The 57,671-nt window shown below is 43.2% G+C and carries 46 protein-coding genes, 1 tRNA gene and 1 pseudogene (1 of these 48 running past the window's edge); 29 read left to right on the plus strand and 19 right to left on the minus strand.

The genetic code is table 11. From position 1 onward, the window contains the following. Window positions 1–117: 117 nt before the first annotated feature. Both NBH16_RS13490 and NBH16_RS13495 read right to left on the minus strand, forming a co-directional pair. Window positions 118–1,338: pseudogene (locus NBH16_RS13490) on the minus strand (ATP-binding protein); the annotation flags it as partial. A 132-nt stretch (window positions 1,339–1,470) separates the two neighbouring features. Continuing rightward, window positions 1,471–3,864, minus strand: a complete 2,394-nt coding sequence (locus NBH16_RS13495; protein ID WP_005867527.1) for a TonB-dependent receptor — start codon at window positions 3,862–3,864, stop codon at window positions 1,471–1,473. 70 nt (window positions 3,865–3,934) lie between these two features. Between NBH16_RS13495 and mnmC2 the strand changes: the two genes are divergently transcribed. Beyond that, complete coding sequence (gene mnmC2 / locus NBH16_RS13500; protein WP_005867528.1) at window positions 3,935–4,597, plus strand: tRNA (5-methylaminomethyl-2-thiouridine)(34)-methyltransferase MnmC2; 663 nt, start codon at window positions 3,935–3,937, stop codon at window positions 4,595–4,597. Between the two features lie 60 nt (window positions 4,598–4,657). On the opposite strand, the gene trxA is transcribed toward mnmC2, so the two are convergent. Then, window positions 4,658–4,975, minus strand: a complete 318-nt coding sequence (trxA, locus tag NBH16_RS13505) for a thioredoxin (protein WP_005867529.1) — start codon at window positions 4,973–4,975, stop codon at window positions 4,658–4,660. 87 nt (window positions 4,976–5,062) lie between these two features. Beyond that, the gene (gene dnaE / locus NBH16_RS13510; RefSeq protein ID WP_250788726.1) at window positions 5,063–8,866 is read right to left on the minus strand and encodes a DNA polymerase III subunit alpha; all 3,804 of its coding nucleotides are present in this window, start codon (window positions 8,864–8,866) and stop codon (window positions 5,063–5,065) included. A 761-nt stretch (window positions 8,867–9,627) separates the two neighbouring features. On the opposite strand from dnaE, the gene NBH16_RS13515 reads away from it, so the two are divergent. The 6 genes from NBH16_RS13515 (at window position 9,628) to tsf (ending at window position 16,940) form a co-directional block, all read left to right on the plus strand. Then, complete coding sequence (locus NBH16_RS13515) at window positions 9,628–12,822, plus strand: DUF6383 domain-containing protein (RefSeq protein ID WP_250788727.1); 3,195 nt, start codon at window positions 9,628–9,630, stop codon at window positions 12,820–12,822. Between the two features lie 331 nt (window positions 12,823–13,153). Beyond that, the gene (locus tag NBH16_RS13520; RefSeq protein WP_008777864.1) at window positions 13,154–13,786 is read left to right on the plus strand and encodes a porin family protein; all 633 of its coding nucleotides are present in this window, start codon (window positions 13,154–13,156) and stop codon (window positions 13,784–13,786) included. A 195-nt stretch (window positions 13,787–13,981) separates the two neighbouring features. Beyond that, window positions 13,982–14,437, plus strand: a complete 456-nt coding sequence (gene rplM / locus NBH16_RS13525; protein ID WP_005859486.1) for a 50S ribosomal protein L13 — start codon at window positions 13,982–13,984, stop codon at window positions 14,435–14,437. A 5-nt stretch (window positions 14,438–14,442) separates the two neighbouring features. Beyond that, window positions 14,443–14,829, plus strand: coding sequence for a 30S ribosomal protein S9 (gene rpsI / locus NBH16_RS13530; RefSeq protein ID WP_005859484.1), 387 nt, complete (start codon window positions 14,443–14,445; stop codon window positions 14,827–14,829). A gap of 140 nt (window positions 14,830–14,969) precedes the next feature. Next, on the plus strand, window positions 14,970–15,806 hold the full coding sequence (gene rpsB, locus NBH16_RS13535) for a 30S ribosomal protein S2 (protein WP_005859482.1): 837 nt from the start codon (window positions 14,970–14,972) through the stop codon (window positions 15,804–15,806). Between the two features lie 144 nt (window positions 15,807–15,950). Then, window positions 15,951–16,940: a translation elongation factor Ts gene (gene tsf / locus NBH16_RS13540; protein ID WP_005867537.1), complete on the plus strand. Its 990-nt coding sequence runs from the start codon at window positions 15,951–15,953 to the stop codon at window positions 16,938–16,940. A gap of 155 nt (window positions 16,941–17,095) precedes the next feature. Here the strand turns inward: tsf and NBH16_RS13545 are convergent, their stop codons facing one another. The 4 genes from NBH16_RS13545 to NBH16_RS13560 all read right to left on the minus strand — a co-directional run bounded on the left by NBH16_RS13545 (window position 17,096) and on the right by NBH16_RS13560 (window position 22,023). Then, window positions 17,096–18,289, minus strand: coding sequence for a pyridoxal phosphate-dependent aminotransferase (locus NBH16_RS13545; protein WP_005867539.1), 1,194 nt, complete (start codon window positions 18,287–18,289; stop codon window positions 17,096–17,098). Between the two features lie 81 nt (window positions 18,290–18,370). Beyond that, window positions 18,371–19,588, minus strand: coding sequence for a bifunctional 3,4-dihydroxy-2-butanone-4-phosphate synthase/GTP cyclohydrolase II (locus tag NBH16_RS13550; RefSeq protein ID WP_005859476.1), 1,218 nt, complete (start codon window positions 19,586–19,588; stop codon window positions 18,371–18,373). A gap of 2 nt (window positions 19,589–19,590) precedes the next feature. After that, on the minus strand, window positions 19,591–21,537 hold the full coding sequence (locus NBH16_RS13555; protein ID WP_250788728.1) for an LptF/LptG family permease: 1,947 nt from the start codon (window positions 21,535–21,537) through the stop codon (window positions 19,591–19,593). A gap of 102 nt (window positions 21,538–21,639) precedes the next feature. Further along, window positions 21,640–22,023: an START-like domain-containing protein gene (locus NBH16_RS13560; protein WP_005859472.1), complete on the minus strand. Its 384-nt coding sequence runs from the start codon at window positions 22,021–22,023 to the stop codon at window positions 21,640–21,642. 203 nt (window positions 22,024–22,226) lie between these two features. On the opposite strand from NBH16_RS13560, the gene NBH16_RS13565 reads away from it, so the two are divergent. Beyond that, window positions 22,227–22,300: transfer RNA gene (locus NBH16_RS13565), tRNA-Met, on the plus strand. A gap of 701 nt (window positions 22,301–23,001) precedes the next feature. On the opposite strand, the gene NBH16_RS13570 is transcribed toward NBH16_RS13565, so the two are convergent. Beyond that, a complete protein-coding gene (locus tag NBH16_RS13570) occupies window positions 23,002–23,934 on the minus strand; it encodes a FimB/Mfa2 family fimbrial subunit (protein WP_005867545.1) in 933 nt (310 codons plus the stop codon). Between the two features lie 563 nt (window positions 23,935–24,497). Between NBH16_RS13570 and NBH16_RS13575 the strand changes: the two genes are divergently transcribed. Both NBH16_RS13575 and NBH16_RS13580 read left to right on the plus strand, forming a co-directional pair. Continuing rightward, window positions 24,498–26,399: a hybrid sensor histidine kinase/response regulator transcription factor gene (locus tag NBH16_RS13575; RefSeq protein ID WP_250788729.1), complete on the plus strand. Its 1,902-nt coding sequence runs from the start codon at window positions 24,498–24,500 to the stop codon at window positions 26,397–26,399. 342 nt (window positions 26,400–26,741) lie between these two features. Next, window positions 26,742–28,133: a fimbrial protein gene (locus NBH16_RS13580; RefSeq protein WP_250788731.1), complete on the plus strand. Its 1,392-nt coding sequence runs from the start codon at window positions 26,742–26,744 to the stop codon at window positions 28,131–28,133. A gap of 848 nt (window positions 28,134–28,981) precedes the next feature. Here NBH16_RS13580 and NBH16_RS13585 read toward each other — a convergent pair. After that, window positions 28,982–30,316 carry a fimbrial protein gene (locus NBH16_RS13585; RefSeq protein ID WP_057319179.1) on the minus strand — a complete coding sequence of 445 codons (1,335 nt, stop codon included), beginning with the start codon at window positions 30,314–30,316 and terminating at the stop codon, window positions 28,982–28,984. Window positions 30,317–30,476: 160 nt separating this feature from the next. On the opposite strand from NBH16_RS13585, the gene NBH16_RS13590 reads away from it, so the two are divergent. Beyond that, on the plus strand, window positions 30,477–30,839 hold the full coding sequence (locus tag NBH16_RS13590) for a PD-(D/E)XK nuclease family transposase (protein ID WP_122143914.1): 363 nt from the start codon (window positions 30,477–30,479) through the stop codon (window positions 30,837–30,839). Window positions 30,840–30,942: 103 nt separating this feature from the next. On the opposite strand, the gene NBH16_RS13595 is transcribed toward NBH16_RS13590, so the two are convergent. Further along, window positions 30,943–31,353: a tyrosine-type recombinase/integrase gene (locus NBH16_RS13595; protein WP_250788733.1), complete on the minus strand. Its 411-nt coding sequence runs from the start codon at window positions 31,351–31,353 to the stop codon at window positions 30,943–30,945. Between the two features lie 51 nt (window positions 31,354–31,404). Here NBH16_RS13595 and NBH16_RS13600 point away from each other — a divergent pair, with 51 nt between their 5' ends. From NBH16_RS13600 to NBH16_RS13615, 4 genes are read left to right on the plus strand one after another with little or no spacing between them, the layout of a single operon-like run. Continuing rightward, window positions 31,405–32,634, plus strand: a complete 1,230-nt coding sequence (locus tag NBH16_RS13600) for a site-specific integrase (protein ID WP_250788734.1) — start codon at window positions 31,405–31,407, stop codon at window positions 32,632–32,634. A gap of 13 nt (window positions 32,635–32,647) precedes the next feature. Beyond that, window positions 32,648–33,868 carry a site-specific integrase gene (locus NBH16_RS13605; protein ID WP_250788736.1) on the plus strand — a complete coding sequence of 407 codons (1,221 nt, stop codon included), beginning with the start codon at window positions 32,648–32,650 and terminating at the stop codon, window positions 33,866–33,868. 21 nt (window positions 33,869–33,889) lie between these two features. Beyond that, the gene (locus NBH16_RS13610) at window positions 33,890–34,264 is read left to right on the plus strand and encodes a virulence RhuM family protein (protein WP_250788737.1); all 375 of its coding nucleotides are present in this window, start codon (window positions 33,890–33,892) and stop codon (window positions 34,262–34,264) included. Next, on the plus strand, window positions 34,233–34,457 hold the full coding sequence (locus tag NBH16_RS13615) for a hypothetical protein (RefSeq protein WP_250788738.1): 225 nt from the start codon (window positions 34,233–34,235) through the stop codon (window positions 34,455–34,457). The genes NBH16_RS13610 and NBH16_RS13615 overlap by 32 nt, the downstream gene beginning before the upstream one ends. A 150-nt stretch (window positions 34,458–34,607) precedes the next feature. On the opposite strand, the gene NBH16_RS13620 is transcribed toward NBH16_RS13615, so the two are convergent. After that, a complete protein-coding gene (locus tag NBH16_RS13620) occupies window positions 34,608–34,913 on the minus strand; it encodes a helix-turn-helix domain-containing protein (protein ID WP_121765799.1) in 306 nt (101 codons plus the stop codon). A 53-nt stretch (window positions 34,914–34,966) separates the two neighbouring features. Next, window positions 34,967–35,278, minus strand: a complete 312-nt coding sequence (locus NBH16_RS13625; protein WP_032536671.1) for a helix-turn-helix domain-containing protein — start codon at window positions 35,276–35,278, stop codon at window positions 34,967–34,969. Window positions 35,279–35,689: 411 nt separating this feature from the next. On the opposite strand from NBH16_RS13625, the gene NBH16_RS13630 reads away from it, so the two are divergent. Continuing rightward, window positions 35,690–36,157 carry a DUF3408 domain-containing protein gene (locus NBH16_RS13630; RefSeq protein WP_250788750.1) on the plus strand — a complete coding sequence of 156 codons (468 nt, stop codon included), beginning with the start codon at window positions 35,690–35,692 and terminating at the stop codon, window positions 36,155–36,157. Between the two features lie 280 nt (window positions 36,158–36,437). Further along, window positions 36,438–36,860, plus strand: a complete 423-nt coding sequence (gene mobA / locus NBH16_RS13635) for a conjugal transfer protein MobA (protein ID WP_195211760.1) — start codon at window positions 36,438–36,440, stop codon at window positions 36,858–36,860. A 303-nt stretch (window positions 36,861–37,163) separates the two neighbouring features. On the opposite strand, the gene NBH16_RS13640 is transcribed toward mobA, so the two are convergent. The 5 genes from NBH16_RS13640 to NBH16_RS13660 all read right to left on the minus strand — a co-directional run bounded on the left by NBH16_RS13640 (window position 37,164) and on the right by NBH16_RS13660 (window position 41,450). Further along, window positions 37,164–38,393, minus strand: coding sequence for an MFS transporter (locus tag NBH16_RS13640; protein WP_250788739.1), 1,230 nt, complete (start codon window positions 38,391–38,393; stop codon window positions 37,164–37,166). A gap of 153 nt (window positions 38,394–38,546) precedes the next feature. After that, a complete protein-coding gene (locus NBH16_RS13645) occupies window positions 38,547–39,194 on the minus strand; it encodes a DUF1349 domain-containing protein (RefSeq protein WP_195211767.1) in 648 nt (215 codons plus the stop codon). Between the two features lie 142 nt (window positions 39,195–39,336). Beyond that, window positions 39,337–40,083, minus strand: a complete 747-nt coding sequence (locus NBH16_RS13650) for a DUF1349 domain-containing protein (RefSeq protein WP_195211758.1) — start codon at window positions 40,081–40,083, stop codon at window positions 39,337–39,339. A gap of 137 nt (window positions 40,084–40,220) precedes the next feature. Next, window positions 40,221–40,595 (minus strand): acyltransferase, encoded by a 375-nt coding sequence (locus tag NBH16_RS13655; RefSeq protein WP_005678303.1) that lies wholly within the window; start codon window positions 40,593–40,595, stop codon window positions 40,221–40,223. A 90-nt stretch (window positions 40,596–40,685) separates the two neighbouring features. Then, entirely contained in the window at window positions 40,686–41,450 is a 765-nt protein-coding gene (locus tag NBH16_RS13660; RefSeq protein WP_044246362.1) for a response regulator transcription factor, read from the minus strand. 86 nt (window positions 41,451–41,536) lie between these two features. On the opposite strand from NBH16_RS13660, the gene NBH16_RS13665 reads away from it, so the two are divergent. The 7 genes from NBH16_RS13665 to NBH16_RS13695 all read left to right on the plus strand — a co-directional run bounded on the left by NBH16_RS13665 (window position 41,537) and on the right by NBH16_RS13695 (window position 50,112). Further along, on the plus strand, window positions 41,537–42,286 hold the full coding sequence (locus tag NBH16_RS13665) for a DUF1349 domain-containing protein (protein WP_195211757.1): 750 nt from the start codon (window positions 41,537–41,539) through the stop codon (window positions 42,284–42,286). Window positions 42,287–42,301: 15 nt separating this feature from the next. After that, on the plus strand, window positions 42,302–42,871 hold the full coding sequence (locus tag NBH16_RS13670; RefSeq protein ID WP_250788740.1) for a flavodoxin family protein: 570 nt from the start codon (window positions 42,302–42,304) through the stop codon (window positions 42,869–42,871). 71 nt (window positions 42,872–42,942) lie between these two features. Continuing rightward, entirely contained in the window at window positions 42,943–44,154 is a 1,212-nt protein-coding gene (locus NBH16_RS13675) for a family 8 glycosyl hydrolase (protein WP_052329234.1), read from the plus strand. Between the two features lie 460 nt (window positions 44,155–44,614). Continuing rightward, window positions 44,615–46,945 carry a hybrid sensor histidine kinase/response regulator gene (locus NBH16_RS13680; RefSeq protein WP_250788741.1) on the plus strand — a complete coding sequence of 777 codons (2,331 nt, stop codon included), beginning with the start codon at window positions 44,615–44,617 and terminating at the stop codon, window positions 46,943–46,945. Next, a complete protein-coding gene (locus tag NBH16_RS13685; protein ID WP_250788742.1) occupies window positions 46,938–48,260 on the plus strand; it encodes a sigma-54-dependent transcriptional regulator in 1,323 nt (440 codons plus the stop codon). The genes NBH16_RS13680 and NBH16_RS13685 overlap by 8 nt, the downstream gene beginning before the upstream one ends. Window positions 48,261–48,315: 55 nt before the next feature. Next, window positions 48,316–49,479, plus strand: a complete 1,164-nt coding sequence (locus NBH16_RS13690) for a GmrSD restriction endonuclease domain-containing protein (protein WP_128718161.1) — start codon at window positions 48,316–48,318, stop codon at window positions 49,477–49,479. A 3-nt stretch (window positions 49,480–49,482) separates the two neighbouring features. Continuing rightward, window positions 49,483–50,112 carry a HEPN domain-containing protein gene (locus tag NBH16_RS13695; protein ID WP_128718160.1) on the plus strand — a complete coding sequence of 210 codons (630 nt, stop codon included), beginning with the start codon at window positions 49,483–49,485 and terminating at the stop codon, window positions 50,110–50,112. 201 nt (window positions 50,113–50,313) lie between these two features. Here the strand turns inward: NBH16_RS13695 and NBH16_RS13700 are convergent, their stop codons facing one another. Then, window positions 50,314–51,357: a site-specific integrase gene (locus NBH16_RS13700; RefSeq protein ID WP_250788743.1), complete on the minus strand. Its 1,044-nt coding sequence runs from the start codon at window positions 51,355–51,357 to the stop codon at window positions 50,314–50,316. A 132-nt stretch (window positions 51,358–51,489) separates the two neighbouring features. Between NBH16_RS13700 and NBH16_RS13705 the strand changes: the two genes are divergently transcribed. The 5 genes from NBH16_RS13705 to NBH16_RS13725 all read left to right on the plus strand — a co-directional run. Beyond that, window positions 51,490–52,818 (plus strand): ATP-binding protein, encoded by a 1,329-nt coding sequence (locus NBH16_RS13705; protein ID WP_250788744.1) that lies wholly within the window; start codon window positions 51,490–51,492, stop codon window positions 52,816–52,818. A 227-nt stretch (window positions 52,819–53,045) separates the two neighbouring features. Next, window positions 53,046–54,344, plus strand: a complete 1,299-nt coding sequence (locus NBH16_RS13710) for a fimbrial protein (protein WP_005867558.1) — start codon at window positions 53,046–53,048, stop codon at window positions 54,342–54,344. A gap of 42 nt (window positions 54,345–54,386) precedes the next feature. Beyond that, the gene (locus NBH16_RS13715) at window positions 54,387–55,298 is read left to right on the plus strand and encodes a FimB/Mfa2 family fimbrial subunit (protein ID WP_250788745.1); all 912 of its coding nucleotides are present in this window, start codon (window positions 54,387–54,389) and stop codon (window positions 55,296–55,298) included. A 41-nt stretch (window positions 55,299–55,339) separates the two neighbouring features. Next, a complete protein-coding gene (locus tag NBH16_RS13720) occupies window positions 55,340–56,467 on the plus strand; it encodes a fimbrial protein (protein WP_250788746.1) in 1,128 nt (375 codons plus the stop codon). Between the two features lie 54 nt (window positions 56,468–56,521). Then, window positions 56,522–57,671 carry the 5' portion of a fimbrial protein gene (locus NBH16_RS13725; protein ID WP_121960690.1) on the plus strand. 401 nt of this gene lie beyond the right edge of the window, so the window shows 1,150 of its 1,551 coding nt (coding positions 1–1,150); its start codon is at window positions 56,522–56,524; the stop codon falls past the right edge of the window.

The following is a 57,671-nucleotide window of genomic DNA, read 5'->3' on the forward strand; positions in this document are numbered from 1 at the left end:
GCGGAGGGAACGCCATGCGGCAAGGGGCTGAGCTGTCAGCCCCGACGAGCTTTCCATGCACGATAAATTGCATAATCATGCTAATTATCGTTAACCGTATTCAATTTTCTTATTATAGTTCATGATTAGTATATTATCCTTCTGTAGATCCAATAACTTATCTTTCAGTTTATTGGTCCGGATAAAGAAGATTAATATCATAATCAGGAAAATAAATAATACGGTGATTACGCTTAGCAAGATCTCGAACCTGTATTTGGAGAATAGGCTCGGGTCCTCGTTGATAATAGTAGCGTCGTGGGGCAATGACAATCTGCTGATATCAAAAGCCTTGATCTTTGAAGCGTCGAACATATATCCATTGGGAATGATTTGTGGATGGATATCTTTAGGGGCGATTTTCTTCTCCAATATACTTAAAGCCTCTTTCGCCAAATCGGAACCTATAGGCCTGTATTTGGGACTGAAACCTCCGATGGCCCAGTGCCCTATGCCGACGGATGCCAATGTGAATGTCGGGATTCTGGGATTGGCGGTCATCATGGTATACGTGGCATTTCCAACATAATACCCGTCGTTCACGTCTACACGCCATGTACCAATCAATATCACGGTCTGATCCGGCAGGTTCTTGATTTGCTCAACAATGGTGTAGATATTATTCTTTCTTCCATCCAGTAATATCAAGTTCAGATCCTTGATATTTTCCATTTCCTTTTTTACCAAGGTCTGCATAGCTAAACCACCGTAGGTATTATCGGTGATTAATGCTATATTTTGAGTTTTAGGATATAGGTTATGTATTAACCGGATGTTTTCTTTTACATCATAAGAATACAAGAATCCGCCAAGGTGTAAACCTTTATCTACGTACTCTTGGATATCGATGTATTTCGGCTCCCATTCGGCGACATTTAAATCCGAGTCGGGTAATAAGATCGCATTCTTACTGATCATACCGCATAAAACCGGTATATCAGGCTTGTATTCTTGGGAGATATAAGAAGCCCATGCCTCTTGACCTAAGATTATGATAAGCTGAGGAGTGTTATTTTCCTTATATTTATCCAATATACCTCTCATCTTACCGTCCCATAAGGGGGCTTCCGGGAGGCTCTTACAGTTCATGTTCTCGATAACCACCGGCGAGATACCACCTCCCCGCTTATATTCCTCCATAAACTCGGAAATATTGGCGGTCGTATTACGTGTATCGGGATTGTAGGAGCTAATGATTAAAATAGGGCCTGCATTATCTGTAGCGTATAAGTGGAAAGAAAAGACCAGACTTAACACGATAAAGAGTACGAATCGTATGTAGTATTTTAATAATGTCATTCTTTACCTACCTATTCATGTGCTTATTTGCGATTAAAGTACTATTTTTTGTTCATACAGTCCACAAAAATAGAAAAGATTTATGATTAATTGCTGAAATTCAAAATAAAAAGAATCTATTACGCCTAAAATCTATAACTCGATCATCACTCCGATACTTGGGAGAAGCGTTCCTGTAAGACGTTCTATCGGTCTTAATTCGTACCGTTGTTCATATATGGGAGCTTCCGGGTTGATAATTTTACCCGTTTTGATATATACGTCTTGCTCTTTGTATTTGGAATTCAATATGTTTTGGATGTCGATATAGGCTCCAAGCATGATCTTTTTGAAGTAAAATGTTTTATCGATACGGATATCTAACTGCGTGAATGGCTTGAGCCGTTCGCTGTTAAACCGGCTGTAATCATAGTATAGCCCGTTATTAGCGTCCCAAGCTTCTACATAACTACTCTTTTCTACATCGTAAGGCGTATAGGGAGCGCCTCCTACTACCCGGAACTTGGCGCCTACGTCCCAGTTCTTGGGTAAAGAATAAGTCCCGCTAAACGTGAACAGATGCTTATTGTCCCAAGCCGAGGGAAGATAAGTGTCCATATTTCTCCCATCCTTGAATTCGCTTCTTACCAAAGTGTAGGACGCGATGAAAGTAAGCCCTTTATAATTATACCAACGTCCCATGATCTCAAGCCCATAAGCTCGCCCTGTAGCGGTAGACGATACGGCCTCATTTCCCAAGACACCATAGTCCGTACCTTTCGACGCGAGTGGGATACTGTCGAGTATGGACATCGGATAACGATCATAATGTTTATAGAATCCTTCGGCCGTGAATTTCAAGTATGAGGTAGGACGGTATTCCAAGCCTAATCCGGCTTGGTCGCTTCGGATATAGCTTAAATGATTTGTCCGGTTTACATAATTACCTTCATTATCCTTGAATCCCAATGTCGTATAAGGAGGAAGCTCGTAGTAGCGTCCGATATTCGCGTTTATATAAAGCGGATCGGACAAGCGGTAGGATAAGGATAGGCGAGGAGATAACTGATCTAACAAATTATTCATATCCGAGGAATAATTGTTTGCGTCCGCACGAACACCTAAAGAGGCGGTAAACCGCTCGTTATAACTCTCATAAATAGCCGTGGCATAGATACCCCACTTCCATATGCCAAGGTCTGTTTGATATACGATGGTACGGGGGATAGAGGTAAATTGCTTTTGATAGGTGTCATTCGTGTATTGGGCGTATTCGATGTTTCCTCCGACATTCAATTGAATGAATGGTAAGCGGAACGTGTTTTCCGTTCGGAACTTATTCTCGATCTCATCCGAACGGTAATTTAAGGAGAGATTCTCTTCCTTGCTTTCGTCATTGTCTTTGTATTTAATATTCTTATTGTTGGTCTGGCTACGGCTGATAATGACCGAGTAGAGATTTTTACGGGCGTAGTGTTTATAAACCGCTCCAAGGGTATACGTTTTTTGTTTTACGACCGGCAAGTAAGAGAGGATATATTGGTTTTTCTCGCTCATGTCTTCCATTCCTGTATTCAGCTTCATATCATCGATCGCCCCTAATCCGAGAACTGTAAGCTCATTCTTGGGGTTGAAGGAGTGCTTAATCTTGAATTGGGCATCCGTGAAAGTAGGTAAGAACGGCAAGCCGATCATATCGAAAAGGAATTGAAGGTAAGAACGACGAACAGACACTTGGTAAGTGGTCTTTTTTCCTAGCGGTCCATTAGCGGACACACCGATATCTGAGGCTCCTAGGACTCCTCGCAATGAGAATTTTTCCTTATTTCCATCTTGTAGTTTAAAATCCAATATCGAACTTAAAGCGTTCCCCTTGGATGCGGGGAATGCGGCCGAATAAAAGTTGACCTCCCGGATAAAATCGGGATTGATAATACCGACCGGACCTCCGGAGGCTCCTTGGGTAGAGAAATGGTTGATATTCGGTATCTCTACGCCATCCAAAAAGAAACGGTTTTCCGAGGGACCTCCTCCTCTTACCATCAAGTCGTTACGAAACGCTGCCGTGGACGCTACTCCGGGAAAGGTTTGTACTACCCGGGAGATATCCCGGTTTCCTCCCGCGCTTTTCTCTATCTCCTTGAAACCGATTACACGGAGTCCTAGCGGACTTTCGGCGGTTTTACGGAACGGAGAGGCTACTACGCTAACCTCTTGCAGATTCTGGCTGGCTTCCTCTAGCTCGATCGGGAAGAATATATCTTTATTCGCTAGTCTGAATTCGGCGGTAACGAATGGCTTATATCCCAGAAAGGAGGATTGGAGACGATAGCTTCCGGGTGATATGCCGGATATCTCGAATAATCCGGTGGAATCGGTGACCGCCCCTTGCGTCGTGTTCCATACCACTACGTTAGCGAAAGGTATCGGCTGTCCGCTCGATGCGTCTTTTACAACTCCCTTGATAGAGAAGGAGCGCTGTTGACCGATAGCGGCTTGTATGGTACATAATAAGAATAGTAAGAAGTAAAGATGGCGTCTATCCATATCTTATATCATATTTATAGCGGTAAAGATAAGTATTATTCTGATTCGTATGTATTATCTTTGCATACATATGGAGAAAGAATTACAGATAACGGCGGATGGAAGCCATACGCTATATATTCCGGCGATGGATGAACATTATCATTCCGTGAACGGGGCGTTGCAGGAATCGAGACATATATTTATTGAGGCGGGATTGCATGCGCAGGAGAAAGACTTTATCCGAATCGTGGAAGTTGGCTTCGGTACAGGGCTGAACGCCTTCTTGACATTGAAGGATGTCGAGCTATCTCAAGCACATCATATTGATTATCATACCGTGGAGTTATACCCGCTTCCTTTAGATACGATTCGTGCCTTGAATTATGGGGAGCTGATCTGGCCGGAGAGAAAAGAGTTATTCTTAGCCTTGCATGAGGCGGAGTGGAATACTCCCGTTTCAATCTCAGAGCGCTTTACACTTCATAAAATAGAAGGAAATAGTAACGCCTGTGAACTACCGGATGATATCGATTTGATCTATTTCGACGCATTTGCGCCCGAGAAACAACCGGAGATGTGGAATCAGGAAATCTATAATCGTTTGTATGCTCATACCGCACCGGGCGGAGTGATCGTAACCTATTGCGCAAAAGGAGAGGTACGCAGAGGTATGCAAGCGGCTGGTTTTGAGATGAGCCGTCTTCCCGGTCCTCCGGGCAAGCGACATATACTTAGGGGTATTAAAAATTGAGAATTGAAAGTTACAGAGCGTATTCCTCGGTATTTTCAATTCTCAATTCTCAACTTTCAATTATTTAAGCATTGCCTCGATCTTTTCTACGAACTTATCCTTAGCCGTAGCGCCTACTACTTTATCAACCATCTTACCGTCTTTGAAGAAAAGAACGGTAGGGATGTTGCGGATACCGAATTGTCCGACTACATCGTCATTCTCGTCAACGTTCATTTTACCGATCGTCACACGACCTTCGTATTCGGTTGCCAACTCATCAATGATAGGAGATACCATGCGGCAAGGGCCACACCATTCTGCCCAAAAGTCAAGAACCATGGGCTTTCCGGAGTTAACCAACTCCTCGAAATTAGCGTCTGTAATTTGTAGTGCCATTTTGAATTACGTATTATTTAATTATGAATTATAATCTAATGATTGTTATGACGCCAAAAGTACAAATTCTTTCAGCGTCGTACAACTTTAACCATTAATTTTAAAATCGATATTCTCGTTCTCCTGTAAAAAGTCTACCAGCTCACGGGTCACGTTTAAGCGGATATTTTGGGAGAAGAGATTTAGGGAAATATTATGTTCCCCATCGACAACCTTAAAATATAACAGGCTATGGCCCGGATTGTTCTTGATCAATACCGAAAGCTCATTGATAGTCGGCTCGTCCAAATCATGGATCGGGACCGTGATACTGATTTTCTCGATCAGCTTGTCTTTCTCGTCTTGCAAAAGGTTGACGGTACCAATCTTGAAGTCCAGTTTATTGGGGTCCCAGCGGCTAGGCTCTACACGGGCTGTGATCAAGAGATACATCCCTATTTTACCATACTTGCTGTATTCGATATAATCCTGTCCGAAAAGAGGGATCTCGCCACTACCCGTGAAATCCTCGATCTTCAAGATTCCGTAAGGCTTTCCGTTCTTGGTCATTCCTTCCCGGAAACCGGTGACGATACCACCTAATAAAACCTCCCGGCCTTGTAAGGTTTCCCGCTCGTTAAGTTCTACCATGCCGGTATTACATACATACTTTAATATGATACGGTATTCATCCAACGGGTGGGCGGATAGGTAAATACCGACCAACTCCTTCTCTTTATTTAGGCGTTCGAGATCGCTCCAACGCTCGCATTGCGGGATCTCCGGTTTAGCGATGGCGATCAAGGCGTCTCCACCGAATAAAGAGTTGACTGCCGTGCTCTTATCCATCTGGTATTTGTTACCATAGCGAACCAAGGTATCCAAGAACAATTCCCCTTTTCCACTGTCGGTGAAGAACTGCTCACGCAGGATACCGAAGTTATCGAACGCTCCGGCCAAAGCCATGGACTCTATGTTTTTCTTATTGCAAGCGGTCAAGTTCACCCGTTCTACGAAATCGAAGATACTCTTGTACGGGCCGTTCTTCTTGCGTTCCTCTATGATATTTTGTACGGCTGACTCACCTACGCCTTTCACGGCGCCTAGCCCGAAGCGGATGTTCTTGTTCTTATCTACGCTGAACTTCAAGATAGACTCGTTCACGTCCGGTCCCAATACTTGAATACCCATCGCTTTACATTCATCCATGAACTTCGTGATATCCGTGATATTGGATAAGCTTCGGCTCAAGACGGCGGCCATATACTCGGACGGGAAGTTCGCTTTCAAGTAAGCGGTCTGATAAGCCACCCATGAGTAACAAGTAGCGTGACTCTTATTGAATGCGTATGAGGCGAACTTCTCCCAGTCGGACCAGATCTTGTTTAAAGTTTCCTCTTTATAGCCGTTGGCTTGACCACCAGCCATAAATTTAGACTTCAAATGGTTCATCTTCTCGATCAACTTCTTACCCATCGCCTTACGTAAGGCATCACTCTCACCACGCGTGAAGTTAGCGAGCAAACGGGATAGAAGCATGACCTGCTCCTGATAGACCGTAATACCGTACGTATCTTTTAGGTAGCGTTCCATGACGGGAATGTCGTACTTGATCTCTTCCTTACCCTGTTTACGGGCGATAAAAGAAGGGATGTAATCCATTGGACCCGGGCGATACAGGGCGTTCATGGCGATCAAGTCCTCGAATTTAGAAGGTTGCAACTCCTTCAAATACTTTTGCATACCGGCGGACTCGAACTGGAATGTACCGGTTGTCTTTCCGTCGCAATACAATTTATAAGTCTTGGGGTCCTCCAGACTGATATGGTCGATATCCAGATCATGTCCGGTAGTCAGTTTCACGTTCTCGATCGCTTCCTTGATGATGGACAAGGTCTTCAAGCCCAAGAAGTCCATCTTGATCAATCCGGTTTCCTCGATCACGGAACCCTCGTATTGGGTAACCAGCATCTCCTCGCCGGTATCCTTGTCTTTCGCCGTACTGACAGGTACGACATCCGATATATCATAACGTCCGATAATGACACCGCAGGCGTGTACACCCGTGTTACGGACGTTGCCTTCCAGCATCTGGGCGTATTTCAAGGTATCCCGTGCCAGCGGATCATTTCCGTTAGCCGCCTCTTTTAGTTCCGGCACATACTTGATGGCGTCGCCCAATTTGAACTTCTTCATGTCAGGGATCTTATCCGGAACCAATTTGGCTAACCGGTTCGATTCGGATAACGGTAATTTCTGTACCCGGGCGACATCCTTGATAGCGGACTTGGTAGCCATCGTACCATAAGTAATGATATGAGCCACACGCTCGGCACCGTATTTCTCCGTTACCCAGCGTAAGACCTCGCCACGGCCATCATCATCGAAGTCGGTATCGATATCGGGGAGGGAGATACGGTCCGGATTCAAGAAACGCTCGAACAGGAGGTCATATTTGATCGGATCGATCTTGGTGATCCCTAAGCAATAAGCTACGGCAGATCCGGCGGCCGAACCACGTCCCGGTCCTACGGATACGCCGAGTTCCTCACGAGCGGCACGGATGAAATCTTGCACGATCAAGAAGTAGCCGGGGAAACCCATGGTCTTCATGATATGTAACTCGAAGTTCAGACGCTCCTTTACTTCATCGTTCAAGGGGTCTCCGTAAAGCTCCTTGGCTCCATCGTATGTCAATTTCGCCAAATAGTCGGCTTCCAGCTTGATGCGGTATAGTTTGTCGTATCCACCTAATTTCTTGATTTTGGAGTGCGCCTCTTCCTCGCTTAATACGACATTACCGTTCTCGTCTCGGGTGAATTCCTCAAATAAATCATGCTCTGTTAATTTCTGACGGTAGGACTCCTCGGTACCGAACTCCTCGGGAATGGCGAAAGTCGGCATGATAGGACCGCTGTCGATGGAGTAGAATTCTATTTTGTCGGCTATCTCGAGCGTATTACTCAAAGCTTCGGGGATATCGGCGAAGATGGTGTTCATCTCGGCGGTTGTCTTCATCCATTCTTGCTTGGAGTAGCGCATACGCTTGGGGTCGTCCAAGTCTTTGCCGGTACTAAGGCAGATCAGGCGGTCGTGAGCCTCAGCGTCGTCGGCATTGACGAAATGGACGTCGTTGGTGGCGATTAGCTTGATATTATGTTTGTGAGCAAGTTCGATCAGTACCTTGTTCACCTCTTGTTGATGCGGGAAAATCGTGCAATCGGCGTTGGGGTCGTGTGTCTCGTGCCGTTGCATCTCAAGGTAATAGTCTTCTCCGAATAAGTTTTTGAACCATTTGATAGACTCCTCGGCCTTATCAATTCGTCCGTGCATGATATGCTGTGGGATCTCTCCTCCTAAACAGGCGGAGCAGATGATCAGATCCTCATGATATTTCTCCAACAACTCTTTGTCAATACGCGGACGTCCGTAGAATCCTTCCGTCCATGAGAGGGATACCATCTTGATCAGGTTCTTGTATCCATTCTTATTTTTGGCCAGAACGATCAAGTGCCAGCCGCTACGGTCGTCTTGCGAGGCCAGCTTGCTATGCCTTCCGTTGCGAGCGCAATAACATTCGCACCCGATGATCGGCTTGAAGATGGAAGCTTTCGCTTCGGCGATTTGTTTTTGTAGTTCCGTTATCCTTTGTTGTTCCTCATCGGTTGGCGCATCCTTGGCCAGCAGCGGTTTTAGTTCTTTCTCGGAGTCCTTGATGATCCCGAGAGGTTTACTGTTCTTTTTGCTAACCTTATTGAAAAACTCCTTGATACCGAACATAACGCCATGGTCTGTTACGGCGATCGCACGCATTCCGTCTTTGTACGCTTTGTCGATCAACGCGTCGATGGATGCCTGTCCGTCCAGCAAGGAATACTGGGTATGTACGTGTAAATGAATAAACGGTTCCATATATATTAATGTATAGTCTGGTGCATATTGAAATAAGTGCATAAAGGTAGGAAATATTTTTTAGTACGAGAGAGGTTGTTTTGCTTTTAAAAAAACACGTACGTGTTTTCTGAAGGATATAATGAGGTTATAATATGTGTGATTCTATAGAATCTATATGTTATATAAACAGATGTTGTATTGATATTTTGCTTGATATAAGCCGTATATCGTGACAGGAGGTTTTCGTGAGGTGCTCGAACTAGCGGATGGAAGATAGTTATGAATGGCGTTTTTCTGTGTGAAAAGCCGTTTTATACTGTACTTATGCTTGGAAAAAGCGAATCTCAGGGAGTTCTGTTTACAAAGTGTCATTTTGTTAGAACAAAGGAAACTAATATTCCGATCTATCGCAAAAGGTGATCTTACTTTTGTTGATTATTCGATGGTGTATTTATAATGTACGCATGTACATTAAATAATAGAAGAGAAAAATGATTGATTTAAACGATCGTTTTAATTAGTCATTTGCAAAGGTACGCGTTTCTTTGACTTCTGCAACCCTTCCGGGCTATTTTTTTCATCCCTTATTCGCTTTCTTATCAATAGGATAGCCTATCCTTTACGAAACAACCGATTCCGTAAACGAACCTCCCGTTTTCCTTCTTTAAAAACGCAAGATCTAAACGATGGTTTAGACTAGTCGTTTTCTAACGGTAGTCTGCTATCAGAAAATAGCTAAGTGCTTAATTAACACTATTATTAATATTAAATTCTAAATTATGAACAGAAAGATTTCTACATTGTTAACGGCGGGTCTGCTTGTGGCGGGGTCGCTGTGCGGTAGTGCCTTCGCTCAGACGCCGACGGTTTCCATTAAAGATTTGACCGGAATCGGATCTACAGTAGCGAATGAACTGAAAAACGGGGCTCGATATGTGATGGTAGATGCCTCTTCATCGCTAGCCTATGGTCATGAAATAAGCACTACTACCGGTAAGATTGTTGAGGTAGGGGAGGCTATAAACACTCCGATTTTTTGCGATGACAGCGATAGCAAAGACGGCGTTAAGAAGTACATTTGGACGGTCAGCGTGACAGAGGCTCCGAGAGGTTTCTTCTCTTATACCCTCACCAATGCGGAGACTGGAAAGGCGTTGAGATACAACAGCGCATATAATGCGATAGAGACAGACCCGGCAGCGAAAGCCGAGGATACCTTTAAGGATTTCGTGTTTGAGAATACAGGTACTGTCACTTCTACTCCCACTGGTGCGAAGTATTCTGCCTCTAATAAGTACATGGTTGCCTATAAAGCGGGTGTGACTGTTTGGAACGGTCTGTCATGGTCTGGCAGCCCATTGGTCTCTACTACTACGATCTCTGCTCCTGTGTTCTATGAGGTTAAATCCGAGGAACTTGAGGATGTTACCGAGTTGAACGCATTATATAACACTTCTGGATTCTCATTCGCTTCCAAGCCTTATGATACGGATCAAACCGAGGAGCCGATCGGCAACTTGTTCAATACGAAGAAGGTGGTAGCTCGCTATGTATCTACCGCTATTGAAGTTGACGCTACTCAGTATCCTTCTTATTCGGGTAATACTAGTGATTTGAGGATCGAGCCGGGTATGTATTTCTTCACAGAGAACGCTCCGAAAGATGGTGCTGATTATAAAGAATGGATGAACGCTACGATCTTGGTCGTAAGCTCAACGGAGACCGTTGAGGCTACAAATGCGGGACGTGCCTCTGGTGATGGTTTCGCTTTGGCAGAGGTGAAAGTCAGCGACTTGAACTTCTATCAAGGTTCGGATAATGCTTGGATGACAGCAGGTAACGATATCTCTATCAATAACGCTAACTTCCGTGTGCAAAAGAGCTATGTGGACGCTTATCCGTATGAGTTGAACGTTGATGATTTCCGTTATCGTGAGCAAGCTAGCAAGGCTAAGCACGTTACTAAGCCTGTTAAGTTACATGTGTTGAAACATAGTGACAAGTACTATCTGACCACTACACATGCTACAGATGACCAGTTCATCTTCAAGTTGGCTGCCGCCGGTATGAAGAAAGGTATCGAGTTGTTGAACACGGAGGCTAAGGTCGCCGCTTACACGATCCGTATCTTAGACGGTAAGGAATTTGGGTCATCTACCGATAACATCGACAAGAAAGACATCAAGAGCGTATACGGCAAGTACTTGACGAACGCCGTTAAAGCTTCTCAATTCGAGTTGGTAGCTAAGGCTAAGGTTCTTTCTCAATTGGAGACTCCGGCTTATCAATGGGCTATCTCCAGCGTAGACAATGAGTATGAGGTGACATTCACGAACCGTGAGACCGGCGAGTATTTCACAGCAAGCTTGTTCCCGAAGGCTGATCTGGGCGAGAACGTTTACGAATTGTCCACAAAGAGCAAAAAGGTTACCGCTATCTATGTAGACGCGAACACATACAATGAGACAGAGGGTGAAGTCGCTGAAATGCAACAACTGATCGTCGAGTTGACTCCGGCTGAGGTTGATCCGTACGCAGGTTTCTTGAACCTAGACGATGAGACTTTGGTGACGATGGCTTTCGCTCGCGATAACAACGAGACTTCCAATAAGTGGTATGTGGCAGCTAAGAAACAAGCAAGCCCATTGACTAGATATGAATTGAACAAGAACGGTAAGTTCGCTAACGAGGTATCCGATGCCGCTCAATGGCAATTGGTGAAAGATGATAAAAAATGTACGATCATCGAGCGCAGTTTCGTTTACAATAAGGATGGCCGCGTGACGGTACAGGCTAGAGCAGATAAGGGCTACGCTTATGTTTATCAGTTGCAGTATATCAATGATGGTATCGAGACTGATAAATATTTCCCGCAAGGAACTACTCCTGTAACTAATGTAACAGAACAGGAAGTGTTAGTTAATGAAGGTCAAGCTAAGTTCGTGATCAAGCTAGCCGCCGATGGTTCTGTTTACTTGATTCCGGTGGGTGACACAGACAGTTCTATCGCTTCAATTTTGGATGAGAATACGAAGTCTGTTGTAGACGCTACTTATAAGGCTTCTATCGACGAATGTCAATATACTACTCCGTCTTCAGTTTACGCATGGCCGTCAACTTCTACACAACAAGATTGGTTATTGAACACCTACTTGATCGTAGAAGCACCGGAGATCAGCTACCCGGCAGAGGAAGGTCATATCTCCTTGGTAAGCGATAAGGGTAACTATATCTCCATGAACGAGAATCGCGATGGTATCGTGGTAAACGAGAATCAATACTCATTCTACTTGCAAGTAACCGATGAGGACGCTGTTGTTCCTTCTTTCTATATCTCTAACAAGGGTACGGTTGAGAATGGTGACAGATTGTTCTTGTTCAACCCGGCAGACTCTGTAAACTATTATGTCGCAGATGGTACATACGACAGAAAGTATGAGTGGATCAAGGGTGAGACAAAGGCGATCTTCAAGCCGGCCACTCTTTGGGAGACTAAGGATACTTTGACTACGGTCGTTAAGGGTAACAAGGTTTCCGTGGCTGAAGAGGCTGATGATGAGGGCGTATTAGGTGGCTTGGATTACTTCAAGGTTCAGATCATCCAGTGCGAGGACAATGAGAACGAATATCGTATCCGTTCTGTAGCCAAGAAGGGTTCTTATCTGTATAGCTTCAACGACCAGTTGTCTTGGAGCGGTAGCAAGGAGAAAGCAATGCGCTTCACTATCACTACAGGCGATCCTACAGCTAACGAGTCTATCGCAGACGCAGCAGAAGGCGTTAAGGTAATCGCTGGCAACGGTACCGTTGAGATCCAAGGCGCAGCTGGTAAGAACGTGGTAATCACAAACGTTCTTGGTAAGGTTGTAGCTAGCACGGTTCTTACTTCCGATGACGCTACGATCGCTGCTCCGGCAGGTATCGTTGTGGTGTCTGTAGAAGGCGAGGAAGCTGTTAAGGCAGTCGTTAAATAAGAATAATGACGATAAATAACATAAATCGAAAATCATTCCTGCGGGAGTTGTAGTGATTCAAGTACCCCGTGAGGGCGAACAGGCGGGAATGGATTAATATTAATACTAAAGTAATAAATTAAAGTTCATCTGCCGTTACCTCCGTGAGGAGGGAAGGTGTGAAAAAATAGCCTCGGTCGTTTCCGCGATCGGGGCTAACTTTTGAGTGCCCCTTTCATGAGTTATACTTTTTATATAGCTTTCCTGTATGTTTCAGTAGGATAAATGTAGATGTTATTGAAAAATGTATATCTTTGCTTACTATTAGAAGGAAAAGCAAATGAGGAAGTTTATGAGAAAGATCGGATTGTTGTTGATTGCCGTGATGATGATTTTACCGGCGATGGCTCAGGTTTCTTTCGGCGTACGTGCCGGAGGCGCTTATTCTTCGTTGATCCAGAAGGTGGAGGATACGTATGAGGCGGGAGCCCGCTTCGGTTTCAGCATAGCGGGTTTGGCGGATATTCCTTTGAGCAAGAATAAAAAATGGTCGCTTCGTCCTGAGGTGGCGTTCGTGAACCAAGGTGGCGCTTATTATTCGAATCAGGATATACATGGGATGGCGCTTCATAATAAATGTTGGTATTACTCTTTGCAGATTCCCGTGAATGTGGCTTATACATTTACCTTCACGGACGTTCATCTGTCCGTATTCGCCGGTCCTACCTTTGATTGGTCCTTGTTTGGCAAGATGAAGAGCCGGGAGACCAATCCGGATCTCCATTTCGGCGTGTCCGATGAGAAGGACTTGAAACCTTGCGACTTTGGCATGAATGTCGGCCTATCGGTAGAATATAGTAACTTTTTCTTTTCCGTAAGTTCCCTATGCGGCATGATAGACCGCCGTGCCTTGAAGCGTGACGGCGAGACTTCCGTTTATCAAAATAACGTGACATTCTCTTTGGGGTATTACTTCCGTAAGTGATGAGTATCTTCATAATAACTTGAAAAATAATTAGATTTGTTTGGTATTTCGGATAAAACCCGTACCTTTGCAAGCCGATTATTATCAAATTGTACTAAGAGTTTAGTTCTTAGCACGTTGTTGCATCATGTGTCCGTTGTGACAATGTTGGTAAGGCTAGTTTTTTGAGTTATTAATTAATTTAATTTTTAAGCAGTGGATACTTTAAGTTTTAAGACCATTTCTGCAAACAAGGCAACTGTAAACAAAGAGTGGGTCATTGTTGATGCTGAAGGCCAGACGTTAGGTCGCCTTTGCGCTAAAGTAGCGAAGCTTTTGCGCGGTAAGTACAAACCCAATTTCACTCCGCACGTTGACTGTGGTGATAATGTAATCATCATCAATGCAGACAAAGTCGTTCTGACTGGTAACAAGTGGAACGATCGTATTTATTTGAGATATACCGGATATCCCGGTGGACAGATCGAGTATACTCCGGCTGATCTTTTGAAGAAAGGTGGCGACCGTCTGTTCCGTAAAGTAGTAAAAGGTATGTTGCCTAAGAACCGTCTGGGTGCAAAGTTGTTGAACAACATGTACGTTTATGAGGGAACTGAGCACAAGCACGAGGCTCAACAACCTAAGTTAATCGATATAAACTCATATAAATAATCACGATGGAAGTAGTAAATGCAATAGGAAGACGTAAAGCGGCAGTCGCTCGCGTATTCGTTAGCGAAGGTACGGGAAAGATCACGATCAACAAACGTGAGCTGGAAAAATACTTTCCTTCTTCAATCCTTCAGTTTATCGTAAAGCAGCCGTTAGCAAAGTTGAACGTCGCTGAGCAATATGATATTAAGATCAACCTTGACGGTGGTGGTTTCAAAGGTCAGTCTGAGGCTGCCCGTTTGGCTATCTCTCGTGCGTTGATAAAGATTAATCCGGAAGATAAGGCTGTCTTAAGAGCGGAAGGATTCGTAACTCGCGATCCTCGTGCTGTTGAGCGTAAGAAACCGGGTCGTCCGAAAGCTCGTAAGAGATTCCAGTTCAGTAAACGTTAATGTTATTTGTGAGTCCCTTACAAGTAAAGCGAAGCGTTTAGTATCTAAATTATCGGGATTCTTTTTACATGTGGACATGCGGAAAGACTACCTGATGGTTGAAATTAAACAAAGAAAGTAAACGATTTAAGAAAAAAACAATGTCAAGAGTAAATTTTGATCAATTATTAGAGGCTGGTGTACACTTCGGACACTTAAAAAGAAAGTGGAATCCCGCTATGGCTCCTTATATCTTCATGGAGCGCAATGGTATTCATATCATTGACCTTTATAAAACAGTTGCTAAAGTAGACGAAGCCGCTGAAGTTATGAAGAACTTGGCTAAACAAGGCAAGAAAGTTCTTTTCGTGGCTACCAAAAAACAAGCTAAACAAGTTGTCGCTGATAAGGCTGCTTCCGTAGGTATGCCTTACGTTATCGAGCGCTGGCCGGGTGGTATGTTGACCAACTTCCCGACGATCCGTAAAGCTATCAAGAAGATGGCTACTATCGATAAGATGACAAAAGATGGTACATTTGATAATCTTTCTAAGAGAGAAAAACTTCAAATCACTCGCCAACGCGCTAAGTTGGAGAAGACTTTAGGTTCTATCGTAGACCTTACTCGTCTTCCGTCAGCGTTGTTCGTTGTAGACGTGATGAAAGAGCATATCGCTGTTCGCGAGGCTAACCGTTTGGGTATCCCTGTATTCGGTATGGTTGATACGAACTCTAATCCGAACAATATCGACTACGTTATCCCGGCTAACGATGACGCTACAAAGTCTGTAGAGGTTATCTTGGGCGCTATCTGCGAGGCTATGAACGAAGGCTTGCAAGAGCGTAAGGCTGAGAAAATTGACGCAGAGGCTGCTGAGGAAGCTCCGAAAAGAGAGCGTAAGGCAAAAGCTGCTGTTAAGAAAGAACGTACGAAGAAAGAAGACGACGATGCGTTGAACGCTAACGTTGCCGGTAAGTTCGCGAAAGACGAAGAATAATTCGATTGACAATTGACGTTGACAATTGACAATTAGAATACAAATACAATGGGCAGTTGGCTTTTGACAGGATTTGTCAATTGGCAACTGTCCATTGTCAATTTTTGAAAGTATAAACATTTTAAAGATAAAGGAAATAAGATTATGGCTGTAACAATGGCTGATATTACCAAGCTGCGCAAAATGAGTGGAGCTGGTATGATGGACTGTAAGAAGGCTTTGACAGAGTCTGACGGTGACATCGAGAAAGCAATGGAAATTATCCGTAAAAAAGGACAGGCTATCGCCGCTAAACGTTCTGATCGTGAGGCTGCCGAGGGTTGTGTGTTGGCTAAGAAGGATGGCGAGTTCGCCGCTATCATCGCTTTGAAGTGCGAAACGGACTTCGTGGCTAAGAATGAGGACTTCGTAGCTTTGACTCAGGCTATCTTGGACGCTGCCGTGGCTAACAAATGCCATACTTTGGACGAGGTGAAAGCTTTGCCTATGGGCAAGGGTACTATCCAAGAAGCTGTTACGGATCGTAGCGGTATCACTGGCGAGAAAATGGAGTTGGATGGCTACTGCGTAGTTGAAGGTGCTTACACTACTGTATACAACCATATGGGTAAGAACCAACTTTGTACGATCGCCGCTTTCAACAAGGAGTCTGAGGAAGCCGCTCACAATATCGTTATGCAGATCGCCGCTATGAACCCGATCGCTATCGATGAGGCTGGTGTTCCTGAGTCTGTAAAAGAGAAAGAGATCCAGGTTGCTATCGAGAAGACGAAGGCTGAGCAGGTACAGAAGGCTGTAGAGGCTGCATTGAAGAAGGCTGGTATTAATCCTTCGCATGTAGATAGCGAGGCTCACATGGAAAGTAACATGGATAAGGGCTGGATCACGGCAGAGGATGTAGCTAAGGCTAAAGAAATCATCGCTACTGTTTCCGCTGAGAAGGCGGCTAACTTACCTCAACAGATGATCGAGAATATCGCTAAGGGTCGTCTGGGCAAGTTCTTGAAAGAGGTTTGCTTGTTGAACCAAGAAGACATTATGGATGGCAAGAAGACTGTAAGAGAGACAATGAAGGAGATCGATCCTGAGTTACAGATCTTGGCGTTCAAACGTTTCACTTTGCGTGCTGAATAATTGCGGTAACGTATTTGATATAAAGAAAAAGGCGGTACAACCCAATGTATCGCCTTTTTTATGAAGTATAGCTTACTTGCCCATAGAAGATATACTTACTTGTCCAATGCAGTATATCTTACTTTGCCAAGTAAGTATATCTGTTTAATTTTTTCTTATTTCAATGCGGCCAACGCATCCTTAATACGTTTGATCGCCTCCACGATATTCTCATCGCTGGTAGCGTAACTCATGCGGATACACTCAGGTGCCCCGAAAGAGGTACCACCTACGCAAGCTACGTGCGCTACTTCTAAAAGATACATAGCTAAGTCATCAGCGTTGTTGATTATACGGGTTCCATCTGTCTTGCCGTAATAATAACTACATTTGGGGAATAAGTAAAAGGCGCCTTCCGGCTTATTCACTTCGAAGCCCGGAACTTCTTTCGCTAAATTAACGATTAAGTCACGACGACGTTCGAAGGCCTTGCGCATTTCCTCAACGGGTTCTTGTGAGCCTGTATAAGCCGCTTCCGCCGCTTTTTGAGATACAGAGCAAGGGCCAGAGGTATATTGTCCTTGTAATTTATTAACCGCTTTCACGATCCATTCCGGTCCGGCTATGAAACCGATACGCCAGCCAGTCATCGCATACGCTTTGGAAACGCCGTTTACGATAACCGTACGGTCTTTCATTCCTTCGATAGAAGCGATGCTGTTGTGTTTACCAATATAGTTAATATGTTCGTAGATCTCATCCGCTATAACGATGATATCCGTATGTTTTTTCAATACTTCCGCTAAACCTGCCAATTCCTCGGCGCTGTAAACAGAACCCGTCGGGTTGGAGGGAGAGCAAAGGATTAACGCTTTTGTCTTAGGCGTAATAGCGGCTTCCAGCTGAGCTGGAGTGATCTTGAAATCTTGCTCGATACCAGCCGGAACGATAACGGGGGTTCCTTCCGCTAACTTCACCATCTCCGGATAGCTTACCCAGAAAGGGGCAGGGATGATAACCTCGTCCCCCGGATTTACCAATACCATGACCGTGTTACAAACGGATTGTTTGGCACCGTTTGCGCAAGAGATCTGGCCTGCTGTATATTCCAGTCCATTCTCGTTCTTCAATTTGGCAACGATAGCATTACGTAATGCCGGATAACCCGCTACGGGAGAATAACGTGAGAAATTATCGTCAATCGCCTTCTTCGCGGCTTCTTTAATGAAGTCGGGAGTATTGAAATCGGGTTCTCCCACACTTAAGTTGATAACATCGATACCTTGAGCTTTCAACTCACCGCTCTTTTGTGACATCGCCAATGTTGCTGAAGGCGATAAACTCGCTAAACGATCTGAGACTTGTGTCATGACATTGCTTTTTGTATAGGTTGTTTTATTATTATGCGACAAAAGTAATCAATAATCGGAATTCTTGCAACGTTCTGATAACTATTTAATGTTATGCAGCACATGCCCCATACGTTCTTTCTTCGTTTTCATGTAGAATTCGTTGTATGGATTTGGTTTCACCTCGATAGGAACGTTCTCTACTACCTCAAGTCCGTAAGCTTCCAGACCTACGCGTTTTACCGGATTATTGCTCATCAGGCGCATTTTCGTTACGCCGATATGACGTAAGATCTGTGCTCCGACACCATAATCTCGCTCGTCCGCTTGATGGCCTAAATGCAAGTTCGCATCCACCGTATCCAAACCATCCTCTTGGAGCTTGTATGCTTTCATCTTCTCCATCAATCCGATGCCTCGTCCTTCTTGGTTCAGGTAAACGATAACCCCTTTGCCTTCTTGGTCGATGCGGCGCATAGCCTCGTGCAGTTGCTCTCCGCACTCGCAACGCATGGAACCGAAGATATCTCCTGTAGCGCAAGATGAGTGCACGCGTACTAAGATAGGCTCGTCTTTCTCGAATTTACCCTTTATCAAAGCTATATGCTCTAATCCATTGCTTTTCTGGCGGAAAGGAATGAGACGGAAATGTCCGTACTCGGTAGGGAGATCTACCTCTACGCCGTTCTCTACGATCGATTCGGTCCGGAGGCGATAAGCGATCAGGTCCTTGATGCAAATAATCTTGATATCGAATTTCTTGGCTACCTCGATTAATTGCGGCAGACGTGCCATGGTTCCATCCTCGTTAATGATCTCGATCAAGGCTCCGGCGGGATATAAACCGGCTAACCGGGCCAAATCCACGGCAGCCTCTGTATGACCCGCACGGCGAAGTACGCCACGAGAGCGGGCACGGAGCGGATTGATATGTCCGGGACGTCCCAGATCGGATGGCTTGGTCTTTGGATCAGCCAGCGCCAAGATCGTTTCCGCACGGTCGTACATGGAAACGCCGGTCGTACATTTCCCTCCTAATTTATCTACTGTTATCGTGAAAGGAGTACCTAGTAAAGAGGTGTTATTGGCAACTTGCATATCCAGCTCCAACTCTTGGCAACGTTCTTCCGTGATCGGGGCGCATAATACACCTCGTCCGTTTTTCAACATGAAGTTGATTTTTTCCGGGGTTACTTTCTCGGCCGCGATGATAAAGTCTCCTTCATTCTCCCGGTCCTCGTCGTCTACAACGATTAAGAACTTTCCTTCACGGAAATCCTCGATAGCTTCTTCGATGGTGTTTAATTGAATCTCGCTCATATTTATTGATTATTTATATCCGAGTTATTTTTTAGCAAATGTAATGAATATATCATATTGATCAGCTCCTTACTGGTCTTTTGTACCATGACGATATCATGCCGTAGCAATTTACGTTGGTACGTAGCCAATAGGTAGATCGGCAATCCCAGTGGGAAGAAAATACCGATAGCCAAGGCAAGTTTCCCGTTTATATGCTTGCTTAGCTTATTATTGTAACCTCCGATGACCGGGTAGTCCATCAATTTATTCAGGAGTAAATTCTGGTCGGAATTACTTAATTCCTCCACGATATTTTCCGTGTCCTGAGCTAACAGTTCCGCTGTGTTATCTTTTCCGCCTTGTTTCCAAAATGTCAGATAATTGATCCAACGTTTATGGTTTGCCAGATAAGTCGTGCTTTCTTCCACCAATTTCTCCAGTTGAGGAAGGGTTGCCTCATAATCGGGGGTGTATATGATAACCTCTTTCCGCTCCACTTTTCTCCCTTCACGCTTACCTATTAAGTTCTTCAAGGCATTCACGTAAGTGTCGGCATTCAAGATAACAGAATCTTTTACCGCTTTATAGGTTAGGAATATACCCATAGGTGTTAGGACCACGGAGCTAAGCCACATACCTTCCCATGCGTCCCAAACGCCGTCGCGTGCCATCTTGAAGCCCATATTATCTATAATATAATAGAAGATAAACAAGATTACCGAGATAACGACCGGTACCCCCAACCCACCTTTACGGATGATGGCTCCTAAGGGCGCTCCGATAAAGAAGAACATGATGCAAGCGAACGATACCGTGAATTTCTTATGCCATTCCGTCAAGTGGCGGCGTACCTTATAGGCCTCGTCGCCAACCGTGGCCGCACGGAAATAATAGTCGGTCTTGATATTCTCGATCGAGGACTTGGCTCGGCCTAATAAAGCCGCTTTACTACTCGGTGCCTGCGCTTGGTAAAGACTGTCGAAATCCAACTTGATGGTAGGAGTGATTACCGGCAGTTTTTCCTGTTGCTCGTCTGGCTGCCCCTCGGCTTCACTCTCTTTTTTAGCCCGTAAGGACTTTAGTGTTTTTACGTATGAGGCATCGTAAATGCTTTTTGCGTTCACGTCCTTGATGCTATCCAAGCGTACGCCCATCGAATCGATAGAGGTTTGTAAATCCTTCAAGTTTTTTCCCATATATTGGTTCTGCATGAAAGATTCGTCGGTACGGTTGAAATTCGCGTCGAATTCAATCAAGATATCTTTGCTGCTGAATGATTCTCGTCGATAGGGGACGGCGGTTCTCACTTGCGTCGTGTTGGCTTGGCTTTTACCTACGTTCTCGAAAGATTCTCCGTTAAATAAAGATAGGACAAGGAATAATTTATCGGCGGATGTCTTTAGCCGTCCGGAGTCCGCTACGATTACACGGGCGTTATTGAATCCTTCCGAATAATCATAGATCATCACGTCTTTTAATAAACCGTCCTTCGGGTCCTTTTTCTTCACATATACATTGAATCCGGGAATATCTTTGTAGAATGAACCTTCCGGAATATCCAATTCCGGTGATTTCTGGCGCATGGAATATAATAATGTATATAGCTTGACTTGGACAACGGGCATTACGTTGTTTTGGAAGAAAAAGGCGCCCACGCTCACAAATAGTAGCGTTACGATCAAAGGACGCATGATATGTATCAATGATACCCCGGCAGACTTCATGGCCAGTAATTCCAGACGTTCCCCTAAATTTCCAAAAGTCATTAATGAGGCTAATAGAATAGCCAAGGGAAGTGCCATCGGGACAAGAAACAAGGCCGCATACATAAACATCTCCGCTAATACAGGGATGCCGAGGCCTTTTCCCACCATATCGTCGATGTATCGCCAAAGAAATTGCATCAACACAATAAACAGACAAATACCGAATGTCATAAGAAACAACGGCAGGAATGTCTGCAGCATAAATGTATATAATCGTTTTATTCTCAACATTGCCTAATCTGGTTGAAGTGGCAAAAGTAGTGTAAAAAACGATAACACCCCACAGATTTCTGTAAAACTACTCTAAATACCAAGCGTTCGCTTCAAATCTTCCACTTGCGAGTCCCATAAATTAATGGAATCTTTTTTCTCCCCGGGTTCGGAGAAATCCGTAATCTCAAGTGCTGTAGAACCTGTTAATTCGATTGTATGGATTATAAATTCGAAATAAGCGTTCTCATCTTCCTCGTCCACCCAGCGGTAACGGATAAAGTTCTCCGGCTTGGAGTCGATCACTGTTGCCTCTTGGGCCTCTTTACTCCATTTAAAGGTGTAGAGATTATCATTTATAATGACCTCGTCGGCGAACCAAGCGGAAAGTCCCAAAGCGGTGGTTAGGTGATTCCACAAGCTTCGTCGTGAAACTTTATCGAAAATGTATTCGATATGAAACTTCTCTTTCTTCATTGTTCTTATCCTTATATTTGCCGCAAGATACATAAAAGATTTGAAAACGACTAATTTTAATGATGAAAAAAGTAACTAATAACTAACTGATTAGGTGGAGGTCTTAAAAATTAAGCGAATTTTTTTATTGAAAATGTTGTGTAATTCAAAAATAACCCCTACTTTTGCACCGTCAATAAGAGAAATAGTGACAATAAAATGATGGCGAGATAGCTCAGCTGGTTAGAGCGCATGATTCATAATCATGAGGTCCCCGGTTCAATCCCGGGTCTCGCTACCTAGAAAAGGAGGTCAATTTTTCGATCTCCTTTTTTCTTTTGCTATCAGATGGTCTTTTGGGAGGATAAAAAAACCTGAACAATCTTTCTCGTAAACGATCTTGATTGTTCAGGCAAAATAATTATGTAACCTCGCGGTTATGTTAATTAGGTTTGCCTACATCATAATTTAAGGGTAATTATATATGTAAGCAGGGTCATAGGGTAAAATTTCGCAAATTGCTTTGCTTGATTTATAAATACAAAGATATGTATGTCTAAATGTTTTGAGTGATGGTATTTGTCTCAATAGGAGAATGTATTTCTATCATATAAATAACGCACGCCTCGGAAATCATCTGAAGCGTGCGTTTAGCATATAAAATTTAAATCTAGTTACCCTTGTTTATGTAGTGACCCTGCTGTGATTTTTATATGCTTACCCTAATGTCTGTTGCGAATATATTCATAATATTCATAGGTTGTATCTTTATTTGATCGGTATTTGTATCAGTTTAGTGTGTAAAACTATCAACAGGTGGAGTGGGCCTTGTGATGAAGCGGGTTTCCGTTAATATTTAAATAAAGTTAAGACGGTGTTCGTGTCAATATCATGGGTATTCCTATCACGGAGAATGCGGTTTTTGAGAGAAAAACAGCGCACGCCCGAAATTCTCTAATCTCGTGACGTGCGCCAAAGCATATAAAAATTGAGGGTATCTTAATTCAGTGTTATATGTTGGATAACGGTTGCCCAGTCGGCAATTACAATATTAGCCGAAACTTCTCCAGAGTACTTGAAAGTGATCTCGGTGCGTTTTCCGGGGTTTGCAGCGAATAATTCTCCGTTTTTGTCTTTTTCGCTAGAAAAAATAAGATCACCGTCCTTGTAAAGCTCTATCGTTATATTTTGAGCCGGAAAAATGGCTTGGGCTTCTGTTGTCAAATTCCCTTTTTCGTCAAAAGAAGCGGGGAAAGCGAATTCAACCTCTTCTCCTGTTGGGTTGCCATTGTAGTCCAATGAGCTTTTTGTATTTTTAATTCGATATTCAAAATTTCCGGCATTACTCCCTAGATACTTGATCAGTCCTTTCGTTGAAAGCTGGAAAATTGAAGTTTTGCGAATGATTTGTAATTCGTTTGATACGGTGGATTTTGTTGAAGAGTTCTTATGAAGCGTAACTTGTCCATAGAACAAATCGCTCGGAATATTAGCTATGCCGTTATTCTCTTTTAGACTGACTTGCAAATCGGATATAATATTGGCTTTGCTCATGTTTGAAATCTCTTCGTTTCCAGAATTGATTCCACTCCATGCGATCACGGTTATGTCATTACTGTTCGGGCAGTTAATGTCTATAGCCCGGCGAGATAAAATTGTAGATTTGTTTACATTAATCTGCTCGAAGAAATCGTTGTTTTGATCGAAGACAAATAATGTAGCTCCATTCACCTCTCCCTTGGTCGTAATGTCGTTACCATCTGAATTCATTGCTTTTAATACCACGGAGAATGGCACTTCGGCTTGTTCAATAACCTCACTCGTTGTTGCTACTACGTCATTTGAATCATCCGTGCAAGCGGAGAATGACAAAACTGTGAAAATAACAGAAACCGCAAATACGCAATTTGCGAAAAAATTACCCTTTTTCATGACCCTACTTTTTATATGCTTTACCCTTAATCTAAGTGACTTGGTTTTTTTTGACCGCCCCTCAACGGTCTTTCCTTATCACTACATCGCGAATGTATGTATAAAAATCATAGGTTGTATCTTTTATGATGGGTATTTTTATCAAAAAAGTGGGTAAAACTATCATTATACCTCTATGTCCCTTTATTGATGCATGTTTTGGATGATGCTTAAATAATGTTAATTAGTTTATTCCTATCAATTTGAGTGGTAAATATATCATCGCTGGTCCTTACTGATAGCCTTGCCTCTGTTGTGTGATAGGAATGCAGTTGTTGTTAACGTCTATTAAAACGCCAGTAAAAAACGTTCGTTTAAATCTTGCGTTTTTATGTGTATAAATTATGAAGTCTCATTGATAATCATGTTATTTTTTTATTATTTTTATCCAACTGAATAACTGAAATTTAAATAAAATTTTTGACCTTTGTAAGGCTGCAAAAAAGTTGAAGATAAAAACGCAAGATTTAAACGAACGTTTTTTACTGGCGTTTTATATAAATAACATCTTAATAATCAATGATATGAGATCAAAAGGTTTTAAAGCGAAATTTATGATGGCATTTTGGGGCTTGTTCGTTGAAGCTCATTATATTGCTGCGGCCAATGATACAATGGAGGGCTCTCAAGGAATTCTACCTTTTATCATTTTACTGATAGTGTCCATATGTGTAATAGCTTTTTTGAGTTATTATATGTATAGGTTGAAGAAAGAGTATATTGCCAAAGATGGTGAGCTTATGGCGAGAAACGATGAGCTTCTTCGGTCTGTCGATGCGTTAAGCGTAAAAAATCGGGAGATCCAACAAATGTTGGTCAATAAAATCCGTGAGACTGATAATTGGAATAGGGATAATGAGGTAGAACGGGAGGATTTGAAAAAGCGCCTTGAGGAAATGGAAAAGCTCCATAATTCGTTTTTTGTTGAAACGATTCATGAAATGCGTACTCCACTATCGCTTGTGCTTGGTTCGTTGAGTGAGTTGTTGCAACGTAAAAATGATATTGACTCTAGTGAAGCGACTCAATTATTGTCTGCTTACCGTAATACCTTGGCTCTTCAAGACCTTATCGAGCAATTGCGAAATACCCGTCATGGAGATGACGTGGCAAACCATCTTCGGATAGCTCGTTATGACATGATCAGTATAACAAAGCAGATTTGTGATTTATTCGTGGACTGGATAGCCATGAATAATGTGGAATTTCATATTAATACCCAAACCTCTGTTCTTTGGGTCTGGATAGATCGTCGGAAGATGGAGTTTGCCTTGCGTGTACTTTTATCTAATGCGTTAAAAAATACCTACCGCTTTGGAAAGATCTCGATCAATATTTCCGTGGTGCGCTCGAATGGTAAGGCTTATTGTTCTTTCTCTATCCAAGATGATGGGTTAGGAGAAAGCGAAAGTACCCGTTTGGGTTTGAAACAGATCGTGGATATGACAGAATCTTCCGGCGCTATTTTCGAAGGAATTTCATCGGAGGACGAGACGGGAACCCAATATACGATATTGATTCCATTGGGGAGAAGCCATTATATGGAACGTGCCGTGGAATTCATCGAGCCGGATGGTGATCTGGTAAAGCTGAATGAGATGCAGAAGGAGGAGATTGCCGAGTTGATCCAAGTTGTTCCGAAAAAGAAAGAGACCGGGAAGAAAATGTTGGTGATTGATGACAGTGATCAGATCCGTTGGTTCCTGCGTCATGTTTTTGCCAGTGAGTATCATGTTTCGGAAGCTCATAATGGCCAGGAGGGTGTAGAGATCGCGCGAGTTGAACGGCCGGATTTTATTTTATGTGACGTGATGATGCCCGTTAAAGATGGGCTTGCTACCTGTCGTGAAATCAAAGGCATCCCAGAATTAGCGCAAGTGCCGGTTGTCTTGCTAACCGCAAAGGTAGAGAGTGAGGATGTTATAGCCGGCATTGAATGTGGCGCCGATGATTATATAACCAAGCCATTCGATGTAGAGGTGTTACGAAGTAAGGTAAACAGTTTATTGAAACGTAGGGATGAGATGAGACGTTTCTATACGTCGAATCCTGTAGGTGCGCATCCCGAGGGAGAGAAAACGGTAAAGAAAGATGATTCCCCTTCCAATCTTTTTATGGATGCGGTTATCTCAACGATCGAGAAACATTTGGATGACCCTAGTTTTGAGGCAAAGATTTTGGCGGATTCTTTAAACATGAGTCTCCCTACATTATATAGAAAGATAAAACTCTACTCGGATAGTAGTATATTGGAGCTTACCCGTATGGTACGTTTGAAGAAAGCCGCCGAGCTGATCAGTATGCAGCGATACTCTATCCAAGAGGTTTCGGAAATGGTCGGCTTCAACGATACCGCCACTTTCCGTAAGCGTTTTACGGAACAATACGGCGTCACCCCTTCACAGTATCTGCCGGGTAAGAATTAATCGTTTTGCCATTTCCCGAATAATCGTCGGGGAATGGCAAAATTTTTTATTTGTTTTTTGAAACGATATTTTTCAACCTCTTTTTGATAGCCTTACAACGGTGCTAATCAGCCCGAAAATATCCCGAATGAAAATTTATAGTTTTACCTCTTATTTATGAAAGTAACACCTATTTACTTTTTTTTATCGTCCAAATACCTTTGCAATGTCATTAACGAACAACAGATTGGTCATGGGGAAGATTTGAACAAAGAGTTCTTGTTATGTGACTGAAAATGTAAAAAGTGATTGAGAAAGAAAGGTTTATATAAAAGATTTATTAACTCATAAAATTATATGTATATGAAACTTAGAAATTTATTATTCGGGACAATGATCGCTTGCGCGTTTGCGGCGTGTTCAAACGAGGATGATCCTATCCCTAGCGTGGATCCGACACCGGAGACAGGGATTGCGGATCTTACAGTTGTGGTAAAGAATTTGGCAAAGAATACACAGACAAAAGCTGCTGATGATTCTAATGCTAAAGAGGGCGAAACTGCGATTCACAATTTGTTTGTGGTACTTTATAATGAGGATGGGACATTCTTGCAAGTTAGTGATATTACTGCTAATAAGGATGAAGAGCAAACTAATTCAAACAATGAGATTCAGTTTAAGGGATTAAAGGCTGGTGCTTCTTATCGTGCGTTGGCTTTCGCTAATGTCCCCAAAGAGGCTCTTACTGCAACTGCTAACTCTTTTGATTTGACATCTGCTTACTATGTCTTAACCGGAGCAGAAGCGAATGGATTGCCTATGAGTAGTGGAATTAGTCCAGTATTCACTCTTGCTGAAGGTGAAAATTATTATGGTTACTCAAACGCTACAGGAGGAAACAGTATTGAATCTGGAAAACCTTTAGGATTAATTAGAAATGTGGCTCGTGTGGAATTGAGTGCTCTTTCTTTGGATATGACTCAAGTCAAGGTTAATAATAGTCAAAAATACAAATCAGGAACAATTAAGTTTGTGCCTAAAGATGTTTTTGTATTACATGGTCGTAAAAAAGCGAATGTGGCAGACCAAAGCATAAGTAATACTGCGTGGTTCAATCTGCCAGATAAGGTTTGGGGTAATATTGCCGCTACTTATGAAACAGCTAATAGAGATGATTATTATTCCGGAACCAACTCTAGTAACTCATTCGGTCGTTTTGCTGGAACTGTCGATGCTACTAATTATATAAAGGTATTGAGCACAGCAGAAACAACATATACTCAGAATTGGGATGGTACTGCTATTACTGGAAGTAAAGCAATTACTCTTGCTAATTCTTTATATTTTTATGTGTTGCCTAATGATCAGACAAAAGCGGCCAGAGAACAAGAAGATCCGGAAGAAGAAGGCCCGGCTTTCGTCTTGGATAAAACAACTTTGGCATCCGAATTGGTAATCAGTGGTGAAGTTTATATAAAAGCTATAATGAACGATAACACATCTTGGACATTCGGCGAAGAGAGTACTCCTGTATTGCGCTATTGGCCGATAAAGATTGGTATCGATGGATTAGATAGTGAAGACACATATTATGGTCAGGTACATAGAAACGTGGTTTATAACATTTCTGCTACTATCGCAGGTAATGGTTATGCAGATCCTACTCTTCCTAAGGAGGATCCTACAGCCGACTTGTTTGTAAAGACAATGGTTATGAACTGGGGTACAGCCACTCAAGCTCCTGTTATCGAATAATACTTATTCTTTGAATAATAATCAAAAGGCATTCTCTATCAACAGGGAATGCCTTTTGTTATAATATATCAATGTCCGTTGGCTGAATTAGAAAGTTAAAAGATTTATGTTTAAGAAGTTGTTCTCCCCGGACACGCACCAGACATCGTTCTATGTGTAGAGAATCTAAATCATCTACCATATCTACCATTACTTATGTAATCTTTTGATTGTAAATAATTTATCTTATGGTGGTAGATAGTGAACATCTACCACTACAAATTTCGATCTACCATCATTAGGTTACCGGAAAGATTAGCACGAACAATTACCACTAACGATAAATAATGTATAACATCCTGTATTTCAATAAATAATAGTTTTTGCATAGAAAAACAAAAGTTTTGCTATAGAGAAACTTTTGTTTCTTTAGTATGAAATAAAAGTTTCTTCAGTATGAAACCACTAACTTCACCTATTGAAACTCTTATTGGCTTTAATCCCTTTGTCTGTCTCTTATAAAATCGTATAATACTAAATATACGAGTCCGCAAGCTTGGGAAGTGATTTTTTTGCGTTTCCCATTAAAACATGGTAGATGCAGAATGAAAATTGTAGATGTTATTCCATCTGCAACCACTATATAACATATTTATTTACAATAAGTATGAGGTTGAATTGTAGATATTGTAGATATTCTCATGAAATAATATTCCGGCTCTTAGGTTCAAGACATATGGGATCGCCATCATAAGGAAAAGATAGTAAATTTTGTAGTCTCCGGATCAATTTATAACCAGAATTATACATGCAAAAAAGGCACTCCCGATAAAAGGAATGCCTTTTGGACGTTATTCAAAGAATAGATATTATTCGACAACTGAAGATTGATTTGCGCTACCCCAATCAAGAACCTTTGTCTTAACAAACAACTCAACAAAGTCTGTTGGAGGAACAGTAGGATCATCATATCCTCTACCGGCTAAAGTTGCGTCAATACTGTAAATTATATTACGATGGATCTTTCCATCCTTTAAATACTCAGCCGTAGCTGCTGCCATTTCATTCGTCGCAGCAATTTTAATAGGCCAATATGCTGTTTTCTCCGCATAGTTGTATACTGCATCACTTCCGCTCTTTTTAGCATTTTCGAGCTTATAAGTACCTTTAACTACAATTTCAGTTGCAAGATCCTCTGGTTTGAAATTTTCAGCACCATTCATTTCACGAGCAGCCTTAACTTGGGGATTTTCGAACACATAGAATTTAGGGGCGATTGTGATAGTCGCAGACACACCATCTTCAGTTGCGATATTCTGTACCAATGCGGTGGTTGGTAAACTGGCCTTGTATCCTTCAATAATAGAACCTCTCATATTCGTAAACATAGCGTCATCATTCACGAAATCTCCTCTATAACCTGAAGCATAATCTGTAGCATTAGCAGCATAAGTTGCGGACACATTACCCCATACGGTATTGCTAACGACATTCCACCAGCTATTGCCATTACCCATATCTGCTGCATTGGACTTCGTCCGCCCATGCATGATGAATACACATTCTGGTACAATCGTCGCAATTCCTTCAACGTATACATCTTTTGCAGCTCTAGTCATGTCTAAGCTAAGTCCCGTAAAATCAATGCGCGCTACATTTCTTATCAAGTACAAGGGATCTGCTACAAGAATATGTTCACCTTCTCCCGCTGTTTTAGTATATCCATAATAGTTTTTACCTGCTTGTAAAGTGAATGGATCAGACAAACCACTACTCATTGGTAAATAGTTTTCTGCGAATCCGGCAGCTGGCATCGTATATACAGGAGATACAAAGTTGTCAATTGTTGTACCAGCCAGTGAGATTTCAGGCATATTAGCAAATGCGATAGCACGTAATTGCGCACCTTCTGTCAGTCCGGCAAATTGAACCTCATCATTATCCGCAGCAGCATCCTCATTGGCAATATCAGAAGTTGAAGCGACAAGCGCTCCAGTTTCAGCATCATAAAGAGCAACTGTTAAGTTTGTAATTTTAGCTTCATTTTCAGTCTGTGTCCCCTCCGCTGCAGCTTTAGTCAAACTTCTAGCCACATTTTTCACAGAAATAGTCAGTGTTGCGTTATTTTCCCCTGTTTGCGGTTGATCCGGTCCTACGATAGGATCATCCTCGTTTGAACACGCCGCGAACACGCAAGCGATCATTGTCCCGAATAATAAATTTCTAAGTTCTATTGGGGAATGGTTATAGGGGGTTGTTCTTTAGTTGATTAGGCTTTTGTTGTGTGAAGGGAAGTAACAACTCAGTAGTATTAATTACCCTCAACGTTACTTCTTTAATCGAGGTTTTTATTACATTTGCCGTATGATCTCCCGTCAGGGCGAGACTCCGTTGGAAAAAACAATTTATGTATTGAAGAATATGAATCTATTTGATATGTCCCCATTTAAAGAAAAAGAGGCATACTTCCGACGCTTGCTCGACGTAGCGAATGTGAATGCCTTGTCCCCCAAGGAGCGTGCGACGTACGATGAGAATCTGAAGATCTACCGTGACTGGAAGGCCACGATGGAGTATGCCGTGGAGGAGGCGGAAACAAAAGGTAAAGCAGAAGGTGAGCGTTTGGCTACCCTTCGCAACGCTCGTAACATGAAGAAAGCCGGTGTCGATCTTTCATTGATCGCCGAATGCACGGGGCTTTCGTTGGAAATAATACAAAGTCTTTGATCAGATTGGCCGGTTGCGGACTGAACCTATAGCGGATGACACGGATCAAGAAGGATACTTCTCTGAAAGATCCGTGTCATCCGAATCAGAAGTAATATCCGTCTCATGCGTCTAACACCCCATTAAACCGGTCTATTGCCTGTCTTTTACTAGCATCGATGATTTTTGCGTATACTTGTGTGGAGATGATGTTCTTGTGTCCTAGTAATTTACATACTGTATACAAGTCAATGCCAAGAGCTAGTGAAAGAGTGGCGAAAGTATGGCGGCTTACGTGGAAAGTGATAGGCTGTGCAAGGAAAAGCGGACAGGTGAAGATAAAACATAAATCGTTTGAAATGAGCTTTGTTTCAGCATTCTGCCAAGTGGAGAAAATGCAAATAATAACGGAATATTGAGGTTGTTCAGTTACCAAACCGTTAGCCGGGCAGTTACCGAAACAGGAATAGGTAACGGCAGGCAATGAAAAGAAATCCTCACCGTTTTGTTTGCGCTCATACACAATGTTTTGCATATCAAGGAACGCTTATACGGCAAGTAATTTTGCACTAAAAAATATAAGCGTATGAAAGTAGAAAAATTCAAGGTGTTGCTCTACCTCAAAAAGAGCGGACTGGACAAATCGGGAAAGGCTCCCATCATGGGACGCATCACGGTAAACCGCACAATGGCACAGTTCGGATGCAAGCTGTCCTGCACTCCCGGATTATGGAATCCCCGTGAAAGCCGTCTGAACGGCAAGAGCAAGGAAGCGGTGGAAACCAATGCCAGGATTGAAAAACTGCTGTTGGCGGTGAACGCCGCATTCGACAGCCTTGTGTCCCGTAAGGTCGGTTTTGACGCCACCGATGTGAAAGACCTTTTTCAAGGCAGCATGGAAACGCAGATGACCCTCATGAAAATGACAGATGCAATCTGTGACGACATTAAGGCACGTATCGGCATAGACCGTGCGAAAGGGACTTATCCCGGTTATCACTATATGCGGCTGACACTCGGGGAGTTCATCGAAACCAAGTACAAGGTCAAGGATTTGGCTTTCGGACAATTGACGGAACAGTTCATTCACGACTATCAGGCCTTCGTCACGGAAGATAAAGGCTATGCGATAGATACCGTCCGCCACCACCTTGCCATCCTGAAGAAAACCTGCCGCCTTGCCTACATGAAAGGGTATTCCGAGAAATGCCATTTTCAACATTTCGCTCTGCCTCGGCAATCAGAAAGGACTCCACGGGCATTGAGCCGCGAATCGTTCGAAAGAATCCGTGACGTGGAAATACCGCCATACAGGAAGACGCACATACTGGCACGCGACCTTTTTTTGTTTGCCTGCTACACGGGCGTGTCATACGCTGATGTGGTTTCCATCACGGACGAGAACCTGTACATGGACGAGAACGGGGCGTTATGGCTGAAATACCGCCGGAAGAAAAACGAACATCGGGCGAGCGTCAAACTACTGCCTGAAGCGTTGGCACTGCTTGAAAAATACAGGGATGAAACACGGGAGACGCTTTTTCCGATAATCCACCACCCGAACATGAAACGGCACATGAAAGCGTTGGCTGCACTGGCAGGCATCAAGGATAACTTGTGCTATCATCAGGCGCGCCATAGTTTTGCTTCGCTGATAACACTCGAAGCGGGTGTGCCGATAGAAACCATCAGCCGGATGTTGGGACATTCCGATATTTCCACCACTCAGGTCTATGCCCGTGTCAGTCCGAAAAAACTTTTCGAGGATATGAACAAGTTCATAGAAGCGACTCAAGATTTCAAACTAACCCTATAAATCAAATAACGATATGCGAAGCACATTTTCATTATTGCCATACATCAACCGTAGCAAGGTAAAGGCTGACGGAACGACTGCCGTACTCTGCCGTATAACCATTGACGGAAAACAGACTGCCATAAGCACAGGTATCTATTGCCGCCCGGAAGACTGGAACAGAAAGAAAAACGAGATAAAGACCATCAGGGAGAACAACCGCTTACGGGAATACCTGCGTCTGATGGAAGAAGCCTACTTAGAGATATTGAAATCGCAAGGCATGGTCAGTGCGGAGATACTGAAGAACCATATCGCCATGAATAATATTCATCCGACCACCCTCCTGCAAATGGGGGAATGGGAAAGGGAGCGGTTAAGGAAACATTCTGCAGAAATAGATTCAATATCTTCCTACCGCCATTCCATGTACTATCAGAAGTACCTGACGGATTATCTTGCGTCTTTTGGAAAGAAGGACATCGCCCTTGAAGAAGTGACGGAAGATTTCGGCAAATCTTACAAGGCATATCTTAAGAAATGCAAGAATTTCGGGGCTTCCCAGACCAACAAATGCCTATGCTGGCTGAACCGTCTGCTTTATTTGGCTGTCGATAAAGAGATTATCCGTGTGAATCCCTGCGAGGATCTGGAATACGAACCAAAGCCGGAAGCAAGGCACAAGTACATCAGCCGTGAGGAGTTCAAGAGAATCCTTGCCACCCCGATGTATGATAAGCGTCAGGAGCTTGCAAGACGGGCATTCATCTTTTCCACACTGACGGGATTGGCGTATGTGGATATAAAGCTTCTGCACCCGCATCATATCGGACGCAATGCAGAAGGCAGATGTTACATCCGCATCAACCGCAAGAAAACAAATGTGGAGGCGTTCATCCCCCTGCATCCCATAGCGGAGCGGATATTGTCACTGTACAATACGACCGATGACGAACAGCCCGTATTTCCTCTTCCGAGCCGTGATGCCCTCTGGTTTGATATCCACGAGATGGGTGTTATCATAGGCAAAGAGGAAAATTTGAGCTATCATCAAAGTCGGCACAGCTTCGGAACATTCCTGATTTCGGCGGATATACCTATCGAAAGTATTGCCAAGATGATGGGGCATTCCAATATCCGGACGACACAGGGTTACGCACGGATAACCGATGATAAAATCTCAAAGGACATGGACAAGCTGATGGAACGCAGGAAAATACAATCTATCGGCGAAAAGACAGATAACAATAAGTAAACAGTATCAATTCAGTACATTATGGACAGAGGAATAATAACAATCAGTGAAACGGGTACGGTCACGATGCCGACCGTATCCGTATGGATGACGCAACAAGAGATAGCCGACCTGTTCGGGGTGTTCTCATGCGATGTCCGCAAGGCGATTCATGCCATCTACAAGAACAAGGAACTGAATGAACTTGATACAATGAAGTATCTCAGGCAACCGGATGGCATCAGTTATGACGTTTATGATATTGAAATGGTTATAGCCGTTGCATTCAGGATATGCAGTAAAGAGAGTGTCTTGTTCAGACGGTTTATAATAAATGAAATTAGCACCATTAAGAAAGCTACACCGATTACACTATTTGTTGCCAGTGTCAGAGGTAATAACCGATGGTATAGTTGAGGCTTATTCCATCAGCCACTCGTTCCCGATACACGGATGCAAAGGTAGCGTATGGCTTGATGGCAGCAGCAAGGTCAGGCGGCAGAGCCGTTTCGGGCAGAATCTTCCTCCTGCGGAGCGTATTCAACCCGAAAACCTTGCCATTGCCTGCCATACGCTTGAAGAGCATCCGGCAACGGAAACAAGTGACTGATGGGGAATCAGAAGAAAAAAGAGAGGAACGGCTTACAGACGAAGCTGGATTTTGACGCTCCGTCCGTAAACCGTTCCTTTCTCTTTTTGCCGAAAGTCCGTTGCTGACGCAATCACAGGGCAGACGGCAAACTGCGCTCCTTCAAGAAAATCAGGTTGCCGTCTGTCGGTAAGCGGAGCGGTAGCCGCCAGCAAGCATCCTTTCGATGTCCGATTCACGGTAGAGAATTTTGCCGCCTAACTGGATATAGGCTATGCGTCCTTCGTTTCGATAGTCCTGAAGTGTCCGGCGGCTCACTTTCAGCCGTGCCGACACTTCCTTGTCAGTGAAGAAACGCTCTCCGTTCAGTGTCGGGCGGTAATTGGCGGTCAGATGCTCAAAGTTGTCCAAAAGACGGTCGAGACTGCCCATGAAGTGGATTATCCACTCGTTGTCCTTGTTTATCAGTTCATTCATGTTACTTTGGATTTAGTGGGTATTGTTAGTTTACTTCGTTCATTTCATCAAGTTTATATAGTTCTTCCTTTGAACTTTGCTTCCTTGCGCCTGTCCTCCACAACGGAAACAATGCGCTGTACATCATCGGGACGGTAGTAGGTCTTGTGGTTTATCTGAGAGTAAGCCAGCGTTCCATTGTCCCGAAGCGTCTGCAATGTGCGTGGACTGATGTTGAGCATCCGGCAAACGTCCTGATTGTCCATCCACTCGCCCATCTTCTTTTCTCCGTGCCGCCGACAGATGGCATCCATGCGACTGACGAAACGGTCGAACTTGGCGACCATCGCCTCAAAGGTCTTTCTTTCAATTGATACGATTTCCATATACAATACTTTTTTATTGTTACTGTTTCTTTTGCCACAAAGGAATATATAATCTGTTATCCGGCAATGGATTTCCCGGAAGTGGAAGCATGTGGCACAGGTTGGTAGAGGTTGGCACAGATTGGGACTATATTCTTAATTCCGGAAATCAGGAATGTGGCAAGAGAAAAAACAAGGGCTTAATTCAAACCTGACTGTGATTGCACCTTTGTTCTTCCGGTTATTCATATCCGGCAAATCTGTGAAGTTCTCACCAATATCTCTATCATCATAAAGCAAAGTCTCACAATATTGCCTAATCGAATCCAAGTTATTGACTGACTGTACTAAAACATCTTACTTTGCTTGCAACAATCGGTCGAGGTACTGACCAAGACCACAGTAATAACTTAATCAACCTGTTTTATGACAATGAAAAGAGAACCAAGTATCAGTGAGCAGCAGGCTCGTGAAATCGTGGAAAGAATGGGACGCAGGGAATCCCGCAGTGAGAAGTCTATGGACGACTTCTACAGGAACGTCGGGCTGGACCCGGAACAGCTGGCACAACCCGGCAAGACCGTCACGAAAAAAGCGGAAACAGCTACGGCGGATGAACCGTCAGGCGGAACACCCGAAGATATGGCAGTGCCGCAGAAGCGTGCCAGCAGCAAGCAACGCAGGCTGTCGCTGGACGAGTACCGTACCACTTACCTGCGAGTACCCAAAATAACCGACCGAAAGCCTGTGTTCGTCAGCGGTGAGGTGCGTGACCAGCTGGACGGGATTGTCCGCCGTCTCGGCGGGCGTGGCATGAGCGCATCGGGACTTATTGAGAACCTCGCCCGCCTGCACCTTGAAACCTACCGGGAGGATATCGAGCAGTGGCGCAAACTCTGAGCGGATTACGGTAGAACCGGTCAAGCCGGTGAATACACTCCATCGGTTTGACCGATATTCCAAATGAGTTATTATACTCACAAACCAATCCGACAAGTGGAGGATTCTTGTGTCCTCAAAGACACAGCAAGATATATTTTCAGTTACCCGAATAATTCTAAGTAACTGAAAACACCTTCACTGCCGTGGGCAGAATTATCCTCCGCAGTCGAATAATTTCGGGGTTCCTTAATCAAAGATTAAACAATGGACAAGCCATAAAATTGAAAGAATAAGAAGAATGAAAAAGAAGAGCAAGTACGGGAGAAATCCCAAATTGAATCCGAAGACACACTGTGTGATGGTGCGCTTCGATGATATGGAATGGAACAGGTTCCTGACGATGTACGAGGAATCACAGGTGTATGCGAAAGCCGTCTTTCTGAAGGCGCATTTCTTCGGACAGAAGTTCAGGGTACATAAAGTGGACAAAGCAATGTTGGAATACTGTACCAAGCTGTCCGACTTTCATGCCCAGTTCCGCGGCATAGGCACCAATTACAACCACGTCGTGAAGGAATTGCGCATCCATTTTTCGGAGAAGAAGGCGATGGCGTTGCTCTACAAGCTGGAGAAACATACCATCAACCTTGTGAAGTTGAGCCGGGAGATTGTGGAACTTTCAAGGGAGATGTATGCCAAATGGGAACAACAGAAGGAATAATTCCATACCACACTAAGCGCCCGCAGATACGCAGCCCGGTGAATGAACGATATCCGTATGGCAACTTCATTGCCGACCATATCATTGTCGAACGACCTGTGGGTCTGTTTAAGAATGAAAACCGTCCGAAAGGGATAAAAATATAACTTTTATTGTGGGCAGTAACGTTATTGTTTTCGTTACTGCCCACAATAATAATCCTTATCGCTTTTGGATATTGTGCTGATAGAAGTTGGTACAGACAAATTTAATAAAATAGTACAAAATGCAATGCAATTCTTTATGCGTTGCACACTTGATTTCCTATTTTGCAGAATTGCAGAGACATGTTTTTCTATCATCTTCTTGCACATCTGTTTGTATGGGAATATGTCTGATTCTTAATATCATATACGAAATTATTGCAACAACCAAAGCAAATACGGCAATACCTATAAATGACACATGTAAACCATAGCGTTTTCCTATGAATCCGATTATAACCGGACCAAGGAGTATGCCAGAATATCCAAGGGCATTAATAAAGCTAATAATGTTGTGTATTGCCATCCCTTTTATGTGGACCGCGAAGGAAACCAATTGAGGGACTACATTGGCGGCACCGCAACCGACCATTGCAAAGCCAACGGCAGCAGCCACGGCACTATCAACTAATACTATTGTCATGAAACCGACAGCAATAAGCAATGCTCCTCCGGCCACAACAACCCTTTGTCCTAATTGATCAACTATTTTGTCACCGCATAGTCTCATAATTGTCATTGATACAGCAAAAGCTGTGTAGAAAAATCCTGCCATAGACATACTAATTCCACGCTCTTGACTGACAAATATTGCCGACCAACCCATTACAGCACCCTCTGAGGCATACATGATAAAGCACAATAATCCAACCACGATAACCGTAGGAGGAATATATAATCTGCTTTTCCTTGATTTCTCAACCGGTGAGTCAGACACAAATTCTTCTTTTGATAATAAATAACTACATTTGAACACCAGCGCAAGCAATATGAACACCATACAAATAACGACAGCCCATTTAGGCATGAGTCCCAAAGTAAACAGCACGCTCATCGCTCCGGCACCAATCAGTGTGCCCAACGAATAGCCGCCATGAAAACCAGACATAAGATGCTGTCCCGTCATGCGCTCGATGGTAACGCCATTCATGTTTGCCGCAACATCAATGGTGATGGTACAACTTCCAAAAACCATAAGCATCACGCCTGTCAGCCATATATTTATAAGCAGGCTTATTGCTAACAATGCGAAAGCCATCAGCAATCCCGAAACATAAACCACCTTCTTTGCGCCAAAACGATTTACAAGAAAGCCAGAAAGCGGAAGTGCGCAGATAGAGCCAAATCCACTGCACAGCATAAGTAGCCCAAGAGTACCCTCGTCTATTGCAAAAGAACTCTTGACGTATGGTACAAGCGGTGCCCACGCAGCCTCGAGAACCCCTATTATCATAAAGGCAACACGATTGGAAACAAGCAAATGTTTATGTTGGTTATGAGGAATATTCATCTTAAACTAATAAAAAAGACATATTGCAACATCATATTGAAAATGAAATAAAAATTCACTTCTTTGAAGAATTTACCCCCCGCAACAGTTGTCTGTGGCAGGGGTAATCTTTCTATTTGGGCATCATGAACTTCATTTCCTTTGGATTACAGCTTACTTGTTTGCAGTCTGTTTGAATCCTGTGTCTTCTGCTGACCAAGACTTCCATTTGCACTCCCCGACTTCCATTTCAGAGAACTGTGCAGTGAATGAATGTTCAACCGGGCTTGCCGCATATATTCCAAACGAGATCTCTCCATCACCTTTGTCTAAATGGAATGTACGCATCTGGTGGAAAGTGATACCGTCAGTACTCGTTTCTATATAATAGTCGCTTTCTCGGCGGCTAAGACGATACCACATTTCCTTTATTGAAGAGGGTATGTCATGTGTGGCCCAGTCGGAATATCCGTTATTTGTCACCACACTGCCCAGTCTTTGATATTCCTCGTTCTCGTATTCAATTGACGCCTTCATCCAGTTATCACTATCAAGATAGATTGCGATACCGCATTGGTCAAACAAGGCAGAACTGTTGAACGATGTCTTTACGGTGAAAGAAAAGAATTTGTCAGAGGTTTTCATTTGCAGCACCGGAGCATTGTCATTGCTAAACCCATAATAGGTGCGCTGCCACAGATCGGTATGAGGTTCTGAAACGATTGTGATCAAGGAGTCTGTGATAGTATATTGTTTTGGTTCACGGATCCAAAACAGGTTTTCCGCCACAAATGGCTTTAAGGTTGTGTCTTTTACTTCCATATTCGATTTGTTTGTTGTAGCATATTGTTGTTTCTGCTCATTTTGACAAGATGACAAGGCGCATGCAAGCAGTGACAATGCTATGATAAATTGATTTCTGTTCATTGTTTATAAAATCTGATTATAGTGTAAAATAAGGGCTTTATTCCTCGTTTAGTTTGCCTATGCGGAAATCGGGAACAACCTCTTGCTTAAGCGATACTTCCGTGAAATAGCAGGTGTGTTCATTGTCTTTAGGACTTTGGGAACTCAAGCCAAGAAGTAACTTTTCAGGAAAATCATTCCTGTAGAGACGAGCCATGTGCCATATTTTCCCATCTTCTGAAAAATAACTGCCAAGAGTGGTGCCATCGGAGGATAATCTCATATAAACATGCGGACCTATAATTACCTGATGATTATTGTCATCGGAGGTACCTATTGTGCGAACCGACACCACTCGATGGTCACCATATTCATCCTGCTCGAAACATAGTTTTTGACAATGCGTGTCATTCTCGTATGCGTATAACACACCAGCAGAATATGTTCCGGTTTTAGTAAAGTTCGGCTGTACTTTAGCCGTGAAAGTGAAAGGTTTGGTGTTGTCAACCTCTGTGAAGATGACCGCAGAGTTATTGACTACGCTTCCATCCGGGGAACGGAAATAATCAGTTTGAGGACCGGCCACAAATTTGAGCGTGTCGCCAAGAAGTGTGATGCCATTCTCTCCGCCGTTTTTCGACTTTGTAAAACGAATTCCTCCTACATTGATGTCGCATGTGGCGAGTTCAACGTTTTCTGTTGTAGCTTTCTTGTCAGAATTTCCCGCTTTTTTCTCTGGTTCTTTCTGGGTGCATCCAGCCATTACAAGACTTGCAATGATTGCGATAAATACTAATTTTTTCATTATGATATTGATTTGATTATTATTAAATTGCAATTTCCTTGTGATTTATTTGCGGTTGCAAAGTTAGATAGAACAAAAGATGTGCACAATACTGATTTCTAACCAATTTTCGCATCAATAGCAATAGGAATTAGCTATTATTTGTTGAATATCAATCCTCTACGGCCTACTACCAACGAATTATCAGGAACATCTTGGGTTATGGTACATCCATGTGACATGACACAACCATTACCAACACTAAAGCTACCCGCGACAATTATAGTTCCTGTACCAAAAACACAACGATTGCCTATTCTTGCTCCCGGAAACAAAATAAGTTCTCCTCCTATGATATTATTATCTCCGATATAGATGTCATCACCTACTCCTGTGCAATAAATAGAAGCTCCGTGTGTAAGAGAAACGCCTTTACCAAAATGAATTGGCACAGAACTAAAAATACGTTCACATTCATTTTGCAGAACTGTTATGCCTGCTTCCAATTCTAATTTACCAGCAAATTGATTCATCTTTTTCGCTTTTATATGCCCGCAAAATTACGAACCAATAATAACTGGTACAACACTGATTTTTAACCAATCATAAAGCAAGAGGGCTCATTAAATAAGATTCATTCTTAATGCGATTTCTACAGCAGCCGCAGTATTAGCGACTTTTAATGAAGCTAAAATATCCTGACGATGGCGATTAACGGTATAAACGGAAATATTTAGGTTGTCTGCAATCTGTTTACTGGGCACCCCTTTCGCTATTAGTGATAGTATTTCAAGTTGTCGCCGACTAAGGATTTTTCGGTCGCATGCTTCGTACACGTTTCGTCTAACGGTTTCTCCTGTCACGAGATTTACAATAATACCGTCTTGTTTGTTATGAGAACCAAAGTATGGAGAATAAGTGCATAGACCGAGAATGACACTTCCACCGTTGCTACAACTAAAATATCTCGTTGTATGTAATATTTTTATTGTCTCATTACTCCCTGTCCGATAGAAACTGATTATACACGAAGCCGAGAAATTTGTCTTTTCATTTATGGGAAGTTCTTTTATAAAGTTGAAGAAACGAAGTTCGAGTATATGACGTTGAATAAGCTCTTCTTCATTCGCGTGGCTGAAAACAGTATTTTCAAAGGCGGATGTATGGTCAACCATATATTCCGGGAAGTCCATTATAGTTTGACCGAATCTGCCAGAATATATATGACATTCGTTGTTTTGAAAATCTGACACAACTGCTATACCTTCTGTTGCAAGAGCATAACCATTTGCGCACGCTCTTGCTTGAGCAAGCATAAATTCTTTATTTTCAGTATCTTCAAACTGCTGCTCAGTCAGAAGTGATTTTAGTTGATGTTCCTGTTCCATAGTGAATTGGTTAATTTTCACCATTGCGGGATTGCGCCAATAGTCCTAATTTTGCCACAAAATTACGAATAATAAATGATTCAAAGATGAAAAGAACCGTTTTATATGGAGCATTTCTTGTTGGAAGCCTCTCTTTAGCTGCATGTCAGCAGCACAAAGAGTCCAAAACAAGTGAACCGGATTTGACCGGTAAAGTGGCTGAAACAAGCCAAATCACAGACTGTGAGATAAAAGTGGGAGATGTCACTTTTACCAAATCCATCAATGGCGCAGATACATGTGTAACTATACTTACAGACGGAGGATTGAAATTCAGCTGCCCCGAAGGACTTGATTTCTTCTGTGATCCTAATGAAGGTAAGCTGTCCAACAATACACTGCCCGTATTGCTGATTCCAACGGACAATACCAAACCGTTCACGTTGACAGCCAAAGTAACTCCTGAATTCACCATTGAGGGACTTTACAATGCCGCCGACCTCTTTGTGTATGTCAACGATACACTTTGGCAGAAACTTGCCTTTGAGCAGGATGAATATGGCAACCACCGCATCGTGACGGTACGAACACAAGGTACATCCGATGACAACAACCATGATAAGATAGACACAAAATCGGTCTATATGAAAATATCTTCCGATACTCGGACTATCGCCAGCTACTATTCATTAGATAAAAAAGAGTGGCATATGGTGCGTCTGTACCGTAATGAATATCCCGATCAAATATATCTCGGCATCAGTAGCCAGTGTCCGCAACATGGAGGATGCACAAGCCTCATCGAAGATATAACTATCAGCCATGACAACGTGGGTGATTTCCGTATGGGTGAATAAATAAAAGTAAATAATATGAACAAGCGAATATTGATTTTAACCGGCAGCCCACGACGGGGAGGTAACAGCGACCTTATGGCGGACGCTTTTGCGAAAGGAGCATCCGAAGCGGGCAACATTGTTATGCGGTTCGATACTGCGCATAAACATATTCAAGGATGCAGAGCTTCCGATAATTGTTTCAGCAAGGAGAATAAAGCCTGTATTTTTAATGATGATTTCAATGAATTGGCATCTTTGATGGCAGAAAGTGATGTCATCGTATTCTGCACACCTCTTTATTGGTACTCGTTTCCTGCCCAGATAAAAGCAGCCATAGACAAGTTTTATTCTTTCATCATAGGTAAAAAAGATGTGCCTATTAAGGAATGTATGCTTCTTTCGTGTGGAGAATTGGAAGACCCTCATGTTTTCGATGGCATAGTGCGTTCCTTTGAACTCATTGCACAAGATAGGGGATGGAAAAACAGAGGCCATTATCTTGTAAATAGTGTCAATGAGAAAGGTGCAATTTTGAATACCGAACATCTACAAAAGATATATAATCTGGGGAAAGATTATGATTCCCCAATTGAGTTTTCTTGAGAACAATCGGAGCAAATTCGATTGCGACCGGGATAATCGGTATATAATTCAATACGCAAATTTATTTCATAATGAATTGGAAAGGTATTCTTATAACTTTGGTTTTCAGTATGGTGTCGTGGGGTACGCATGCTGAAAACCTCTTTGTCTCTTTACTGGGGAAGAACGAGGAGGAGGTTAATGAACGGCTCCAGCAAGTATGGAAGCATTTCTTTACACCGTCAGATTTGAACCGTTATGAAGCCGATGATGAAAAATCTGTTTATTACGAGGTCTCGAATAGTACAGCCTTTATTTTGGATACTGGCAACAACGATGTGCGCTCCGAAGGGATGTCGTACGGCATGATGATTAGTGTACAACTGGATCACCGTGAACAGTTCGATAAACTTTGGGAATGGTCGAAACGAAATATGGCATTTGCTCCCGATTCCAAATGGGACGGCTACTTCTGCTGGCAGTGCAAGCCCGACGGTACTAAGATTGGTGGAAGCAACGCTTCGGATGGAGAATTGTATTATGTTACTGCTTTGTTTCTTGCTTCAGAACGCTGGAACGAGCCTCGATACCGTGATGAAGCAAATAAAATATTGACCAAAGTCATGATCAAAGACGGTAGAGAGAGTGGAGTTTATAATCTTTTTGACCTTGACAATGGGCTTATAACTTTCGTTCCCGATCATGCGGGGCATAGTTTTACTGACCCTTCTTATATGCTTCCAGCTTTTTTAGACAAATGGGCACGTACAGCATCTGCCAATCGCTCATTTTGGGAAAAGGCTGCTACGGCAAGCCGCCAGCATCTAATCGCATCAGCCCACCCGGTTACCGGTCTCTATCCCGACTACAGTCGGTTTGACGGCAGAGCTTATGCTTGGCGTCATGCCGCTTATGATACCTCCATTTATATGTTCGATGCCATCCGTTGTCCCATAAACGTAGGTATGGATTATTATCTGTGCGGAAAGGATTGCCACAGACAGAAAGCAGTGATGTACCGTCTTCTTACATTCTTTAAGAACGATGGCTTCAAGCATGGTCATTTCACGCTTGATGGATCCAAGGCTTTCGGACAATACACTTGTGGCATGGCTGGTGCCAATGCCGTAGGAGCCATAACCCTTGCCCAGTCAAATATTCCCGAATATCGCGAACTTGCTCGTGAGTATGTTCAACGCCTATGGGATGTAAAACCGCCGACAGGCAAGTTCCGATATTATGAAGGTTTGGTCTATTTTCTTTCTATGCTACACGTATCAGGACGTTTCTCATTGGACTTCTGACATCAAAATAGATTATAAAAACTCACTATCAAGTGATATTGTTATCTGCCTACGCAATGACAAATATTCATTTGTAGCAAACTTATCAATTTATACAGGGATAAATCTTATTCTATATAATAGGGAATTAGGTATATTTCAAAATCTGAACGAACGGGAGTTCACATATACCGCTGTCCCAGAACGCTTGCTTCTGTATGAAGCAATATACGGAAGTAGGTTACTGTATATTCCTTACATAAATTGATGACAATCTGACGAGTGAAGAATGTCTCATAGAATATACTTTCCTGCAAATAGAAAAGAGTTATAATCTGAGAAAAAGAATTTGAACTGTCAAAGGGAATAACATCAAAAAAATAATTTGAAATAGTATAGCAAAAAAGCTTCGAAGACCATACAGCCCGTAAGCCTATAAAGACCTACGGGCTGTATTATCAATAATCAATGGCAATAACGCATGAATCGACATAACGCTGAAACAAGACACTTCCGTATGCTGACTTCCATAGGCTATCTACTGATAGCTTTGCTGGTAGGCGGCATCATGTACACATGGCTTGGCGAATGGCGAGACATGGAGGGACTGGAAGCCAAAAACCGAGAGATCGATGAATTTCGAAAAGAGGTAAACAATATTCATATTCATTTGATAGAGTTTTCTTTATTAGGTGAAACGATATTGGAATGGGATGATGAAGATTTAGGACTTTACCATGCTCGGCGTATGACAATGGACAGTATGCTTTGTCGGTTCAAAGCTATCTATCCGGTAGAACGCATAGACAGTGTACGCCATTTTCTCGAAGACAAGGAACGGCAGATGTGCCAAATCGTTCAGATACTTGAACAGCAACAAGCCATCAACGATAAGATAACCAGTCAAGTACCTGTAATCGTGCAGAAGAATGTGCAGGAACAGCCCAAGAAATCCAAGCGCAAGGGTTTCTTAGGCATCTTTGGCAAAAAGGAAGAAGCGAAACCAACTGCGACTACTACGATGCTCCGTTCCCTTAATCGGAATATGATAGCTGAACAACAGGCACAAAGCCGCCGTTTGTCGGAACACGCCGATAGTCTTGCTACACGAAATGCGGAACTCAACAGACAACTGCAAGGACTGGTAGTTCAAATGGATGAGAAGGTGCAAGCAGACATACAGAAACGGGAAGCTGAGATAACAGCCATGCGGGAACAATCGTTTATTCAGATAGGTGGCTTGACAGGATTCGTTGTGTTGTTATTGGTAATCTCTTACATAATCATCCACCGAAATATCACCCGTATCAAACGGTACAAACGAGAAACTGCGGATTTAATAGAACAGCAGATACAGTCTATCAAACAAAACGAGGCACTGATTGCCTCTCGTAAAAAAGCCGTTCATACCATCACCCATGAATTACGCTCTCCACTGACGGCAATAACGGGTTATGCCGGACTGATGCGGAAAGACTGCAATACGGATAAAACCGGGACGTATATCCGAAACATTCAGGAATCTTCTGACCGCATGCGTGAAATGCTGAACACCCTGCTGAATTTTTTCCGGCTGGACAACGGCAAGGAGCAGCCGAATTTCTCTCCTTGCCGGATTTCGGCAATCACGCACATTCTTGAAACGGAGTTTACACCCATCGCCATGAACAAGGGGCTGGCTCTTACCATAACCAATCAAACGGATACGGTTGTCCTGACCGATAAGGAACGTATCCTGCAAATCGGCAACAACCTGCTGTCAAATGCCATCAAGTTCACGGAGAACGGTGGCGTTTCTCTGACAACAGACTACGATAACGGTGTCCTGAAACTTATCGTCAAAGATACGGGCACAGGAATGACCGAAGAGGAACAGCAACGGGTATTCGATGCGTTTGAGCGTCTGTCAAACGCCGCCGCAAAGGACGGCTTCGGACTGGGACTGTCCATCGTTCAGCGTATCGTGTCAATGCTCGGCGGCACGATACGGCTGGAGAGCGAGAAAGGCAAAGGCAGCCGTTTCACGGTGAAAATACCCATGCAGACAGCCGGGGAACTGCCGGAAAGGATAAATCAGATGCGGATTCATCATGACCGTACATTCCATGATGTCATTGCCATCGACAATGACGAGGTATTGCTCCTTATGCTGAAAGAAATGTATGCACAGGAAGGGATACACTGCGACACCTGCACCGATGCTGCGGAGCTGATGGAACTGATACGAAAAAAGGAATACAGTCTGCTTCTGACGGATCTGAACATGCCGGAAATCAACGGCTTTGAGCTGTTGGAACTGCTACGCACCTCCAACGTTGGCAATTCAAAGACTATCCCGGTAGTCGTGACAACCGCTTCGGGCAGTTGTAGCAAGGAGGAACTTATGGAACGTGGATTCGCCGGACGCCTGCTCAAACCGTTCTCCATATCGGAACTTATGGAGGTTTCAGACAAATGCACCATGAAAGGCAACCGGAATGAAAAGCCGGATTTCACCTCCCTGCTGTCCTACGGCAATGAAGCCGTCATGCTGGAGAAACTGATAACGGAAACCGGAAAGGAAATGCAGTCGGTCAGGGATGCGGAACAGCGGAAAGACCTTCAGGAACTGGACGCCCTGACACACCACCTGCGAAGTTCATGGGAGATACTCCGTGCCGACCAACCGTTAAGGGAGCTTTATAAACTGCTTCATTGCGATTGCACGCCTGACGATAAAACAATTGGCAATGCTGTAAAAGCTGTACTGGATAAGGGTTCGGAGATAATCCGGCTGGCAAAAGAAGAAAGGAGAAAATACGAAAATGGATAAGACAAAAATCATCGTGGTGGAGGACAACATCGTGTATTGCGAGTTCGTCTGTAACCTGCTGGCACGCGAGGGATTCCGCACCGTGCAGGCTTTCCACCTCTCGACCGCGAAGAAATATCTGCAACAGGCCGCAGACGGGGACATCGTGGTTTCCGACCTGCGCCTGCCCGACGGCAACGGTATCGACCTGTTGCGCTGGATGCGCAAGGAGGGCAGGATGCAGCCCTTTGTCATCATGACCGACTATGCCGAAGTGCATACGGCGGTTGAAAGCATGAAACTCGGCTCACTGGACTACATACCCAAGCAGCTTGTGGAAGACAAACTCGTCCCCCTGCTACGGAACATATTGAAGGAACGGAATATCGGACGAAGCCGTATGCCCCTGTTCTCTCGTGACGGCTCGGCGTTCCAAGCCATCATGAAGCGGATAAGGCTGGTAGCCCCCACCGACATGAGCGTGCTGATCTTCGGGGAGAACGGCACGGGCAAGGAGCATATCGCCCACCTGCTGCACGACAAGGGCAAGCGGGCAGGAAAGCCGTTTGTGGCTGTGGACTGCGGTTCGCTCACCAAAGAGCTTGCGCCGTCGGCTTTCTTCGGACACGTCAGAGGGGCGTTCACGGGTGCGGACAGTGCTAAGAAAGGTTATTTCCATGAAGCGGAAGGCGGCACGCTGTTCTTGGACGAGGTGGGCAACCTCGCACCGGAAACCCAGCAGATGCTTCTGCGTGCCATACAGGAACGGCGGTTTCGTCCCGTTGGCGACAAGTCTGACCGGAGTTTCAATGTCCGCATCATCGCCGCCACCAACGAGGATCTGGAGAAGGCGGTCAATGAAAAGCGTTTCCGGCAGGATCTATTATACCGCCTGCATGACTTCGAGATAACCGTCCCGCCGTTGCGCGACTGTCAGGAGGACGTCATGCCGCTGGCTGAGTTCTTCCGCGAAATTGCGAACCGGGAACTGGAATGCGATGTCATCGGTTTTGACGGGGAAGCCCGCAAGACATTGCTGACCCATGCGTGGCCGGGCAATGTCCGCGAGCTTCGTCAGAAAATCATGGGCGCGGTGTTGCAGGCACAGACGGGTCTTGTCACGAAAGAGCATCTGGAACTTGCCGTGACAAAACCTAACTCACCTGTTAGTTTCGCCCTGCGCAGCGATGCGGAAGACAAGGAGCGTGTCTTACGCGCGTTGAAGCAGGCGAACGGGAACCGCAAGGTTGCCGCCGAACTGCTCGGGATAGGACGTACGACGCTGTACAACAAACTGGAAGAATATGGATTGAAGTATAAATTTCAGCAATCATAGCCGGTAATTCGCTGAATTTCCTTATCTTTGTTCGGGCAAATCTAAAATTACATATATGGTTAATATTGAGAATAGAGATATAGAGGCTGAGATTATAACTGATAATCAGTCTGATAGCGAGGATATTCAAACAGTGGATGTCTCTGATGTAGTTGTCTATGCTAGAGATTGGACTATTGAAACAATATTCAATCAAATCAATATCGAAAATATAGACCTAAATCCCAAATTTCAAAGAAGAAATGCTTGGAATGATGACAAACGAAGTAAACTTATAGAATCAATCATAATGGGGTATCCTGTCCCGGAAATTGTTTTAGCAGAAAATCCAAATAAGAAACGCTCATTTATAGTTATAGATGGTAAGCAGAGACTGCTTACCCTTGCGGGGTTTATTGACAATAATAAATATAAGTATTGGGATAAACCAGTATTAAAAGGATTGAAAGTGTTGAAGGATCTTAACAAATTGAAATATGTAGATTTGGATGAAAAGTCTAAACGCGAATTTGATAATTCTTCATTACGCTGTACTGTCATAACAAATTTTAAGGATATCCAGATTCTGTATGATATCTTCTATAGACTTAATTCTGGATCAGAATCCTTATCTACACAAGAATTGCGACAGGCACTTAACAAGGGAGAGTTTGCTGATTATTTAGTTGAAACTACGAACACACTACAACCAATTCATTCTGTTATGAATTTATCAGAACCTGACAAAAGACTTCGGGATATCGAAAATTTACTAAGATTATTTGCTTTTACCATGTATCCTAAAGAATACAAGGGTAATTTAAAGAAATTCTTAGATGACAAGATGGGAGATATTACAAAAAATTGGGGAGAGACACATCTTAAAATAAAGGAACAATACGAGAAAATAAATTCTGCAATAGATTTGCTAAAAGAAACATTTGGGGATTATAAAATTATTGGTAGGAAATATGACGAAGATGCTTTCTCTAATAGATTTAACAAAGTGCTATTTGAGGTGGAGATTTTTTATTTTCTTCATTTAGATAAGAACATCCTTTCAAGTAAAGAGACGTTTATAACTGCCTTAAAAAAACTCTGTACAGAAGATGCTGATTTTAGAGCCTCTATTGAGAGTTCAACAAAAAATATCGAATATTACAAAATAAGATATGCTAAATTTCAAGAATTGATAAATAAATCTTTCAGGCTAAACTTAGCAATTAATCCTTTTTTGTAATTTATGGTAGACGTTAAAGAGTCATTGGACAAATTGGAAATGTATTTATTGGAACTCGAAGATAAATATATAGATATCCATACAGATCCTTTGGAAAATCCAGAAATGTACAAATTGGATATTAGAAGTTTTTGTGTGCTTTCTCATGCAGCTTTTGAAGAGTTTGTAGAAAATATATGTTTATATACACTCAATGAAATTGAAGATAAATTTGTAAACACACAACGTATCAGTTATTCCACATTATGCTTGTTGCACTTTTATGGAAATAGCAAAACAATAGATAATGAAAGTTGGAATGATGACGAAAGAATTTATGATTATTTATTAGCTCAAATAAGAAGTATAAAAAGCGATTTTTCTAAGTATATTATGAACCAAAATCATGGTGTGGGCTTAAAATATCTCAAAAGGTTATTAGTTCCATTAGGATTATATGCGCCATTGGATATTAGATTTTCTTCCGCATTAGATAATTTGACTCAATCGAGGGGCGGTTATGCACATACATCTCATCGTAATATTAGAAGTTTATCTCCAGAAGATGTGAAAATGTATGTTAGAGATGTTTATGATTTGATGGTAGAGTTAGCAAATAAATCTAGAAAAATTTCATATTATAGCATTCACTAGAAATAGGTCATGTAAAGGTCATTCTGTAACAGCGAATTTTTCACAAAATAATTATACTGTCATTTTACATTGGTTTCTGTATGCATTTGATTTGTTTTTTTATTAGGAATAAATTATCTTTGTTCGCAGAAAGGCGTTCTTTTGATATAATGCAAAACAAGATAGAATACAGAACTTCGCTCGTTTCTAAGTCGTTACCTATCACAAGACAGATTTATGCAAGTCATTAAATTTCAATGGTAAAGACAATTTGTAATGTCTCCTTACGTGAAAGGTCACTTTCTTGTTCTTGATGCCGGCGGCTAAAGTCCAGCCTTTTAATACCTGACATATAATCGTGAGGCTAGGTAGATGGAATATCAAGCCGAGCCTGTCATTGTCATTCTCATTCTCCCTTGCGGGAAGGTATTTTATCGCTTCCTCGGACAATGGGAGATAAATAGCCTCTTTCGTCTTTCTTTGTATGATCTGTAAACGGAATTTATCATTTCCTTCTTTTTGCATATCTTCCCATCTAAGAGCGGTCAAGTCGCTGATCCGGAGTCCGCAGAAACAGCAGAACAGAAAAGCCTTTTTTACCTCTGGGCATGCGCAATCTGTCCGGATTAACCTCTTTAGTTCCTCTAGGGTCAAATAAGTACGCAGGCTGGTAGGTTTGTGGGGTTTTTCGTCTGTATCCAGCGAACCACAAGGATTCGAGAGGATCAGCCCTTTTTTGACCGCCTTATTGAGTGTGACATTCAGGAGCCGGTAATAACCGTGAATCGTGAAGTCGCTTTTGAGGTAGGGTTGTTTACGCAAGTGAGCGATGAAACCTTTCACGAAACCGGTATCTATGTCTTTAAGCAAGCATTGCGGCATATAGTCTCTAAGATGATTGGCCAGACTTCTTAATCGTAGGGAATAGGCTTTGTCGCCATGCGCGGATTTATCGGTGTACAATTCCGAGAGGAATTCTAAAAGTGTTTTTTTCCCGAGCCCGTTTATCATACGGACACCATAAATCTCGTTCTGAAGATCAATGATCCGTTGTGCCTTGATACTATTGGCCAAGCGCAAAGTGATCCGGTTCTTATCACGGTCTTCAGGGAAACGTTCCGGGGTGAGGTAGAGCTTGAGGAACTCATAATACCTCTTTCCTTTGTAATAGATGTCCAGATATATGGACAGGTTCGCGTTCGACAGTTTCTTGAACCGGAGCTTTACGGGCTCTTTCGCTTTCATCTCATTCTTTTTTCTTGCCATGATTTTGCTGAATTTAAGTGATTATGTAAGTTTTTCAGTATAGTATTTCCTGATTTCAAGGAAATATCAATATGTTTGTTTCCTGTAATTTAGGAAATAAATCCTATCTTTGTCCTATAAAAAAAGAAAATCATGAGGAAAGATGTCATTAAATCTCTTATTGCCATCAAGCAAAGCGAAATTCCGTTTGATGTGATTGAGCGAGACATAAAGTTACCGATCAACCGAAACAAGATCATTACGGTTCCGGGTGTGCGTCGTTGCGGTAAGTCCACATTAATGGAGATCGCTATCAATGGGCTTGTCCGTGAAGGGGTTTCCCCTAGAAATATATTATGGCTAGGGTTTGATGATGAGCGTTTGAAAAATATGTCATCCGATGATTTGGATGATGTGATAGTTTCATACATGGAGATGTTTCCGGATATACCCATAAAAGATGTGTATATGTTTTTCGACGAGATTCAATTGATTAAGGATTGGGAATACTTCGTCTTGCGTGTCTATAAATCTTATTGTAAGAACATTTATGTGTGCGGAAGCAATGCTACCATGCTGTCCACAGAGTTAAGTTCGGCTCTGCGCGGATATCCCTTGGAATACGAGACCTATCCGCTTTCGTTCAATGAATATTGCCGTTTCAAGGGAATCGCCACTAATAGCTATTTGGAACAGGACAGGGCAAGATTGAAGATGGCTTTCGAGGCATACAATCAGGCAAGCGCTTTTCCCGAAATCGTATTGACGTCATCCCGGTCGGAGCAGTTGAAACTGCTTCACGGCTATTTCGACACGATGATATTGAAGGACTTGGCCGAACATTACAAGATATCCAATACGGGTGTGGTACGGTATTTCGTCAAGCGTGTCATGGCCAATCTCACCAAGCCTACCTCCATCAATGCCATCTACAAGGACATCAAGTCCCAAGGGCTTAAAGTCAGTAAGGATGACCTGTATCTTTGGGCTGATTATATCTGTAACATCTTCATGTTCGCACGAATCTCCAAATACGACCGTTCGCTGGTAAAGGAACAGAAATCGCTTGATAAATACTACTGTATAGATAACGGTATGCGTGGTGCCGTGCTTATGCCGCAGAGCAACGACAATGGGAAAAATCTGGAAAACACCGTGTTCATGCAACTGAACCGGATGCGGCACCCTTCGGACAAGATTGCCTACTATCAAGGAAATTGTGAGTGCGATTTTGTGCTTCAACGGGAGGATAACGTGATACAACTCATACAGGTCACTTGGGATATGGTGGATGCGAGTACGAGAGAAAGGGAAATCAAAGGCTTGCTGGAAGCCGCCTCGGTGACCGGATGCGAGAATCTTATCATTGTCACGAAAGACGAGGAAAATACATTCAATAGAGAAGGCAAGGAGATCAAGGTGATCCCTGCATGGAAATGGGTCTTGCTTTTTTCTTGCCATGATTTTGCTGAATTTAAGTGATTATGTATATTTGTTACTAGGATGATCCGAGTACCATCCCGGTAGCATAAAATACACGGATTGAGCCTTTTTCTATAGGTGAAAGTTGCAAAAGGTAGGGAAACCTATCACTTTTATGAAATTGATACATTTGTCTCTTATTATAGAGAGTTCTGCCTATCAGCGCCACGATATATCCTTCCTATTTTTGCCACATATTAAATGTGGAAATAAAAAAATATTATACAATGAGATTCAAGAGATATATTCTTTTATCGTTGGTGTTATGTGGTCTGGTCGCTTGTTCGGACGATAACACGATAGAGATTCCGGAAGCGCCGGTACTGGAGAAAGCGCAACTGGCCTTGGCGATCAAGAGCGAGAAGGGTGCGATGACGAAGGCGGGAGAGGAGGCTACTCCTACGGACGCGGACGTGAATACGCTTACGGTCGGGGTGTTCGGTACGGGTTGGAGTATGGTATATACGGTGAGCGGTGAGGACATAACGACCTCTACAAGTACAGATGTGACCACGCAAGAAATCGGTCCGAAAGAGGTATATGCGGGTGCGGCAGAAGTTGTTGTCGTGGCCAATGCTTCGGCAAATGTTCAGGCAGCGTTGGCCAATGCCGGTACGAAAGACGCGTTTCTTGCTACGGTGATTAAGCTGGAGGAGGAAACTCTGAAAAAAGGTTTGACTATGAGCAGCGAGGTGCTTACAGTAACTTTGGTTGCGAATACGACTAATTGTATTGGTTATAGTACGAAGCAAGGCGATGATATAACCGTAGGGGGTCAAGCCGGTAAAGAAATTTATGGAGCAGGCCCGGTTCGATTAGTCCGCGATGTCGCTTCGATCGCTTTGGCTTCTGCAGAGATCGACAATCTTAATAATGCGAATTATATAAGTAAAGACTTTGTTTTAAAAGAAGTCTTTATCGCCAGTGCGAAGGGTGTTTCCTGCGTAGCTTCCGCATCCAATTGGGGGGGAATAGAGAAAACATTTGACTTTACAAACACAGGTTTTGGATATTCAAATTATATGGTAGGTAAAGAATTCTCAGGATCTCCGAATATCGACGAGGGTTCTTATAAAAAAGGAACTCAGACAAAAAGAGATGAATTAGCAAAGGCTCATACAAAAGACAATACAGCCTTGAATCATGAATTCTATGTCTATGAAAATAAATTGGGAGAGATCGCTGAAGCGGACAAAGCTTCCGCGAACCGGGATTACGCCAACCACACCTTATTGATCGTAAAAGGAGATTATACCTATCTGCCGAATGGTTTGGCTGATACTGAAACTAATTATGTGAAAAAAGAAAATTGTTATTATGCGATACCTGTAGGAGCGGAAGTTACGATTGACGGGAAAAAAGAAGAAAGCTTCTATGTTAGGCGTAACTACAAATACGCGATCTCCTTAACCATCATCGGCCCCGGTTCCGAGATCCCATACGATCCGATGATCTCCGCCAATGTGAGCGCATCCGTGAAAGTGGAGCCATGGAACGTGAAGACTATCCATGAGGAAGTAGAATAAAACAATATAGGGTAAAATAATTGATAAGAAAAAATTAGGATTATGAAACACATACTGTTTACAAAGAAATTGCTTCTCTCGGTTGTGGCTTTGTTCGCTATTATAGCGACTAGCTGCATCAAGGAGGATTTGGATCAGTGCTATACGCTCAAACTGAAGGTCGAGAATATCAAGGGAGACGATATAACGGAATACGGATGGATGGAATCTACCGATCTGTATATATTCGACGAGAATCTGAATTACTTGGAGAAACATAGCTTGGATAAGAACTTTATCCGTTCCCGCAATGAGATCGTTTTGGATGGCTATACCGCCGATCGTAGTCTACGTATCGTGGCATGGGGCAACGTGAATGCCTTGGGTGAAAAGCAATCCGTATCGGAGGCCCAGACCATAGAGGACTTGAAAGTGATGTTGAAAAGCCAAGATGGTTTGGCGGTTACCCCGGACAGCCTTTATTATGGTAGCGAACAAGTGTTGACAAAAGCCGGAGGCGTAGCGAAGGAGACTGAGATCGTGATTCGTCCGAAAGTGGGTACGGTCACGATCGAGACCCGAGGGTTGCAAGAGCAACTCGGCAGGATGGGGTTGAGAAGTTCCGTGGATTGCGATTTCTACTTGAATAATACATTAAGTGGTTTTGATTACCGTGGCACGCAGATTGGCGATAGCGTATATTATAATCCGGAAGGTGCGTGGAACGAGTCCGGGGTTGAATGGATAACCCCTACTATGCAAACCGCTTGTCCGGGACAGGATATGGCTGTGTCGATAAGCGCCAATGGAGTCTCGTTAGGCTCGGCCAAGGTAGACGAGAATGGTGATCCTATTTATACGAGTGCGGGAGAGAATACCCATCTGATCCTTGAATGGGGTGAGGGCGGAACCTTATCCGTCCGGGCAACCGTTCGTCCTTGGGGAGTAGTGGAAGAAGATATTCCGATGCATTAAAGGGTACCTCATCATATATAATTAAGAAATACGATACGAACATGAAATTATTAGCGAACATATTTTTATCCGGTTTGGCGATTCTCGCTTGTGTGAGTTGTTCTAAAGATGAGGATCCGGTTCTTCCCTTAGAAGGCGCTAAGCTGTCCGTCGCTGTCAAGGCGTCCGGTACGGCTACGAAAGCCTATAATCCCAATGACGTGAATGAGTTGGAGGGTGAGGCTTATATCAATAATTTGGCAGTGGTAGTATTTAATGAGACCGGCACGGAACTGCTCGGTTATAAATGGGAGGCTCTTTCCGGGGCGGAACATTCCGCCATAATAGCCGATGTGCCGACAACGAAGGCTGTCCGGGCACGGATCATTGTCTTGGCGAACGTACCGAGAGATTTATTATCTACCGTTTCTACATACGATGAGTTCCAGACTCGCTTGGTAGACCTCTCCTCGCAATCGCAAACGAACCTAACGATGAGTAGTCAAGTGATCGTTACAAAATCCACTTTATCTGAGGAAGATAACTATTTAGGATATACGGATCTTGGCGATCAGAATGTGGATGGCATCTCCGACCCGATCCTTTTGACCCGTGTAGCCGCACGTATTGATTTGGTGAATATATCCACTCGTTTTGCCGGAACGCCGTTCGCCGGACGTGAGGTGCGAATCGATGCGGTAGGTATCTACAATATGAAGACAAAGTCTTACTATTTCAGTGAGGCGGATTGGGGAGAGACAGAGGCTCCCGATGCCGTGCGAAATTCGGAGAATACCTCGTTCGAGGATCTGTTGGTAAATGATGGCGCTTCGATATCCAATACGCCATTCGTTCATTATGTAATGGAAAATATGAAAAGCGACGATCACACGATGATCGCCGTAAAAGCTACCTTACGGGGAAATTCCAGTTATCAGGACCATACGAAAATCTTCACGGCGGTGATCAATGCGGGTGGCTTGCAGAACGGCTATGATCATAATTTCATCCGTCGCAACTACGTTTACCGTCTCCGTATTTATTTTGACGGCGAAAGTTTCGACAATATTCCCGTAACGCCAGACCCGGGCCCAGGTCCGGATCCGGAACCCGAGGTAGATACCAACTTGAATATAGCCGTGCAGGTAGTAGGCTGGGGCCCGGTAATGCAGCATCCGGTAATAGACTAAGTAATGGAATCATAGGGAATGAAATTTAGTATAAACAAGAAAAAACAAAAGGATATGAAACTAAGACATTTATTATTAGCCTCCTTCGCCGCATGCACTTTTGCCTCCTGCTCGGACGATAGCTCGAATGGCATCGAGATACCGGAAGAGAACTATCAGATGATAGATGCGAACGTCTCTCTTACCGCTACGGCTTTGGATGGGATACAGACAAAAGGTGCAACGGAAGAGGGCGGTGATGCTGTGCTAGAATCTGGCAGTAATAACGAGCAATTTATTAATGAACTAACCGCCTATTTGTTTTATGTAGACAATGGGGTGAACGAGGATGCATATAAATTCGCCGCAATGAAGACGGTATCCTCTGCTGCTGATGGTCATTCCGTAAAGACTATTGAGGATATCGTTGTCAAGGTAAAAGCTACGGCGGCCGGCGAACTTTCTGATACGCAATTGGCGGTGGTCTTTTTAGCGAATACGAAACTTGCTACGCCTCCTTCTAATTTGGGGGATGTGAAAGCAGCCAAACTTGAAAGTCTTGTTGATTTTATGCAAGTGCATCCAGTGCCCAGTGGTACGCAAACGTATGTACCGATGTTTAGCCAGATAGTTACGATCGGTGGAGGTAGTTCTAAGCTTCTGGCAGGAACAACATATGATAATTGGGTGAAAGGATCTACAACCCCTTCTATTACATATACAAACAATGCGGTAGTAGGTGCAGCACATAAGGAGATTGAGAAAAAAAGTGAAGCGGAAGGATGGACTGAAAAAAATTCCTCTTATGATCCGGCAAATATTCCAGATGATGATAAAATCCCATTAACCCGCCATGTAGCCCGTGTCCAACTTCAAGCTATTGATTGCGACTTCAAGAACAATTATGCAGACGCGTCATTTGAGTTGACACATGTATATATCGCTAACGCTAGCAATACTTCCCTTATCTATGCTGACGCAACAAAACCGTATAGTTTGGATAATGCTACTGCTTATTCTCATGGTTGTAGCTATGAGCGAGATGACTATTTCTTAGTGAATGGTACTAAAAATATAGCTTCTTTAGCTTGGACAATGGATGCAGGGGTAGACATCAAAATGACGGGTCATAGTCATTCTTCTAATTTGAACGGCGATGGTTCCATAAATTATAATGGTAGCAGTTGGTTCTCTTTTGATGACCAAACGATTAGTGGTGATGGAT

The sequence above is a fragment of the Parabacteroides sp. Y3-G-102 genome, assembly GCF_023656845.1.
Lineage (GTDB): Bacteria > Bacteroidota > Bacteroidia > Bacteroidales > Tannerellaceae > Parabacteroides > Parabacteroides distasonis.

Bases quoted from the DNA above. Each gene is read 5' to 3' on its own strand.
- NBH16_RS13495 (WP_005867527.1), bottom strand. From the start codon at position 3,864: ATGGATAGACGCCATCTTTACTTCTTACTATTCTTATTATGTACCATA.
- mnmC2 (WP_005867528.1), top strand. From the start codon at position 3,935: ATGGAGAAAGAATTACAGATAACGGCGGATGGAAGCCATACGCTATAT.
- trxA (WP_005867529.1), bottom strand. From the start codon at position 4,975: ATGGCACTACAAATTACAGACGCTAATTTCGAGGAGTTGGTTAACTCC.
- dnaE (WP_250788726.1), bottom strand. From the start codon at position 8,866: ATGGAACCGTTTATTCATTTACACGTACATACCCAGTATTCCTTGCTG.
- NBH16_RS13515 (WP_250788727.1), top strand. From the start codon at position 9,628: ATGAACAGAAAGATTTCTACATTGTTAACGGCGGGTCTGCTTGTGGCG.
- NBH16_RS13520 (WP_008777864.1), top strand. From the start codon at position 13,154: ATGAGAAAGATCGGATTGTTGTTGATTGCCGTGATGATGATTTTACCG.
- rpsI (WP_005859484.1), top strand. From the start codon at position 14,443: ATGGAAGTAGTAAATGCAATAGGAAGACGTAAAGCGGCAGTCGCTCGC.
- rpsB (WP_005859482.1), top strand. From the start codon at position 14,970: ATGTCAAGAGTAAATTTTGATCAATTATTAGAGGCTGGTGTACACTTC.
- tsf (WP_005867537.1), top strand. From the start codon at position 15,951: ATGGCTGTAACAATGGCTGATATTACCAAGCTGCGCAAAATGAGTGGA.
- NBH16_RS13545 (WP_005867539.1), bottom strand. From the start codon at position 18,289: ATGACACAAGTCTCAGATCGTTTAGCGAGTTTATCGCCTTCAGCAACA.
- NBH16_RS13550 (WP_005859476.1), bottom strand. From the start codon at position 19,588: ATGAGCGAGATTCAATTAAACACCATCGAAGAAGCTATCGAGGATTTC.
- NBH16_RS13555 (WP_250788728.1), bottom strand. From the start codon at position 21,537: ATGCTGCAGACATTCCTGCCGTTGTTTCTTATGACATTCGGTATTTGT.
- NBH16_RS13560 (WP_005859472.1), bottom strand. From the start codon at position 22,023: ATGAAGAAAGAGAAGTTTCATATCGAATACATTTTCGATAAAGTTTCA.
- NBH16_RS13570 (WP_005867545.1), bottom strand. From the start codon at position 23,934: ATGAAAAAGGGTAATTTTTTCGCAAATTGCGTATTTGCGGTTTCTGTT.
- NBH16_RS13575 (WP_250788729.1), top strand. From the start codon at position 24,498: ATGAGATCAAAAGGTTTTAAAGCGAAATTTATGATGGCATTTTGGGGC.
- NBH16_RS13580 (WP_250788731.1), top strand. From the start codon at position 26,742: ATGAAACTTAGAAATTTATTATTCGGGACAATGATCGCTTGCGCGTTT.
- NBH16_RS13585 (WP_057319179.1), bottom strand. From the start codon at position 30,316: ATGATCGCTTGCGTGTTCGCGGCGTGTTCAAACGAGGATGATCCTATC.
- NBH16_RS13590 (WP_122143914.1), top strand. From the start codon at position 30,477: ATGATCTCCCGTCAGGGCGAGACTCCGTTGGAAAAAACAATTTATGTA.
- NBH16_RS13595 (WP_250788733.1), bottom strand. From the start codon at position 31,353: ATGCAAAACATTGTGTATGAGCGCAAACAAAACGGTGAGGATTTCTTT.
- NBH16_RS13600 (WP_250788734.1), top strand. From the start codon at position 31,405: ATGAAAGTAGAAAAATTCAAGGTGTTGCTCTACCTCAAAAAGAGCGGA.
- NBH16_RS13605 (WP_250788736.1), top strand. From the start codon at position 32,648: ATGCGAAGCACATTTTCATTATTGCCATACATCAACCGTAGCAAGGTA.
- NBH16_RS13610 (WP_250788737.1), top strand. From the start codon at position 33,890: ATGGACAGAGGAATAATAACAATCAGTGAAACGGGTACGGTCACGATG.
- NBH16_RS13620 (WP_121765799.1), bottom strand. From the start codon at position 34,913: ATGAATGAACTGATAAACAAGGACAACGAGTGGATAATCCACTTCATG.
- NBH16_RS13625 (WP_032536671.1), bottom strand. From the start codon at position 35,278: ATGGAAATCGTATCAATTGAAAGAAAGACCTTTGAGGCGATGGTCGCC.
- NBH16_RS13630 (WP_250788750.1), top strand. From the start codon at position 35,690: ATGAAAAGAGAACCAAGTATCAGTGAGCAGCAGGCTCGTGAAATCGTG.
- mobA (WP_195211760.1), top strand. From the start codon at position 36,438: ATGAAAAAGAAGAGCAAGTACGGGAGAAATCCCAAATTGAATCCGAAG.
- NBH16_RS13640 (WP_250788739.1), bottom strand. From the start codon at position 38,393: ATGAATATTCCTCATAACCAACATAAACATTTGCTTGTTTCCAATCGT.
- NBH16_RS13645 (WP_195211767.1), bottom strand. From the start codon at position 39,194: ATGGAAGTAAAAGACACAACCTTAAAGCCATTTGTGGCGGAAAACCTG.
- NBH16_RS13650 (WP_195211758.1), bottom strand. From the start codon at position 40,083: ATGAAAAAATTAGTATTTATCGCAATCATTGCAAGTCTTGTAATGGCT.
- NBH16_RS13655 (WP_005678303.1), bottom strand. From the start codon at position 40,595: ATGAATCAATTTGCTGGTAAATTAGAATTGGAAGCAGGCATAACAGTT.
- NBH16_RS13660 (WP_044246362.1), bottom strand. From the start codon at position 41,450: ATGGAACAGGAACATCAACTAAAATCACTTCTGACTGAGCAGCAGTTT.
- NBH16_RS13665 (WP_195211757.1), top strand. From the start codon at position 41,537: ATGAAAAGAACCGTTTTATATGGAGCATTTCTTGTTGGAAGCCTCTCT.
- NBH16_RS13670 (WP_250788740.1), top strand. From the start codon at position 42,302: ATGAACAAGCGAATATTGATTTTAACCGGCAGCCCACGACGGGGAGGT.
- NBH16_RS13675 (WP_052329234.1), top strand. From the start codon at position 42,943: ATGAATTGGAAAGGTATTCTTATAACTTTGGTTTTCAGTATGGTGTCG.
- NBH16_RS13680 (WP_250788741.1), top strand. From the start codon at position 44,615: ATGAATCGACATAACGCTGAAACAAGACACTTCCGTATGCTGACTTCC.
- NBH16_RS13685 (WP_250788742.1), top strand. From the start codon at position 46,938: ATGGATAAGACAAAAATCATCGTGGTGGAGGACAACATCGTGTATTGC.
- NBH16_RS13690 (WP_128718161.1), top strand. From the start codon at position 48,316: ATGGTTAATATTGAGAATAGAGATATAGAGGCTGAGATTATAACTGAT.
- NBH16_RS13695 (WP_128718160.1), top strand. From the start codon at position 49,483: ATGGTAGACGTTAAAGAGTCATTGGACAAATTGGAAATGTATTTATTG.
- NBH16_RS13700 (WP_250788743.1), bottom strand. From the start codon at position 51,357: ATGGCAAGAAAAAAGAATGAGATGAAAGCGAAAGAGCCCGTAAAGCTC.
- NBH16_RS13705 (WP_250788744.1), top strand. From the start codon at position 51,490: ATGAGGAAAGATGTCATTAAATCTCTTATTGCCATCAAGCAAAGCGAA.
- NBH16_RS13710 (WP_005867558.1), top strand. From the start codon at position 53,046: ATGAGATTCAAGAGATATATTCTTTTATCGTTGGTGTTATGTGGTCTG.
- NBH16_RS13715 (WP_250788745.1), top strand. From the start codon at position 54,387: ATGAAACACATACTGTTTACAAAGAAATTGCTTCTCTCGGTTGTGGCT.
- NBH16_RS13720 (WP_250788746.1), top strand. From the start codon at position 55,340: ATGAAATTATTAGCGAACATATTTTTATCCGGTTTGGCGATTCTCGCT.